This window comes from Pseudomonas yangonensis, from assembly GCF_009932725.1.
Classification (GTDB): Bacteria; Pseudomonadota; Gammaproteobacteria; order Pseudomonadales; family Pseudomonadaceae; genus Aquipseudomonas; species Aquipseudomonas yangonensis.
In genome coordinates, this window is sequence record NZ_BLJU01000001.1 from 1 (window position 1) to 55,193 (window position 55,193).

Consider the following 55,193-nt stretch of genomic DNA (forward strand, 5'->3'; position numbering starts at 1 on the left):
ATTCCGCCACCTGGGCACTGAAAACGATGAATCATCATCGGCTTCGTGTTACAACGTCTGCTCGACGCTGTGGGCGCGAACTATACGGGCGGGCATTTACCTTGTAAACCCCTGACCCCAAAAAAATTATTGTCGCCGGAAAAGCTGCCGCGAATGACGTTTTCGCGCTTCAATAGGCAGATGGCATACACCTCTTTACATAAGCATAGGTAATCCTTCCTACATGGCCGATTGGCAATCCCTCGATCCCGAGGCCGCCCGCGAGGCGGAAAAATACGACAACCCCATCCCTAGCCGCGAACTGATTCTGGCCCACCTGGCCGAACGGGGTTCGCCCGCCAGCCGCGAGCAGCTGGTCGAAGAATTCGGTCTCGACACCGAAGACCAGCTCGAGGCGCTGCGCCGCCGTCTGCGCGCCATGGAGCGCGATGGCCAACTGATCTATACCCGCCGCGGCACCTACGCGCCGGTGGACAAGCTCGATCTGATCTGCGGCCGCATCAGTGGTCACCGCGATGGCTTCGGCTTCCTCGTGCCGGACGACGGCAGCGACGATCTGTTCCTCAGTCCGGCGCAGATGCGCCTGGTGTTCGATCGTGATCGCGCGTTGGTGCGGGTGGCGGGTTTCGACCGGCGCGGTCGCCGTGAAGGGGGCATCGTCGAGGTGATCGAACGCGCTCATGAGAGCATCGTCGGCCGTTATTACGAAGAGAACGGCATCGGCTTCGTCGTCGCCGACAATCCCAAGATCCAGCAGGAAGTGCTGGTCACCCCCGGTCGCACCGCCGGTGCGCGCGTCGGCCAGTTCGTCGAGATCAAGATCACCCACTGGCCGACCCAGCGCTTCCAGCCGCAGGGCGACATCGTCGAGGTGATCGGCAACTACATGGCGCCGGGCATGGAGATCGACGTGGCGCTGCGCAGCTACGACATCCCGCATGTCTGGCCCGAAGGCGTGATCAAGGAAGCGCGCAAGCTCAAGCCCGAGGTGGAGGAGAAGGATAAGGAGAAGCGCATCGACCTGCGCCATCTGCCTTTCGTCACCATCGACGGCGAGGATGCGCGCGACTTCGACGACGCCGTGTACTGCGAGAAGAACAGCAGCCGCTGGAAGCTGTTCTCCGGTGGCTGGAAACTCTACGTGGCTATCGCCGACGTGTCGCACTACGTCAAGGTCGGTTCGGCGCTGGACGCCGAGGCGGTCGAGCGTGGCAACTCGGTGTACTTCCCCGAGCGCGTCGTGCCGATGCTGCCGGAGGAGCTGTCCAACGGCCTGTGCTCGCTCAACCCGCATGTTGATCGGCTGGCCATGGTCTGCGAAATGACCATGTCCAAGAGCGGCCAGATGGTCGACTACAAGTTCTACGAGGCGGTGATCCACTCCCACGCGCGTCTGACCTACAACAAGGTCAGCCTGATGCTGGAAGATCCCAAGAGCAGCGAGGGCAAGTCCCTGCGCAGCGAGTACAAGGAAGTCCTGCCGCACCTCAACCAGCTCTATGCGCTGTACCAGGTGCTGGTCGCGGCGCGTCACGAGCGCGGCGCCATCGACTTCGAGACGCAGGAGACGCGAATCATCTTCGGCACCGATCGCAAGATCGACGAGATCCGCCCGACCCAGCGCAACGATGCGCACAAGCTGATCGAGGAGTGCATGCTGGCCGCCAACGTCGCCACTGCGCGCTTCATGCAGGATCACGAGATCCCGTCGCTGTACCGCGTGCACGACGGGCCGCCGCTCGAGCGCCTGGAAAAGCTCAAGGCCTTCCTCGGTGAGCTGGGGCTGTCGCTGCAGCGTGGCAAGTCCAAGGACGGCCCCTCGCCCAAGGACTATCAGCGTCTGCTGGAGAGCATCCGCGAGCGCCCGGACTACCACCTGATCCAGACCGTGATGCTGCGCTCGCTGAGCCAGGCGGTATACAGCGCGCAGAACGAAGGTCACTTCGGCCTCAATTACGAGGCCTATACCCACTTCACCTCGCCGATTCGTCGCTACCCCGATCTGCTGGTGCACCGCGCCATTCGCAGCGTGATCCGCTCCAAGCGCGAAACCAAACACGTGGAGCGTGCCGGTGCAGCGACCATGCCCAAGGCGCGCATCTATCCGTACGATGAGGCGACCCTGGAAAAGCTCGGCGAGCAGTGCTCGATGACCGAGCGCCGCGCCGACGAGGCGACCCGTGACGTGGTCAACTGGCTCAAGTGCGAGTTCATGCAGGACCGCGTCGGCGAGACCTTCGCTGGTGTGATCACTGCGGTGACCGGTTTCGGTATCTTCGTCGAGCTGCGTGACATCTACGTCGAAGGCCTGGTGCACGTGACCGCGCTGCCGGCCGACTACTACCACTTCGACCCGGTTCACCACCGCCTGTCCGGCGAGCGCAGCGGCCGCAGCTTCCGTCTTGGCGACAGTGTCGAGGTCAAGGTGATGCGCGTCGATCTGGACGAGCGCAAGATCGACTTCGAGCTGAGTCAGGGCAAGACCGGCAAGGACGATGATGCGCGTCGTGCTGGCAAGTCGCGGGGCATGGGCAATACCGACGTGCAGAAAAGCCGCGAGGTGAAGAAGGCCCTGCTCGATAGCGCCAAGAAGAGCGGTGGCAAGGCGCCGGCGAAGAAAACCTCCGGCCATCGCAAGGGTGCGCCTGCGCCGAAGGCCAAGGACGAGACAAGCGGTAGCAAGCCGAGCAAGCGTAAGGCGAAACGATGAGTCAGTTGGAAAAGGTCTACGGCGTGCATGCCGTGGAAGCGCTGTTGCGCCACCATCCCAAGCGGGTCAAGCAATTGTGGCTCGCCGAGAGCCGCCAGGCGCCGCGTATCCAGCCGATGCTGGAGTTGGCGGCGCAGCACCGCGTGCCGGTCGGGCACAAGGAGCGTCAGGAGCTGGACGAATGGGCCGAGGGCGTGCACCAGGGCGTGGTCGCCGAGGTCAGCCCGAGCCAAGTCTGGGGCGAAAACATGCTCGACGAGCTGCTCGAGCGTAGCGAGGGCGTGCCCCTGCTGCTGGTGCTCGATGGTGTCACCGACCCGCACAATCTTGGCGCCTGCCTGCGCACCGCCGATGCCGCGGGGGCGCTGGCGGTGATCGTGCCCAAGGACAAATCCGCCACCCTCAACGCCACCGTGCGCAAGGTGGCCTGCGGCGCGGCTGAGGTCATCCCGCTGGTGGCCGTGACCAACCTGGCACGTACTCTGGAAAAACTGCAGAAGAAGGGCCTGTGGGTGGTCGGCACCGCCGGTGAGGTGGAGCAGGAGCTGTACCAGCTCGACATGACCGGCCCGACGGTGCTGGTCATGGGCGCCGAGGGCAAGGGCATGCGCCGCCTGACCCGCGAGCACTGCGATTACCTGGTCAAGCTGCCCATGGGCGGCAGCGTCAGCAGTCTCAACGTTTCGGTCGCCACCGGCGTCTGCCTGTTCGAGGCGGTGCGCCAGCGTCAGGCCAAGGGCTGATTGCTCAAATAATCGCCAATTCGCCTTGCGTGCGGCAGGGGGGTTCTCTAGAATGGCGCCCCTTGCCGTGACGGCAGGCCTTTTTGCGCCTACCGCCCGGCAAGCTCATCACGAGAAAAACCCACTCCTTGCCTGACCACTTTAGTTGGCAGGCTACAACCCGTAAGGAGCATTTATGCGTCATTACGAAATCATCTTTCTGGTTCACCCGGACCAGAGCGAGCAAGTCGGCGGCATGGTCGAGCGTTACACCAAGCTGATCGAAGAAGACGGTGGCAAGATTCACCGCCTGGAAGACTGGGGCCGTCGTCAGCTGGCTTACGCCATCAACAACGTCCACAAAGCCCACTACGTGATGCTCAACGTAGAGTGCACCGGCAAGGCCCTGGCCGAGCTGGAAGACAACTTCCGCTACAACGACGCCGTGATCCGTAACCTGGTCATCCGTCGCGACGAGGCCGTCACTGGCCAGTCCGAGATGCTGAAGGCCGAAGAAAACCGCAGTGAGCGCCGCGAGCGTCGTGAACGTCCTGAAAACGCCGAGTCCAACGACAGCGATGACAGCGACAACAACGACAGCGACAACGCTGACGAGTAATCCACGGATCTATTGAGGAGCCAATCACATGGCACGTTTCTTCCGTCGTCGTAAATTCTGCCGCTTCACCGCTGAAGACGTGAAAGAGATCGATTTCAAAGATCTCAACACCCTGAAAGCCTACATCTCGGAAACCGGCAAGATCGTTCCTAGCCGTATCACCGGTACCAAGGCTCGTTATCAGCGTCAGCTGGCCACCGCTATCAAGCGCGCCCGCTTCCTGGCCCTGCTGCCCTACACCGACAGCCACGGCCGCTGAGATCGGATAGTCGACAAGCGTTAAGGAATAGATCGCATGCGCGCCCTGGCTGAATACATCATGCGCGGCCGTATGCAGGCCACCCTTGTGGTGGTGGGATCGGCAGCGATGCCGCTGTTGTTCTGGTTGAGTGCAGCCGCTGGCAGCCTGGTGCTGTTGCGGCGCGGAGCCAGTGATGCCATGGGCATCCTGGCCTGGGCCATGCTGCCGGCGATAGCCTGGTGGTATTTCGGCGAACCGCGCACCTTGCTGGTGCTGGTCGGTGCGCTGAGCCTGGCGTTGTTGTTGCGCGCCAGTTGGACCTGGAACCGCATACTGCTGTGCAGTGTGGCGCTGGGCCTGGTGTACGGGTTGGTCCTCGGGGCGGTGTTCCGCGAACCCATCGAGGCCATGGCCGGCGAGCTGCAGAAGCTTTTGCCGACCATGTTCGATGGGGCTCACCAGCAATTGTCGGTGAGTGAACGCGAGCGTCTCGAAGCGCTGATCGCACCGGTGCTGACCGGATTGCTGGCAGCCTTGCTGCAGATCCTGAGCTTGCTGAGCCTGATTCTTGGGCGTTACTGGCAGGCCGTGTTGTACAACCCTGGCGGTTTCGGTCGCGAGTTTCGCGCGCTGAGACTGCCGCTGCCGCAGGCGCTGTTGCTGCTGGTGGGCATGATGCTAGGCCCCAATCTGGGACCGCAGTTGGCCATGCTTACGCCGCTGTGCAGTGTGCCGCTGCTGTTCGCCGGGATCGCCCTGGTGCACGGCCTGGTAGAAAAAGGGGGGCTCGCTCGCTTCTGGCTGGTAGGCATGTACATCACGCTCCTGCTGTTCATGCAGCTGATCTATCCGCTATTGGTGGTCCTGGCCATGGTCGACAGTCTGTTTGATTTTCGCGGTCGCCTCGCTCGCAAGAGCGGGCCCGCGGACGGTGAAGGTTAAAAGTTAAGAGGTAAGACCCAAATGGAAGTCATCCTGCTGGAAAAAATCGCCAATCTGGGCAACCTGGGCGACAAAGTGAATGTTAAAGCCGGTTACGGCCGTAACTTCCTGCTGCCGCAAGGCAAGGCCACCGCTGCTACTGCTGAGAACGTAGCTGCGTTCGAAGCCCGCCGCGCCGAGCTGGAAAAACTGGCTGCCGAGAAGAAAGCTTCCGCTGAAGCTCGCGCTGCTCAACTGGCTGAGCTGGAAGTCACCATCACCGCCACCGCTGGCGATGAAGGCAAGCTGTTCGGTTCGATCGGTACTCACGACATCGCTGACGCCCTGACCGCCTCCGGCGTTGAAGTGGCCAAGGCCGAAGTTCGCCTGCCCAACGGTACCATCCGTCAGGTCGGCGAGTACGACGTAGCTGTGCACCTGCACACCGACGTCGAAGCCACCGTTAAGGTAATTGTGGTCGCCGCCTAAGAGCCCGCCCATGATCGGCTGCGCGTCGGCCCTGCTGCGTTGAACGCTGGTTCGCAATGCTCATTTACCACTCGTAAACTGCGCTTGCTCACCAGCGTTCGCCTTGCAGGGCTCTAGCTCGCGGGATCATGAACAGACTCTAGCTAGCAGCCGCCAGGCGGGCTTGCGCTCAGGTGCAGGTCTGCTGACAATCGGGCACGGCATCGCTTCGGCGATCCGTGCCCTTTGTTTTTCTATCGCAGCATTTTCCTCTCGAGCCTATGAACGACATCAGCATTCCCGAGCAATACGACCTGCAGACAGCTGCCCTGAAAGTGCCTCCGCACTCCATCGAGGCGGAGCAGGCGGTACTGGGCGGTTTGATGCTCGACAACAATGCCTGGGAGCGTGTGCTCGACGGTGTTTCCGATACCGATTTCTACCGCCACGACCACCGTCTGATCTTCCGTGCGATCTTCAAGCTGGCCGAGCGTAACGAGCCTTTCGACGTGGTCACCCTGTCCGAACAGCTGGACAAGGAAGGACAGCTGTCGCAGGTCGGAGGCCTGGCTTATCTCGCCGAGCTGGCCAAGAACACGCCGTCGGTCGCCAACATCAAGGCCTACGCGCAGATCATTCGTGAGCGCGCCACCCTGCGCAAACTGATCAGTATCAGCAACGAGATCGCCGACAGCGCCTATGCGCCGGAAGGCCGTACCGGCGAGGAGATTCTCGACGAGGCCGAGCGGCTGATTTTCCAGATTGCTGAAGACCGACCCAAGACCGGCGGCCCGGTTGGCATCAACGACATTCTGGTCAAGGCCATCGACCGTATCGATACGTTGTTCAATCTGGGCGAGGCGATCACCGGCCTGTCGACCGGTTTCGATGACCTGGACAACCTGACCAGCGGCCTGCAGCCGGCCGACATGATCATCGTCGCCGGTCGTCCGTCGATGGGTAAGACCACCTTCGCCATGAACCTGGTGGAGAACGCTCTGATGCGCAGCGACAAGGCGATTCTCGTCTATTCGCTGGAAATGCCCTCGGAATCCATCGTCATCCGTATGCTCGCCTCGCTGGGGCGCATCGACCAGACCAAGGTGCGTTCTGGTAAGCTCGACGATGACGATTGGCCGCGTCTGACCAGCGCGGTCAATCTGCTCAACGATCGCAAGCTGTTCATCGACGATACGGCGGGCATTTCTCCCAGCGAGATGCGTGCGCGCACGCGGCGCCTGGCGCGTGAGCACGGCGAGATTGGCCTGATCATGGTCGACTACCTGCAGCTCATGCAGATTCCAGGCTCCAGTGGCGACAGTCGGGTCAACGAGATCTCGGAAATCTCGCGCTCGCTCAAGGGGCTGGCCAAGGAGTTCAATTGCCCGGTGATCGCCCTGTCACAGCTCAACCGTGGTCTGGAACAGCGGCCCAACAAGCGCCCGATCAACTCCGACCTGCGTGAGTCCGGGGCGATCGAGCAGGACGCCGATATCATTCTGTTCGTCTACCGTGACGAGGTGTACCACCCGGAAACCGAGTACAAGGGCGTGGCCGAGATCATCATCGGCAAGCAGCGTAACGGTCCGCTCGGCACTGCGCGCCTGGCCTTCCTCGGCAAGTATTCGCGCTTCGAGAACCTGGCGCCGGGCAGTTATCAGTTCGAGGACGAATAACAGCGGCTACAGGCCCCAAGCTGCAGGCCGCAGGCTGAAAGCCCAAAAGCGCTTGACCCGGGAACTGTGCCGTTTCGCATGCTCTGTAGCCTGTAGCCTGTAGCCTGTAGCCTGTAGCCTGTAGCCTGTAGCCTGTAGCTGATTTCGCTCAATGAAAACGGGTGCCCAGCGGTTAAGATGGGCACCCGTTTTTCGTTCAGGCTTTCCCTCATGCGCCCGCTTGCCGCCATCGTCGACCTCTCTGCTATTGCCCATAACTATGCGGTCGCCAAGCGCTGCGCGCCCGGGCGTCAGGCCTTTGCGGTAGTCAAGGCCAATGCCTACGGGCACGGCGTGCGTGAGGTGGTAACGGCGCTTCACGATGTTGCTGACGGCTACGCCGTGGCCTGCCTGGAGGAGGCGGCAGAAGTACGCGCCTTGCATGGCGAGGCACGTATCCTGCTGCTCGAGGGCTGTTTCGAGGCCAGCGAGTACGCCATCGCTGCGCAGCTGGGGCTGGATCTGGTGGTGCAGAGTGCGGCGCAGGCCGAGGCGCTGCTCGCCAGTGAGCTGGTGCGGCCACTCAACGTCTGGCTCAAGCTGGATTCCGGCATGCATCGCCTTGGCTTTGACTCCACCAGCCTGCGCCAATGGCATGCGCGACTTGAAGATGCCGAGCAGGTCGCCGAGCTCAACCTGCTCAGTCATTTCGCCTGTGCCGACGAGCGTGGGCATCCGCTCACCGAGCTGCAGGTAGAACGTTTTCTCGAGTTGCTGGATCTGGATTTCAATCATCGTTCGCTGGCCAACTCAGCGGCAGTGTTGACCATTCCCGCCGCGCACATGGACTGGCTGCGCCCCGGCATCATGCTCTACGGCGCGACCCCGTTCGCCGAACTGAGCGCGCGTGAGCTTGGGCTGAAACCGGCAATGACCCTCGCCGCTCGGGTCATCGCCGTGCGTGAAGTGGCAGTCGGTGAAAGTGTCGGTTATGGCGCGACCTGGGTTGCCGAACGGCCGTCGCGTATCGCCACGGTCAGTTGCGGTTATGCCGATGGTTATCCGCGGCATGCGCCGAGCGGCACACCGGTGCTGGTCGGTGGACAGCGCGCGACTCTGGCGGGCCGGGTGTCGATGGACATGCTGGCTGTGGACATCACCGACCTGCCCGCGGCTGATGTCGATTCGCCGGTGGAGCTTTGGGGCGCCAATCTGCCGCTGGATGAAGTGGCAGCAGCGTGTGGCACCATCGGCTATGAGCTGCTGAGCAAAGTCACCGCGCGGGTGCCGCGTCGCTATATCGGCTAGGCCAGGCCGCTGGGTACTTTGAGGATGTCCAGCTGCAGGCAGGCCTGTTCGCTCAGCTCCCCATCATCGCCGTGCACGCGCGCGCCTGAGCGTCCCAGTTCCTTGACGCGATAAAGCGACTGGTCGGCGATCTTGTAAAGCCCGGTGAAGTTCTTCGCATGGCGTGGATAAAGCGCCACGCCGATGCTGATGGTCACGCGCAGGCGCTCGGCGCCGTAGTGCACCGGCTCGGACAACTCCGCCAGCAGGCGTTCGGCGATTTCCCGGGCCTGGCTTTCGGCATCGCTGCCGCAGATCAGGACGGCGAATTCGTCACCGCCCAGCCGGGCGACCGCATCGCCTACTCGAACGTGATCGCGCAGGCGTTTGGCGATCACCTGCAGCATCAGGTCACCGGCCGCGTGGCCGAAGCGATCATTGATCGGCTTGAAGTGATCCAGGTCGATCAGCAGCAGTGCCACGCTTTCCTTGTGCCGCTCGGCATGGCCGAGGGCCGATTCGCAGCGCTCGACCAGATAGCGCCGGTTGGGTAGCTCGGTCAGCGGGTCGTGGAAGGCCGCGTGTTGCAGCTCGCGCTCACGTTCGCGCAGTTGTTCGTTGGTCGCGGCCAGCTCCGCGGTGCGCGCAGTCACCGCAGCCTGCAGTTCGTCGGCACTGGCCTGCAACTGAGCCAGGCGTGCCGTCTTCTCGCGATCCGCCTGTTGCAGCGCTACGGCACGCTCCTGCTTGAGTATCTGAATGCGGTAAGCCAGGGCGAAAGAGAACAGGATGGATTCGGCGGCCACCGCCAACGGGAATACGTAGGCGTTCCATTCGGCCGGCTGCAGGATGCCAGTGGTGCGCAGCAGCAGAATGGCCACGCTGCCCAGAACCAGGCCATAGCCGTAGAGGTACAGCTGCGCGGGAAAGAAGCCCTGGCGCCAGCGCACCACGGCGCTACCGAGAGCGGCGGGTATGCTGGTCAGCGACAGCAGGGCGATGGCCCAGGCCGCCAGATAGCGTTGATCGAACAGGGTCAGGGCAATGGCGACAAGGTAGATCACGCAGGCCATGTTCAGCAGATGGTGGGCCCAGCGCACATACTGCTTGGTTTGTAGCAGCGTCTGGGTGAAGCGGCTGGCGAACAGGCCCCATAGCGAAGGCAGGGTGATGCGGTCGAGCCAGGCCGGCACCGGATGATGCGGCCACAGATACTGCGCACCATGCCCGGTCATGCTCATGATGAAGAGCAGGGCGAAGGCGGTGGTCAGCACATACCAGAAGTAGGCCTTGTCGCGCAGCGAGATGAGAATGAACAGGTTGTACAGCAGCAGCGCGAAAACTACGCCGTAGATGACGCCTAGCGCCAAGTTCTCGCGTGCGGCCAGTTGCGTGAGGTCATCTGCCTGCCAGATGCGCAGCGGGAAGGAGTTGCCGGCAGGATCAAAGGCGCGCAGGTAGAAGGTTGTCGGCTGATCACCGAGCGTAGGCAGGTCGAACACCATTCGCCGGTAAGGGTAGTCGCGACTGTCGCGGAAGGGGACGCGTTCGCCGGACTGGCGTAGCTGCCAGCCGCCCTGGCCATTCGGTTGGTAAAGCTGCAGGTCGAGCTGCGTCACCGAGCCTACTTCCAGCACCCAGCGAGCCGGAGCACGCATTTCGCGTTGCAGGGTGAGCTTGATCCACCATGGATTCAGGCTCTGGCCGACACTGGCGCGGCCATTGGCTGGGCGAAAGCGAGACTGTTGTTCAGGGGCTGCGAGGTCGTCGATGGTCAGGCTGCCGTCAACGTCTTCCAGTAGCTCGATATGGGGGTTGAGCGGCATGCCGCTGCTGGCGTCGGTGAGCGTTATGGCCGCCATGGCCAGGCCCGTGGTGGACAGTCCGAGCAGAAGAGCGAACAGGAAGGCGAAGCGCTGCAGCATAGGAGTCCTGGAGTCGACTGGCCGAAAAGTGTTTGAGTATATGCACAGGATTGTTATCGGACGAAAACAAATATGGCGTATGGCTACTGCAGGAGCGCCCGACTTTAACTTTAGTACCTGCGCTGGTCGCAAGAGCGGCAGGATGAGGAGGCCAGCACTGGCGATTCAGCGTTCTTCAGCTGAGCTGCTCATGGCTTAACCCAGCGTAATAGTCTGGTTTGGTCAAAATTTGTGCTATTATCCGCGCCCCTCGTGATAGCCCATTGATCAAAAAATATGCAAGCCGCCAAGCCGCTGTTCGACTATCCCAAGTACTGGGCCGAGTGTTTCGGGCCTGCGCCCTTCCTGCCGATGAGCCGGGAAGAGATGGATCAGCTCGGTTGGGACAGCTGCGACATCATCATCGTCACCGGTGATGCCTACGTCGATCATCCTTCGTTCGGCATGGCCATCATCGGTCGCCTGCTCGAGGCCCAGGGCTTCCGGGTCGGCATCATTGCCCAGCCGGACTGGCGCAGCAAAGACGACTTCATGAAGCTCGGCGAGCCGAACCTGTTCTTCGGCGTGGCGGCCGGTAACATGGACTCGATGATCAACCGCTACACCGCGGACAAGAAGATTCGCTCCGACGACGCCTACACACCCGGCGGTCTGGCCGGCAAGCGCCCGGATCGCGCCAGCCTGGTCTACAGCCAGCGCTGCAAGGAGGCCTACACCCACGTGCCGGTTATCCTCGGCGGCATTGAGGCCTCCCTGCGCCGTATCGCCCACTACGACTACTGGCAAGACAAGGTGCGCCGCTCGATCCTGATGGACGCCACCGCCGACATCCTGCTCTACGGCAATGCCGAGCGCGCCGTTGTGGAGATCGCCCAGCGTCTGTCGCGAGGCGAGAAGGTCGAAGCCATCACCGATGTGCGCGGCACCGCGTTCATTCGCCGCGACACCCCCGAAGGCTGGTTCGAGGTCGACTCGACCCGTATCGACCGCCCCGGCCGCGTCGACAAGATCATCAACCCTTACGTCAACACCCAGGACATGGAAGCCTGCGCCATCGAGCAGGCCAAGGGGCCTGTCGAAGACCCCAACGAAGCCAAGGTGGTGCAGATTCTCGAAAGTCCGCGCATGACCCGAGACAAGACGGTGATTCGCCTGCCGTCGTTCGAAAAGGTGCGCAACGACCCGGTACTTTACGCCCACGCCAACCGTGTGCTGCACCTGGAAACCAACCCGGGCAACGCCCGCGCGCTGGTGCAGAAGCATGGCGAGGTGGACGTGTGGTTCAACCCGCCACCCATCCCCATGACCACCGAGGAAATGGATTACGTGTTCGGTATGCCCTATGCGCGCGTGCCGCACCCGGCCTATGGCAAGGAAAAGATTCCGGCCTACGAGATGATCCGTTTTTCGGTGAACATCATGCGCGGCTGCTTTGGTGGCTGTACCTTCTGCTCGATCACCGAGCACGAAGGCCGCATCATCCAGAACCGTTCGCACGAGTCGATCATCCGCGAGATCGAAGAGATGCGAGACAAGGTGCCGGGCTTCACCGGCGTGGTCTCCGACCTCGGCGGGCCGACCGCCAACATGTACCGCATCGCCTGCAAGGACCCGGAAATCGAGAAGCACTGCCGCAAGCCGTCGTGCGTGTTCCCCGGTATCTGCGAGAACCTCAATACCGACCACTCCTCCCTGATCGAGCTGTACCGCAAGGCGCGTGCGCTGCCGGGCGTGAAGAAGATCCTGATCGCTTCGGGCCTGCGCTATGACCTGGCGGTGGAGTCGCCGGAGTACGTCAAGGAGCTGGTCACCCACCACGTCGGCGGTTATCTCAAGATCGCCCCGGAGCACACCGAACGCGGCCCGCTGGACAAGATGATGAAACCGGGCATCGGCAGCTACGACCGCTTCAAGCAGATGTTCGAGAAGTTCTCGAAGGAGGCGGGCAAGGAGCAGTACCTGATCCCGTACTTCATCGCCGCGCATCCGGGCACCACCGACGAGGACATGATGAACCTCGCCCTGTGGCTCAAACGCAACGGTTTCCGCGCCGACCAGGTGCAGGCGTTCTACCCCTCGCCGATGGCCACCGCCACGGCCATGTATCACTCGGGCAAGAACCCGCTGCGCAAGGTCACTTACAAGAGCGATGGCGTGGAGATCGTCAAGAGCGAGCAGCAGCGTCGCCTGCACAAGGCTTTTCTGCGCTATCACGATCCCAAGGGCTGGCCGATGTTGCGTGAGGCGCTGGAGCGCATGGGCCGTGCCGACCTGATTGGCAACGGCAAGCATCACCTGATCCCCACCTACCAGCCGCAGACCGAGGAGTACCAGAGCGCCCGACGCAAGAACTCGACACCGGCTGGCAGCAAGAAGGTGGGCAAGGTGCTGACCCAGCACAACGGCCTGCCACCACGCGCCAGCGATGGCGCCAAGCCCTGGGACAAGCGCGAGCAGGCCAAGGCGGCGGCCTTCGCCAAGCTGCAAGAGCAGAAGAAGGGTGGCAAATCGGGCGGCGGAAAGAAGAAGCCCAGGCCGGTCGCGCCGCGCTGAATAAGAACGCCAGCCACGTGCTGGCGTTTTCTTGCCTGGCGTCCAATTCGGGCAGCTCTTGGTTTTTGTCTTAATTGGTACTAAGGTGCCAATTAAACAAGAATACTGGAGCCTGCCATGCGCACCGCCGTCCTCTCTTTGCTTGCGCTGCCCCTGCTGCTGACTGCGTGCGGCGATTCCGAAGCGCCGCCCGTCGCCAACCTCGACTTTCAGAAACAGCTGCAGACCCAGCTGATCAAGGCCAGGCACGGGGAGGTCATCGAGATTCCCGCCGGGACCTGGCAGCTAGACCGCAGTCTCAGCCTCAAGGTCAGCGGGGTGACCCTCAGGGGCGCCGGGATGGACAAGACCATCCTCAATTTCAAGGGGCAGAAGTCTGGCGCCGAAGGGCTGCTGGTGAATGCATCCGACTTCACCATCGAGGACCTGGCGCTGGAGGACACCAAGGGCGATGCGCTCAAGGTGGTCGGCGGCAGGAACATCATCATCCGCCGCGTGCGCACCGAGTGGACCAACGGTCCGGCGACCGAGAACGGTGCCTACGGCATCTACCCGGTGCAGACCGAGAATGTGCTGGTCGACGGTGTGGTGGCCATAGGCGCTTCGGATGCCGGCATCTACGTCGGTCAGTCGCGCAACGTGGTGGTGCGCAACAGCCGCGCCGAGCGCAACGTCGCCGGCATCGAGATCGAGAACACCATCGGTGCCGACGTTTACGACAACGTCGCCACCGGCAATACCGGCGGCATCCTGGTATTCAACATGCCCAACCTGCCGCAACCGGGCCACACCACACGGGTCTATCGCAACAGGGTCGAGGGCAACAACCACAAGAACTTCGGCCACAAGGGTACGCCGGTAGCCAGCGTGCCGGCGGGCTCCGGCGTGCTGGTCAACTCCAATGACAAGGTGGAAATCTTCGACAACGATATCGGCGACCATCGTACGGCCAATGTCATCGTCAGCAGTTACTTCAGCACCGGCTACACCGATCTCTCCACCACTGAGGATTTCGATCCCTATCCGGAAGCCATCCATATCCATGGCAACCGCTTCGGCCCGGCGGGGGACAGCCCTGACAACCTGGAGCTCAAGGCGCTTAAGCTGACCCAGTTCGGCCTCAACGGTCGTCTGCCGGACATTCTCTGGGACGGCTACGTCAATCCTGACAAGCTGGTGGACGGTAAGCTGCCGCCCGAGCTGGCCATCTGTGTCGATAATGGTGACGCCGGCATCGTCAATGTCGATGGGCCGGGCGGCTATAAGAACATCAGCACCGATATAGAGCCGCATCGCTGCGAGCTGCCGCGCCTGCCTTCTGTCGAGCTGCGCGCCGCACTGGCCGAGGCAGGCGAGGGCGCATGAAAAACGCTTGGTTAGTGCTCACTGTCGTGCTGCTTGCAGGCTGCGAGCAGCAGCCGCGTGCGCCTCTTTATCTGCCCAGTGGCGAGAACTATCCGGAAACGCTCAGTGGCTGGGGCGTGCTGCAACAGCGTGACGGCCAACTGCAGCCAGTCGACGGCGTGTTGCCCTATGACCTCAATACGCCGCTGTTCACCGACTACGCGCACAAGCTCCGTACCATCTGGATGCCGCAAGGCAGCAGCGCGAAGTACGGCGAGGCGCGTTTCGATTACCCGGTGGGCACGGTACTGAGCAAGACCTTCTACTACCCGCGCGACATTCATGGACGCCTGCTGCGTAGCGAGCAGCGCGACGCCGAAGTGGTAGAGCTTGAACGGGTGAGGCTGATCGAGACGCGTATCCTGCTGCGTCAGGAGCAGGGCTGGGTCGCCTTGCCCTACGTCTGGGATGCCGAGCAGCGCGAGGCGACGCTGGAGTGGGCTGGCGCGAGCTTCGACCTCAAGCTGCACGCTGAGCGCGGCGAGGTGCTGGCGGTGGACTATCAGGTGCCTGACGCCAATCAGTGCGCGGGGTGTCATGAAGAGCAGGCCGGCAAGGGCGTACAGCCGCTGGGGCCAAAGGTGAGGCATTTGAACAAGGAATTCGCCTATGCCGATGGCACTGCCAATCAGTTGCGGCGCTGGCAGGCAGTCGGTTTTCTGCGGGACGTCCCGACTGAGGCGAATGATCTGCCACGCAATGCGCGTTGGGGCGAGCCGCTTCCGGGAGAAGGTCTACAGGCCTTGGCGCGCAGCTACCTGGATGCCAACTGCTCGCACTGCCATAACCCAGCAGGGCCAGGGCGCACATCCGGTCTCTATCTCGATCCGGCCACGCCGCTCGGCATCGCCTACGGGCTATGCAAACAACCGGTGGCAGCTGGCAAGGGCTCCGGTGACCGCCTGGTGGATATCCACCCCGGCGCGCCGGAGAAGTCGGTGCTGAGCTTCCGCCTGCACAGCACCGACCCCAGCATCATGATGCCCGAACTGGGCCGCTCCACCTCCCACCGCGAAGGGCTGGAGTTGATCGATCGCTGGATCGCCAGTCTCGATGGCGAGTGCTGATCAGCCTATAGCTGGCCTGCCTGCCACTGTGATGCCGTGGAATGCACCTGGACGGCAATTCCACGGCTCGGGATGGCTCAGTCGACCAGCTTTACGCTGCCTTTCATCATCGAGTAGTGGCCAGGGAAGGAGCAGAAGAAGCTGTAGTCCTCGCCGGCGGCCAGCTTGCTGACATCGAAGGTCACCGAGGTGCTCTCGCCACCACCGATCAGATCGGTATGAGCGATGACGCGCTCATCGCCCGCCTTGAGGTAGCTGGCGTCCGGGCCGGCGGGGATACCGTCGGTAGCGATGCCGGGCATGTCGGCGGTCTTGCTCAGCACCCAGTTGTGGCCCATGGCGGTCTTGGGCAGCGAGCCGGTGTGCTTGAGATTGACGGTAAAGGTCTCGCAGCTTTTGCTGACGGAGATGGCTTGGGTGTTGAAGGTCATCTGGTCGGTCGATTCGACATCCACCGAGCATTCGGCAGCGAGCAGTGGGGTGCTGGCCAGGCCGAGCAGAGCGATTAGAGCAGCGTTACGCAACATCATGTGAATCCTCCAGATTCTGAGTTTCCGGTCAGGTCTGGACAGATTCGCACAGCTTTGAGTACTCGTGGGTGCGACCGAACGCCACGTGAGGTTATCCCGACAATCTGTGGGTAACTCTGTTGAGAAGCTCTGCAACGGCGCTCCAGCGCCTGATTTTGCGGGCTTTCTGGGTGGCTGGTCAGGTTTTGCTCAGGGCGCCCCTGCCAAGCAAAAAAATCCTTTGTAATGAATTGATTGGAGGTGCGCAGAGAAAATGTGCGGGCTTCTGTCGAGCTGCGCTGGCTTATCCCCGAAAAGCGTGGAGCAAGCTGTGGATAAGCTTGGGGAAAGTGCGTGCCGGCCGCACCGGTAGAAGGGTACCGCCGGCTGATCATGAAGTGATCGTCTCAGCTGTTCCTGGATGGGCGAAGCATCTGCCAGACGCGAGTGCCAAGGGCAACCAGCGGCAGGCTGAGCATGCCGGCGAGCACACCCAGCACGGCATTGAGCAGCGTCGGCACCAGCGCCGAAAGTAGCTGCCCTGCATCCTGGGCTACCCACTGCGCGGCGTGATGCACGGCGGCATCGACGGGCGGCAGGCCATGGCTGAGGATGCCGCCACCGACCATGAACATGGCTGCGGTGCCGATCACCGACAGCGCCTTCATCAACCAGGGCGCGAGACGCAGGATGCCGCGGCCACAGGCCTGGGCGAAGGTGCTGGGGCGCTGGCTGAGGTAAAGCCCGGCATCGTCCAGTTTGACGATACCGGCCACCAGCCCGTATACGCCGGCGGTCATCACCAGGGCAATGCCGCTTAGCACCAGTACCTGATTGAGAAAACTGGCGGTAGCGACGGTGCCGAGGGTGATGGCGATGATTTCCGCGGAGAGAATGAAGTCGGTGCGCACGGCGCCGCGAATCTTGTCGCGCTCGAATGCCACCAGGTCGATCGCAGGGTCGGCTATCACCTCCAGACGTGCCTGCTGCTCCTCGGGTTCATGCCGATGCAGCAATTTGTGCAGCAGTTTCTCCGCGCCTTCGTAACAGAGAAACAGACCGCCGAGCATCAGCAAGGGCACCACCAGCCAGGGCGCCACGGCGCTGATCAGCAGCGCGGCCGGCACCAGGATCGCCTTGTTCACCAGCGAGCCCTTGGCCACGGCCCAGACCACCGGCAATTCGCGGTCCGCGCGCACGCCTGTGACCTGCTGGGCGTTGAGAGCGAGGTCGTCACCCAGCACGCCGGCGGTCTTGCGCGCGGCGATCTTGGTCATGGTGGCGACGTCATCAAGGACAGTGCTGATGTCGTCGATCAGGGCGAGCAGGCTGCTTCCGGCCATGTTGCGGCTTCCGTAGGGGAGAAGCCGCAGAGCGTAGCATTGTGTCAGAACCTGTTCACGATCTGCTGCGCGTCGGCCTTACTGCGTTAAAAACAGGCTCGGAATGCTCATTTACAGCTCGTAAACTCCGCTTCCTCGCCTGTTTTTGCCTTGTATGGCTCTAGCTCGCGAGATCGTGGGCAGGTTCTTACATGTCTGCGTAAAGGCTCAAACGGGCGAGCGGTCCACCCACTTCGGTGCTGCACTGGGACGCCACTCGTTCAGGGCGTCGAGCAGGTCCTGCGGGCTGTCCGCGATCTGCAGCATCTCGCGGTGCTGCGGGCGCACGAAGCGTTCGGCCACCAGGTGATCGAGAAAATCCCCCAGCTTGCTGTAGAAGCCATTCACCTCCAGCAGGCCCAGTGGCTTGGCGTGGTAGCCCAGCTGGCCCCAGGTCCAGACCTCGAACAGCTCTTCCAGGGTGCCGAGGCCGCCGGGCAGGGCGATGAAGGCGTCGGCCAGCTCGGCCATGCGCGCCTTGCGTGCGTGCATGCCATCCACCACTTCCAGGCAGGTCAGGCCACGATGGCCGATTTCGGCACGCTCCAGGCTCTGCGGGATGATGCCGATGACCTCGCCACCTGCATTCAGCGCTGCATCGGCGACCACACCCATCAGACCGACGGCGCCGCCGCCATAGATCAGCCGTACGCCGCGTTCGGCCAGGTGCTGGCCGAGCGCTTCGGCGGCCTGACGATAGACGGGACTGGCGCCGGGGCTGGCACCACAGAAGACACAGACGCTACGCAGGGACATTGACGAACTCCTTGACTGAGTGCGCCAAGGTTAACCAGCCGCCGGGCTGCCACCAAGGGTCAGTGGCGTGTATCGATGCCGCAGGTGGCGCAGGCGTAGCTGGCGAGCAGTTGCTTGAGCAGGTCGTTGAGGTGCATGGCGCGGCTTCCTGACGCGGGGACATGGGTGCAGGCTAGTCCCGCCGCTGACGTCGCGCCCTTAGATTGTTTCGATGAGGACGATAGCCGTCACTCCATCACATCAGCTCCAGCGCACTCATGCCGGCCAGCCCGAGCAGCACCACGCCGCAAGCCGCGTAAGTCAGACGGTGCCAGATCAACGACGCGGCGCGGCGAAACCAATCCACCAGGCCGGCGCAGATGAAACACCAGAGCAGCGAGGACACCATGAAGCCGGCGAAGAACACCGCCAGGTGGGTCGGCGTTGGCTGGGCTACGCCGATGGCCGCCATCGCCCCGCCCATGGCCGCCCAATAGACGATGTTCTGCGGGTTGGTCAGCGACAACGCGGCACCCGCGGCGAAAGCACTGCCAGCCGCGACCTGGCCGCCGTCGTTCGGCTGCGGCGGGCGATGGGCGTCGCGCAACGACTGATAGCCGAGCCAGGCCAGATACAGGGCGCTGGCCAGGGTCAGGGGATAACGGATCTGCGCGCTGTCGAGCAGCAGCGCCAGGCCGGTCAGGCCGAGGGCCGCCCAGGTGGCGTCGCCGACCAGCGAGCCGATCTGCACCAGCAAGGCGGGGCGATAGCCGTCACGCAAGCCGCGGCGCAACGTTTCGCTGAACACGGCTCCCGGGGCGGCGTTGAACACGAAGCCCAGGAGCATGGCGGCGAGAAAGAAACTGAACATGAAGCGTCCTTAACAGGCAGGAGAACGGAGGCCACTGACCCAAGCAGGCAGTGTGCCGGGAAATGAAAATAAAGTTTTCCACGCAGGCTGTTGAAAGAATTGTGGATAAGCTGGTGGTTCTCGCCTGCGAAACCCTAGAAACGCCGCTTTCATCCTGTTGGTGAAGATTTGAGCAGGCGGGATTTTCCTTTGTGCACAGGCACTTGACATGTTCCGAAGGTGTATAGACAGGGTCTTGGGTTTGTCCACGATAGTTGTGGGTGATGTTGTTGATAACTTCTGTACCCATTGCTGAATCCCACGTATTACAAGTACTTCAGCGCTTTGTGTGATTTTTGTACAGCGCTGCGTGATGCCCGCCCGAGATAGAAAACGCGCAGTTTTGTCCATAGCCTGGGAGGGCCCAACGCGGCAACGTGCTGGTTATCCCCGGAACTGTTGATCTTCCTGTGCATAAGTTGGGGGCGGGTTTTGTCGCGACCCGTCGTTGCTGCGGCTCAGGCAACCGCTGAGTTTTTCGCCAGCCTGCTCAGCGGGCGCCGGCACGGGTCTTCGAGCGGGGCTTGCCGGACGCGTGAGTCACGCGAGTGTCGGCAAGGCCGCTCCGACCAGCAGCGGGGCGAGGGTGAGGCGCTGCATGAGACAGGGCTTCGAGCACGGCTCGGAGCCTTGTGACCCAGCGACGCCATACCCGTTACCGCGCAGTACCAAATAGATTCAGCTCGCCAGCAGCCAGACACCGGTTACTGCCGAAGCGCTGCCAGCGATACGCACCAGCGGTGCCGCTGCTTGCGGCAGGAAACGCACCAGGGCGAAGCCGATGGCATGCAGCGCTGCGGTGGCGGCGACGAAGCCGACGGCGTAGCCGAAGGGGCTGGCCAGGTCCGGCAGCTCCAGGCCGTGGGCGACGCCGTGGGTCAGGGCGAATAGCGCAGTCAGGGTCATGGAGGCGGCCATCGGCAGGCGCGCCGCCACGGCCACCAGCAGACCGAAGGCCAGCACCGAGCCGGCGATACCGGTTTCCATCAGCGGGATTTCCACACCGGCGAAACCCAGCAGACCGCCAATCAGCATGCTGCCGACGAAGGTCACGGGCAGCGCCCAGCGCGCCGCGCCGCTTTGCTGCGCGGCCCACAGGCCGACGGCGAACATCGCCAGCAGGTGATCGAGGCCGAACACCGGGTGGGCCAGGCCGGCCATCAGCCCGGAATCGCCATGCCCGGGATGGGCGAACGCCAGCGCCGGGGTGCAGAGAAGGGCAATGGTGTGAAGAGTTTTGCGCAGATTCATGTGGATCTCCTTGAGGTGGAATCAGGCCGCCGTGAGCATGCCCTGGCGTTCGATGAAGGCGATGATCTCGTCGAGACCCTGGCCGATTTTCTGATTGCTGAAGACGAAGGGTTTGTCGCCGCGCATCTTCAGGGTGTCGCGCTCCATCACTTCCAGCGAGGCGCCGACCATGGGCGCCAGGTCGACCTTGTTGATCACCAGCAGGTCGGATTTGCAGATGCCCGGGCCGCCCTTGCGCGGCAGCTTGTCGCCGGCCGATACGTCGATCACGTAGAGGGTCAGGTCGGACAGCTCGGGACTGAAGGTGGCCGACAGGTTGTCGCCGCCGGACTCGACGATGATCAGGTCCAGGCCGGGGAAGCGGCGGTTGAGCTGTTCCACGGCCTCCAGGTTGATCGAGGCGTCCTCGCGGATGGCGGTGTGCGGGCAGCCGCCGGTTTCCACGCCGATGATGCGCTCGGGCTCCAGGGCCTCGTTGCGCACCAGGAACTGGGCGTCTTCCTGGGTGTAGATGTCGTTGGTGACCACGGCGATGTTGTAGCGCTCGCGCAGGGCGCGGCACAGGGCCAGGGTGAGGGCGGTCTTGCCGGAACCGACCGGGCCGCCGATACCGACTCGCAGAGGTTGGCTGTTCATGTGCTGATGTTCCTCGTCAGGAGCGGAAGAGACGCGAGTACTGGCGCTCGTGCGCCATGCTCGTCAGGGCCAGGCCGAAAGCGGCGCTGCCCCATTGTTCGGGGGAAAGGCTGGCGGCCTGCTGCTGGGCGGCCTCGAGCGTTGGCAACAGGCGGCTGGTCAGGCGCTGGGCGGCCTGCTGGCCCAGCGGCAGCACCTTCATCAGGACGGCCAGCTGATTTTCCAGCCAGCCCCAGAGCCAGGCGGCCAGGGCATCGTCCGGGGTGATCTGCCAGGCGCGTGCGGCCAGCGCCCAGGCCAGGGCCAGGCCCGGTTCGTGATGGCTTGCGAGCAGTTCGCGTGCGGCCTCGTCCAGCTCGGGCAGGCCTTCGAGCAGTTGCCGCAGCGAGTAGCCCATCTGCCGGCTTTCCAGTGCAAGTTCGCGGGTTTCGCGGCTGGCGCGGTGCCGTTCGGCCAGTTCCTGCAGGCGCGGCCAGTCGCACTCGTGCGCGGCGCGGCAGTGAGCCAGCAGCAGCGGCGCTTCGAAGCGGGCGAGGTTGAGCGTCAACTGATCGGCCAGCCAGCGTTCGGCGGCGTCGGCATCCTGGATCAGGCCGCTGTCGATGGCCCACTCCAGGCCTTGCGAGTAGCTGTAACCGCCGATGGGTAGCTGCGGGCTGGCCAGGCGCAGCAGGGCCCAGGCCGGTTTCATGAGCAGACCCCGATACGCGCGGGCGACGTCGCTTGGCTCACTTGCGCACACCGAACTGGTGCAGGCGCGGGCCGTAGTTGAACTCCTCGTCGCCGTGATGGGAGTGATGGTGACCGCCGCCATAGGCGCCCTGCTCGGGCTGATAGGGCGCCTGGATGGCTTCGACGGTGGCGCCGAGCTGTTCGAGCATGGCCTTGAGCACGTAGTCGTCGGGCAGGCGCAGCCAGCCGTCGCCCAGTTGCAGGGCGACATGGCGGTTACCCAGGTGATAGGCGGCGCGCATCAGCTCGAAGGGGCTGGCGCAGGTGACATGCAGCAGCGGCTCGGGCTTGGCGCGCACGCGCACGATGCGTCCGTCCTTGGCCTGCAGAAACTCACCATCGGCCAGTGCCGGTTGGCCGCGTTCGAGGAACAGGCCGACCTCCTCGCCTGCCGTGGTGAAGCAGCGCAGGCGGCTTTTGCTGCGGGCTTCGAAGGTCAGTTCCAGTTCGGCGTCCGCAGCAGCCTGCGGCGCGATTCGGGTGTGGATCACCAGCATGCGTATCTATTCCGGGGCAATGTGCCCGGAAATAGTGCAAGTGGCTTGCCAAGGCCGAAGAGTGGCGCAGGACGGGGCGTTCAGGCGCTCTGTGGATAACTTGGCGAAGCGGTCAGGATTTATTTGGTGCGTTTTCGCTGCGTGCGCACGCTTGTGGTGCGTGCTATTCGGAGGGCTTGCCCAGGCCCAGCCAGTGCTTGCCGCCGATCATGATGAAGCGCAGCTGCTGGATGATCTTGGCTTCGGCGCTGAGGTGCGCCGGCAGATTCTCCGCCGGCGGGTCGATCAGTTCGGGCAGGGTGGCGAACACCGTCTTTACCACCAGATCCGACACCACGTCGAGGCCGGCATCGTCGAGCTGCGGCATGCGGTTCATCAGCTTGAGGTCAGCGGCCAGGTCGCTGGTGATGCGTTCGCGCAGGGCGGCGATGGCCTGGCGCACCGGTTGCGAGCCGCCGTACTGCTCGCGGGCCAGAAACAGGAACTGGCCATGGTTGGCGGCCACTTCGGCGAGGAAGATGCGCACCGAGGCGTCGATCATGCCGCGCATCTCGAACTCGTGACGACGCACCTGGCGGATCGCCGCGCGGAAGGTTTCGCCCACCTCCGCCACCAGCGCCAGGCCCAGCTCGTCCATGTCGGCGAAATGGCGATAAAAACCGGTGGGCACGATGCCGGCGACGCGGGTCACTTCGCGCAGGCTCAGGCTGCCAAAGCCGCGGCCGCTCTCCATCAGGGTGAGCGCGGCTTCCATCAGGGCCTGGCGGGTCTGCTGCTTCTGTTCGGCGCGTGGCGTCATGCGAGATCGGGTCGTTGAGCGATGCCGCACTCTAGCAAATGCGCGGCGCCAGCGTCGAACCATGCCGGGCAGCTTTCAGTGAACAACTGTTGACTGAGATAAGGCGGTTCTGTCAGCCTTGTGCACAAGTGTTCACTGGAATCGATTTATGGCTCTGCTTTCCCTGGCGCTGGCACGGAATGTCGCGCGCGGCCTGCAACCGCTGCGCCGGCTCTGTGCGTCCGGCTGGCTGCGCGAGGCGGACGTCGACCTGTGCCTGCGTCTGCTGCATCCGGCGCTACGCCTCAATCGCGTGTTCGCCCAGGTCGAGGCACGCCGTTGGGTGGCCGACGACATGCTGGCAATCGAGTTGCGCTGCAACGGCAATGCGCGTGACTGGCGAGCCGGGCAACACGTTCAGCTCTATCTGGAACAGGACGGTGTGCGCCACGGGCGCAGTTACAGCCTGACCAGGGTGACGGCCGACGGGCGCATCGAACTTGCGATCAAGCGCCAGCCGGGCGGACGCCTGTCCAATTTGCTGCTCGATCATCTTGCGGTCGGCGAAGTGATCGAGCTGGGCCAGGCCTTCGGCGATTTCGTCTGGCCGCAGGAGCAGGACGCCGTGCTGTTGCTGGCGGCCGGCAGCGGCCTCACGCCCTTGCTGGGTCTGCTGCGTGACGCGCTGGCGCGGGGCTTCGCTGCGCCGGTGACGCTGCTGCATCAGGTGCGTCGCCAGGGGCAGCAGGCCTTTGCCGAGGAGTTGCAGGCGTTGGCGGCGCGTCATGCCAACTTGCAGGTGCGCTGGGCCTTCAGCGGTGAGGCGGGTGGCCGCCTGACGGCCGCACAGCTGGAGGCTTTGCCGGGCGAGCACCTGTTGATATGTGGTCCGCGTGGTTTCGTCGAGCAGGCGTGCGGCTGGTGGCGCGATGCCGGGCGCGGGGCCAGCCTGCAGGCGGAAAGCTTCAGCCCGCTGCCGGTGCTGGCCGAGGCCGATACCGGCGAGGTTCATCTGCGCTTCGCGCGCAGCGGCCAGCAGGTTTCGGGCAACGGCAATGCCAGTCTGCTGGAGCAGGCCGAGGCCAGCGGGCTGCGCCCGGCTCATGGCTGTCGTCAGGGCATCTGCACCAGCTGCACCTGCCTGCTGCTGGCCGGCACGGTGCGCGATCTGCGTAGCGGCGAGCTGTTCGCCGAACCCAATCAACCCATTCGCTTGTGCGTCAGCGCCCCGCATGGGGATGTGGAGATCGACCTGTGACGACCCGCCTTGACCGTGAGCTGAGCCCCGCCGAACTCGAAGCCTTCGGCCAGGAACTGGATGCCCTGCGCCGGCGCACCCTGGCCGATCTGGGCGAGGCCGATGCACGCTACATTCGCCGCGTACGCGCGGCCGTTCGCGGGTGCTGCTGGACTGGTCGCGCGCTGCTGATGCTCGGCTGGTTCCCGCCGACCTGGCTGCTCGGCACTCTGCTGCTGGGCCTGGGCAAGATCCTGGAGAACATGGAGCTGGGCCACAACGTAATGCACGGCCAGTACGACTGGATGAACGACCCGGAATTCGCCGGTCGCCGGTACGAGTGGGACATCGTCGGGCCGGCCGATTTCTGGCGACACACCCACAACCACGTACACCACACCTACACCAACGTGCTGGGCATGGACGACGACGTCGGCTACGGCGTTGTGCGCCTGTTCCCCGAGCAGCGCTGGAAGCCGTTCTATCGCTGGCAGCCCTTGTGGGTGACGATTCAGGCGCTGCTGTTCCAGTACGCCGTGGCCATTCAGCACCTGCGCCTGGACAAGCTGGTCAAGGGACGTATCAGCAAGGAGGAGGTACGGCCGCTGGCACGTCGGTTCGGCGCCAAGCTGATGCGGCAATGGGGCAAGGACTATCTGGCGTTTCCGCTGCTGGCGCTTCTGCTCGGCGCCAATGCACTGGCCGTACTGAGCGGCAACCTGGTGGCCAATCTGCTGCGCAATCTGTGGACCTTTCTGGTGATCTTCTGCGGTCACTTCACCGAGAAGGCGGCGGTATTTGCACCTGAAATACTGGAGGGGGAGACGCGCGGGCACTGGTACCTGCGTCAGCTACGCGGTTCCAGCAACCTGTCCGGTGGCCCGCTGCTGCATATCCTCACCGGCAACCTCAGCCACCAGATCGAGCATCACCTGTTCCCCGACCTGCCGGCGCGGCGCTATGCCGAGCTGGCGCGTGAGGTGCGCCTGATTGCCCAGCGCTATGGCCAGCATTACAACTGCGGCACTTTGTGGGGGCAGTTCGCGACCGTGCTGCGGCGCATCTGGCTTTACCGTCTGCCCCATGCCGGGATGGCATGAGCCACTCGGCTGATCCGATGGCGAACATAAAAAGCCCGGCTTTTGCCGGGCTTGTGGGTGTTGCAATAGCGCTTAAGCCGTGCGGCCGTGCTGCTCGATCAGGCGATCGGAGCCGCCCTCGGCCAGCTGAACGCGCTTGGCACCGGGGGTGCGCTCGTAACCGCCCTCGGCCAGCTGAACGCGCTGTGCGCCCGGGGTGCGCTCGTAACCGCCTTCGGCCAGTTGAACACGCTGGGCGCCCGGGGTGCGCTCATAGCCGCCTTCGACCAGTTGGATGCGCTTGGCGCCGGGAGTGCGCTCCGAGCCATTCTCGGCCAGCGGTGCGACGGGTTGCAGTTGCACCTGGCTGTCTTTGGCTTCACCTACCAGCGGGAAAGGGGCACCGCTCGAGGCAGCGAATACGCTGGTGGTCATCAGGCTAAAGGCCAGGGCGGCGAGAGTCAGTTGCGCTTTCATGTCGATGTCTCCGTAGGGAGTAATAAGTGGCTTCGGAGTCAATTCTTCAGGACATGCGCGCAGATAAAAACTTGACTGGTCTGATAGTGAAAATCGATCCCCTCAATACTTGAGCGGGACGCTCTATCTCGGGGCTTACAGGTTGATGTCAAGCGCAGCGGCGAATGTTCCGCGAGGCATCGCGCTGACCGTTCGGCACGCGTATGCTTGGCGACCCCCGCGGGTCGAGCTCGATCCGTCCGCTTAAGCGCTACCCAGGAGGCAGGTTCAGCCATGCTCGCGGCACAGGCCATTTTGCCGATCTTCGCTCTGATCGTTCTCGGCTACCTGCTGGGCTGGCGGCAGTGGCTCACCACTGAGTCGGCGGCCGGCCTGGCCAACATCACCTTCAAGCTGTTCATGCCGACGCTGTTGTTTGCCGGCATCGCCAAGGCCTCGCTTGCCGAGGGGCTGTCGCCGGTGTTGCTGCTGGCCTACTACCTACCGGTGCTGCTGGTGTTCGCGCTGGTCAATGCGCTGGCACACTGGCGGCGCGGTACGGCGACGCCGCTGGGCCTGGTGGCGGCCTTCTCCAATAACGTGCTGGTGGGCATCCCGCTGATTGCCAGCCTGATGGGCAACGACGGCCTGCTCTACGTCTTCGCCATCCTGGTGTTCCACAGCCTTACGCTGTTTTCCCTGCACAGCTTTTACGCCGCCTTTGGCAGCCAGGAGCGTGTCGACGGCCGGGCGCTGCTGAAGAACCTGGCCAACCCGATGATCATCGGGTTGGAGTTGGGAGCGCTACTCAACCTGTCTGGACTGCAGGTGCCGGAAAGCCTGTGGCGGGCAATCACCTGGCTCGGTCAGGCTGCGTTGCCCTGTGCGCTGATCGTGCTCGGCGCCAGCCTGTCGCGCTATCGCCTGCGTCCGACCGGCGAGGCCTGGGGCGTGGCCTCGGCCAAACTGCTGCTGTTCCCGGCGCTGGTCTGGTGGCTCAGCGGCCAGCTTCCCGGCCTCAACGAGACCGCACGCAGCGTGCTGGTGCTGCTCGCCGCCTGCCCCAGCGGAGTCAACGTGATGGCCTTTGCCCGCACGGCTGAAGACAGCCGTAGCGTCAGCGCGGCGATTTCCCTCTCCACGCTGCTGGCGGCGATATCCCTGCCGTTTTGGATGCTGCTGGTGGGGTTCTGATCGCTCTTCCCGGTAATTCCCTCTTCCGGGCGATAGGCGTGTTTGGAGTGTCTGGCTAGCATCGCGCTTCCCCTCCGTTCAGGACTGCATCGATGAAACGCCTCGCCCATGTGCTGCTCGGTCTGTTGCTGGTGTTCGGGCTGAGCCTTGCCGGTTTCGTCGTCCTCAACTGGGCGCCGGACCGTCCCGTCGGCGAGCTCAAGGCACGCTGGGCACCACCGCCCTCGCAGTTCGTCGATATCGCTGGAATGTCGGTGCATCTTCGTGATCAGGGACGACGCGATGACCCCGAACCGATCCTGCTGCTGCACGGCACGTCGGCCAGCCTGCATACCTGGGAAGGCTGGGTGAACGAACTGGCCCCACGGCGCCGGGTGATCAGCCTGGATCTGCCCGGTTTCGGCCTCACCGGGCCGTTCCCCAATGGCGATTACCACGTCGAGCACTACACGGCGTTTCTCCTCGCCCTGCTCGATCACCTGCAGGTGAGGCGTGTCGTGCTGGTCGGCAACAGCTTCGGCGGCCAGTTGGCCTGGCGCTTTGCCCTGGCCCATCCCGAACGTAGCGCACGTCTGGTGCTGGTGGACGCGGCCGGCTATCCGCGCAACGCCGAGTCGGTACCGATAGGCTTTCGCCTGGCAGGTATCCCGGCCTTGGCGCCGCTGATGAGCCGCTTGTTGCCGCGGAGCATGATCGAGTCGAGCGTGCGCAACGTTTATGGCGATCCGGACAAAGTCGACGATGAACTGGTCGAGCGCTACTACCAACTGACGTTGCGCGAGGGGAACCGCCAGGCCTTGCGCCAGCGCTTCGCTCAGGCCCCCAGCGGCGAGTTGCATGAGCGTATCGGCGAGCTGCAACTACCCACGCTGATCATCTGGGGGGCGCGTGACCGGCTTATTCCTCCGGACAATGCCGAGCGCTTCGCCGCTGATATCGCGGGCAGCCAGCGCGTGCTGTTCGATGACCTTGGCCATGTGCCCCAGGAAGAGGACGCGCAGCGCACCGTTGCAGTGCTGATCGCCTTTTTGCAGCGCTGAGGCTCTAGCGCGGCACTTTCCAAGTGCTTGATTTTGTTCGTTGAAGTTCCAGACGCTAAGGGGTGGCGCGTTTCCTGCTATGGCTCGGCGGGGCGGTTGGCTTTGGCGAATCTTCGTCTAGGCTGACGGGATAACGAACAAAAACAGCAGGAAACTGCATGCGCAACGGCATTAGAGCGTTCGTCCGGGTCGTGGACGCATTCAACCTGAGGGTCGGGCGTTTCGCCATGTACCTGATCTTCGCCATGCTGGCGGTGCTGCTGTATTCCTCGATCAGCAAGACCTTCTTCACCCCGTCGATCTGGACCCTGGAAAGCGCCCAGTTCCTCATGGTCGCCTACTTCCTGCTCGGCGGCGCCTACTCGATGCAACTCGACGCCCATGTGCGTATGGACCTGGCCTACAGCCGCTGGTCGCCACGCACCCGCGCCGTGGTCGATGCCATCACCGTGTTCATGCTGATCTTCTACCTGGTGATGCTGCTGGTCGGCGGCATTTCCTCCACCGACTACGCCATCGAATACAAGGAGACCAGCTATTCGGCCTGGTCGCCTTACATGGCGCCGATCAAGATCATCATGTGCTTCGGCATCGCCCTGATGCTGCTGCAGGCCATCGCCACCTTCTTCAAGGATTTCTACGCCGCCCGTGGGGAGACCCTGTGATGAGCTACGAGCTGATCGCGCTGTTGATGTTCTCCTCGATGATGTTGCTGCTGCTCACCGGCAAGCGCGTGTTCGGCGCCATCGGCTTCGTCGCAGCCGCCGCGGCCCTGCTGCTGTGGGGCGACGGCGGCTCGGAGATGGCCTTCAGCGCGGCGATGAAACTGATGAAGTGGTACCCGCTGCTGACCCTGCCGATGTTCGTGTTCATGGGCTACATGCTTTCCGAGTCGGGCATCGCCGAAGACCTCTACAAGATGTTCCACGTGTGGATGGGACCGCTGCCGGGCGGCCTGGCCATCGGCACCATCTTCCTCATGGTGGCGATCTCGGCGATGAACGGTCTGAGCGTGGCCGGCATGGCCATCGGCGCGAGCATCGCCTTGCCCGAGCTGCTCAGGCGTGGCTACGACAAGATCATGATCACCGGGGTGATCCAGGCCGGCAGTTCGCTGGGGATTCTGATTCCGCCCAGCGTGGTGCTGGTGCTCTACGGCATGATCGCGCGCCAGCCGGTGGGTCAGCTTTGGCTGGCCGGGGCCATACCCGGGCTGATGATGGCCGGCATGTTCATGCTCTATATCGCCATTCGCTGCCGCCTGCAGCCGCACATGGGCCCGCCGCTGGCCAAGGCCGAGCGCGAGCAGATCAGCATGCCGGAGAAGTTGCGCCTGCTCAGCGCCGGGCTGGTGCCGCTGTTCATCTTCTTCACCATGACCGGCTTGTTCCTGCTGGGCTACACCAGCCTGGTGGAAAGCTCGGCGGTCGGCGCGGCGGCGGCGACCCTGGCAGCGCTGTTCAAGGGGCGCCTCAGTGGCAAGGTGATGGAGGAAACGCTGCGCAAGACGCTGGCCATCAGCTGCATGTTCATGTGGATCATCCTCGCCGCGCTGTGCTTCGGTGCGGTGTTCGACGGCCTCGGCGCGGTCAGGGCGATCGAGAACTTTTTCGTCGACAGCCTGCACCTGGGGCCCTGGCAGATTCTGATCATCATGCAGCTGTCGTTCATCCTGATGGGCATGTTCCTCGATGACACCGCCATGCTGGTGATAGTCGCGCCTCTCTATATTCCGCTGGTCGGCGCTCTGGGTTTCGACCTGGTCTGGTACGGCGTGCTCTACACCATCACCTGTCAGATCGCCTACATGACGCCGCCGTTCGGCTACAACCTGTTTCTCATGCGCGCCATGGCACCGCCCGAAGTGACCCTGCGCGACATCTACGTCTCGGTCATCCCCTTCGTCATCATCATGGTCCTGGCGCTGACTCTGGTCATGGTCTTCCCGCAGCTGGCGCTGTGGTTGCCGCAGCTGCACTACGGCGGCTGATCAAAGGAAATCGGCGCGCCCCGCGCGCCAGCAGTCGAGCCGGCGCCTGCCGGTCACTGGCAAGGCTGTCGCGATGCCGCGGCGGCAATGAGCGGTTGTATTGCATCTGCATCGACACTATTGGAGAGACCAGCATGAGTACGAGACGCGATTTCCTGAAAACCGCCGCGGTCGGCACCGCTGCCCTGGGCTCGGCGCACATCTACGCCGCCGAGCCGAAGAAGATCACCTGGCGCCTGCAGACCTACGCCGGCGCGGCGCTGGCCGAGCACGTGATCAAGCCGTCCATCGACGCCTTCAACAAGGCTGCCAACGGCCAGATGGAGATCAAGCTGTACTTCGCCGACCAGTTGGTGCCCACCGGCGAGCTGTTCCGCGCCATGCAGCGCGGCACCATCGACGCGGTGCAGAGCGACGACGACTCCATCGCCGCACCGGTGGACGTCTCGGTGTTCGGTGGTTATTTCCCCTTCGCCACCCGTTACAGCCTCGACGTGCCGGTGCTGTTCGAGCAGTACGGGCTCAACGAGATCTGGGCCGAGGCGTACGGCGAGGTCAAGGGTGTGACCTGGCTCGGCGCCGGTGCCTGGGACCCTTGCCACTTCGCCACGGTGCAGCCGATCAGAAAGCTCGATGACCTCAAGGGCAAACGCATCTTCACTTTCCCTACCGCCGGCAAGTTCCTTTCGCGCTTCGGCGTGATCCCGGTGACCCTGCCCTGGGAAGATGTCGAGGTGGCAGTGCAGACCGGCGAGCTGGACGGCATCGCCTGGTCCGGCATCACCGAGGACTACACGGTGGGCTGGGCCAACGTCACCAAGTACTTCCTCACCAACAACATCTCCGGCGCCTGGATCGGCTCCTATTTCGCCAACTCGGACAAATGGGCCGAGGTGCCGGAGCACCTCAAGACCCTGTTCAATCTGTGCATGGACAGCTCCAACTACTATCGCCAACACTGGTACTGGGGCGGCGAGGCGCAACTGCGCGTGGAAGGCGGCAAGCTGGAGCTGACCTCCATCCCGGCCGAAGAATGGGCCACGGTGGAGGCCGAAGCGCAGAAGTTCTGGGACGAGATCGCCAAGACCAGCCCGCGCTGCGCCAAGGTGGTGGATATCTTCAAGAAGTACAACGCGCTGATGGCCAAGGCCGGAGCGCCCTATCGCGGTTGAGGCCGTTGAGTCGGAGCGCCCGTACCTGGCGGTACGGGCGCGGCTTTATTAAGCCGCTGTATCGCGTCAGGCAGATTTTTCCCTCCGCTTGCCTGCCATCCCGGTAATCCTGTACCACACTCTATGAGCCTGAAACGGACGCTATACCAAGCGTCGTGCTGCGCTCTTGCGTTGTCGGCCCTGCCAGGCCAGTCATGAATGCCCAGCTCTGCGCTTGACCCGCTTGCCATAACAACAAGACACAGGGGTTAGCATGTTCAAACCACGGGATGTAAAGACCGTCGGCGAGGCCCGGCGCATCGTCGAGGAACGTGGCCTGAGCCACGTGAAGGTCGGTCTGTTCGACAACGATGGGGTGATGCGCGGCAAGTACATGAGCCGCAGCAAGTTCTTCTCCGCCCTCGAGCACGGCTTCGCCTTCTGCGACGTGGTGCTCGGCTGGGACGTCAAGGATCAGCTCTACGACAACACCCAGTACACCGGCTGGCACAGCGGCTACCCCGATGCGCCGGTGCGCATCCTGCCGCATACCTGTCGCGAGATTCCCTTCGAGAACGGCATGCTGCTGTTTCTCGCCGAGTTCGATCAGCAGGCCGAGGCGGTGTGCCCGCGCGGCACCCTGCGCCGGGTGATCGAACGCTGCCAGGCCATGGGCTTCGAGCCCTATGCGGCCCTGGAGTACGAGTTCTTCATGTTCGACGAAACGCCGGAGTCGGCGCGGGCCAAGGGCTTTCGCGACCTCAAGCCGTTCACCCCGGACTGGTTCGGCTACTCGATGATCCGCAACTCGGTGCACGCCGAGCTCTATCACCAGATCCTCGAAATGGGCGAGGCGATGGATTTTCCCATCGAGGGTCTGCACACCGAGACCGGGCCGGGCGTGCTGGAGGCGGCCATCGCCTATGACCGCGCCGAGGCGGCGGCGGACAAGGGGGCGCTGTTCAAGACCTTCATGAAGGTGCTGGCCCAGCGCAACGGGCTGATGGCCACCTTCATGGCCAAATGGTCGGGCAAGTATCCGGGGCAGAGCGGGCATATCCACGTGTCGCTGCGCGACCGTGCCAGCGACAAGTCGGCCTTCTTTGATCCCGATCAGGCGCACAACATGAGCAAGCTGCAGCGGCATTTCCTCGCCGGGCAGCAGCGCCTGATGCCGGAATTCCTGTGCATGGTGGCGCCGACGCTGAACAGTTACCGGCGTCTGATTCCCGGCTTCTGGGCACCCACCGACGCCACCTGGGGGGTGGAGAACCGCACCGCGGCGCTGCGGGTGATCCCCGGCAGCGACAAGTCGCAGCGCCAGGAGTACCGCCTCGGCGCCGCCGACGGCAATCCCTTCCTGGCCTTGTCGGTGGCCATCGGCTCGGGCCTGTACGGAATCATGCAGCAGTGGGAGCCGACCGCGCCGGTCAGCGGCAACGCCTATGCGCTCAAGCACCCCGAGGAGCTGGCGCTGCCGCGCACGCTGTGGGATGCGGCGCAGCGCCTGAAGGGCTCGCAGGCGGCGCGCGAGCTGTTCGGCGATGCCTTCGTCGAGCACTTCGCCGCCAGCCGCGAATGGGAAGAGCGCGAGTACCGCCGCCATGTCAGCGACTGGGAGCTGGATCGCTACTTCGAAATCATCTGATTCCCCATTCCCGTAGCCCGGATGCAATCCGGGGCGGCTTTTCGTCGAGTGTCCCCGGATTGCATCCGGGCTACGAAGGCAGGATTCGTGGAGCACCTAATGAGCAAACTGCAATGCATTTCCCCCATCGACGGCTCGGTCTACGTCGAGCGTCACCTGGCCTCCAACCCCGAGATCCAGGCCGCGCTGGCCAAGGCCGAGCTGGCGCAACAGGCCTGGGAACGCACGCCGCTGCGTGAGCGCATCGCCATCGGCCGGCGCGCCATCGAAGCCTTCGCCGCACGTGAGAGCCAGCTGGCCGAGGAGCTGTGCTGGATGATGGGCCGGCCGATCCGCTACGCTGCCGGCGAGATCCGCGGCTTAGTCGAGCGCGCCACGCATATGGCCGATATCGCCGAGGGTTCGCTGGCCGATATCCGCCTGCCGGACAAGCCCGGCTTCACCCGCTTCATCCGCCGCGAGCCGTTGGGCGTGGCACTGGTCATCGCGCCCTGGAACTACCCCTACCTGACCGCCGTGAATGCGGTGATGCCGGCACTGCTGGCGGGCAACGCGGTATTGCTCAAGCACTCGGCGCAGACTCCGTTGTGCGCCGAGCGCATGGTCGAGGCCTTTGCCGAGGCTGGCCTGCCTGAAGGCGTGTTCCAGTACCTGCACCTGAGCCACGGCGAGACCGAAGCGCTGATTCGCGCGCCGACCATCAACCACGTCGCCTTCACCGGTTCGGTGCCGGGCGGGGCCATGGTCGAGCGGGCGGCGGCCGGGCGCTTCATCAGCGTCGGCCTGGAGCTGGGCGGCAAGGATCCGGCCTATGTGCGCGCCGACGCCGACCTGGCCCATGCGGTGGAAACCGCCATCGACGGCGCCTTCTTCAACTCCGGCCAATCGTGCTGCGGCATCGAGCGCATCTACGTGCACGAGTCGCTATACGACGCCTTCGTCGAGCAGGCGGTGGGGCTGGTGCGCCAGTACAAGCTGGGGCGCTCGGACGACCCGCAGACCACCCTGGGCCCGCTGGTGCGGGCCGACGCTGCCGATTTCGTCCGCGCGCAGATCGCCGAGGCGGTCGCCCAGGGCGCCAGGGCGCATATCGACCCGGCCGAGTTTCCCCTGGATGCGCCGGGTACGCCCTATCTGGCGCCGCAGGTGCTGACCAACGTCAGCCATGAAATGCGCGTGATGACCGAAGAGTCCTTCGGCCCGGTGGTGGGTATTCAGAAGGTCGCCAACGACGAGGAGGCGCTGGCGCTGATGAACGACAGCGAGTTCGGTCTGACCGCGGCGATCTTCAGTCGCGACGTCGATGCTGCCATGGCCCTGGCCGATCGGGTGGAGGCCGGCACGGTGTTTCTCAACCGTTGCGACTACCTCGACCCGGGGCTGGCCTGGACCGGCGTGAAGCACTCCGGGCGCGGCTGCACCCTCTCAAGGGTCGGCTACGAGCAGCTGACCCGGCCGAAATCCTTCCACTTCAAGACTCAGCTGTGAGGCGCGCAATGACTCTCGATCAGTACCGCATGAACTGGAATTACCCCACCTCGATGCGCGTCGGCGTCGGCCGTATCAGCGAGCTGGCCGAGGCCTGCCGCCAGCTCGGCATGCGCGCTCCGCTGCTGTGTACCGACCCCGGCCTGGCCGCACTGCCGATGATCGACGCGGCACTGCGTCAGTGCCGCGATGCAGGCTTGAACGCAGGGCTGTTCTCGGCGATCAAGGGCAACCCCACCGGCGCCAACGTGCTGGACGGTGTGGCCGCGTTCAAGGCCGGCGGGCATGACGGGGTGATCGCCTTCGGCGGCGGCTCGGCGCTGGATGCCGGCAAGGCCATCGCCCTGATGGTCGGCCAGGATCGGCCGCTGTGGGATTTCGAGGACGTCGGCGACAATGCCAGCCGGGTCAATGTCGCCGGCATGGCGCCGGTGGTGGCGGTGCCGACCACCGCCGGCACCGGCTCGGAAGTCGGCCGCGCCTCGGTGATCACCGACGAGGCGGCGCATATCAAGCGCATCATCTTCCACGCGCGCATGCTGCCGGCGCTGGTGATTCTCGACCCGGAACTGACGGTCGGCCTGCCGGCGAAGATCACCGCCGCCACCGGCATGGACGCGCTGTCGCACAGCCTGGAGGCCTTCTGCTCACCGCTGTTCCATCCCATGGCCGAGGGCATCGCCCTGGAAGGCATGCGCCTGGTGCAGCAGTACCTGCCGCGTGCGGTCAGTCAGGGCACCGATGTCGAGGCGCGGCTGCAGATGCTGGTGGCCTCGAGCATGGGTGCCACCGCCTTCCAGCGTGGCCTCGGCGCGATGCACGCGCTGGCCCATCCACTGGGGGCGCTGTACGACGCCCATCACGGTCTGCTCAATGCGGTACTGATGCCGTACGTGCTGGTGGCCAACCGCGGCGCCATCGAGCCGCAGATGGAGAAGATGGCGCGCTACCTGGCACTGCCGGGCAGCGGCTTCGAGGCGGTGCTTGAGTGGGTGCTGGCGCTGCGCAGCGAAGTGGGTATCGCCCACAGCCTGGGCGAGATCGGCATCGACGATGCGCGCATCGAGCAGGTCGGGCGCATGGCCGAGGTGGACCCCTCGGCCGGCACCAACCCCATCGTCTATTCGGCCAGCCAATACAGCGCGTTGTTCGACAAGGCGCTGCGCGGGGTGCTATAGGTCGTCACGGACGAAGCGCTGCGTCAAGCTGGCGCAGGCGCTCTACCAGGGCGGCGCTCGTCGCAAACAGATAAGCGGAGGTCGCTTGTCTGTCGCTACGCTGGAGATAGAACGCCAAAGTATCAGCCTCCAGGTTTTTCATAAAAACGATAAGACTGATAACAGATAACACGGAATGGAGCATCTCAAACATGAAAAGACGTGATCTGATCAAGACCGCCGCAACCGGACTCGCCGCCGCCCCTCTGGCGATGGGCGCCACGTTCGCCAACGCCGCCGTCAATTTGCGTATGCAGACCTACTGGGGCAAAGAGGCCAACGACATTTTCAACGCCTTCGTCGATGACGTGAAGGTCGCCTCCAACAACGAGCTGCGCATCCGTCGTTACACCGGTAGCTCGCTGGTACCGGACGCAGAGATGTTTCAGGCCGTCGGCAAGGGCACCATCGACATGTGCCAGGGCTACGCCGGTTACTGGCCGGGCCAGCTGGATATCGCTTCGATCGAGGCAGGCCTGCCGGGCGCCTGGACCAATTACGACGAAGCCATGTACGTGATGGAGACCAAGGGCCTGATCGGCCTGATCCGCGAAGCCTACGCCGAGCACAACGTCCACTATCTTGGCCCGATCATGGGTGGCCCCTTCGACCTGCTGACCAAGCAGCCGGTGAAGAGCCTGGACGACCTCAAGAAGATGAAGATCCGCGCGACCCCGAGCGTGGCGAAAATCCTCCAGCAGTTCGACATCCCGACCGTGTTCCTGCCCGGTTCCGAACTCTATGTCGGCCTGAGCACCGGCACCATCGACGGTGTCATCTACGCCGGTACCAACGAGTACCTGTCGATGAAGCTCTTCGAAGCGGCCAAGTACTACACGGCATTGAACATGGTCAGCCCGGGCTATACCGACCAGATGCTGGTCAACATGGACAAGTGGAAAGGGCTGACCGACGAGCAGCGCAAGTGCATCGAGCTGGGCTACGCCAGTCACGCGAGCAAGATGCACACCTGGATGGTCAGCGGCTCGATCGATGCGTCCACCACCGGCCACTTCGAGATGAGCGCGCTGCCGCCGGAAGACTCTGCCCGTCTGCGCAAGGCCGCAGAGGTCATCTGGGAAGAGGAAGCGGCCAAGTCCGAGCGTAACAAGAAAGCCATCGACATCCTCAAGGAAGCCGCCAAGGCTACCGGGAGAGCCTGATGACGGGGATATCTCGCTTGCTCGATGCAATCGACGGGATATCCGAATTCACTGGCAAGGCCATCTCCTGGATGTGCCTTGCCATGATCGGCGTCCTCCTGTACGAAATCGCAGCTCGTTATTTTTTCCTCAGCCCGACCTCCTGGGCACACGAAAGCACCACCATGCTCTACGGCACCTTCTGCATCCTGGCCGGCGCCTATACCCACCGGCACCAGGCTCACGTGCGTAGCGAGGTGATCTATCACGTGCTGACATTACGCACCCGTGCGGCTCTCGATGTCATCACTGGTGGCGTGATGTTGGTGATCTTCAGCGTGTTCTTCTACATCGCCTGCCAGTTCGCGCTGGATTCCTGGCAGAGCCAGGAGGTGTCATCGAAGAGTACCTGGGGCGTGCCGATCTACCCGTTCAAGACCATGTTGCCGCTGGGTGTCGGCCTGGTGCTGCTGCAAAGCTTTGCGCACTGGATTCGGGATCTGCGTGTAGCTTTCAACCTGACACCCGAGAAAGCCTGAAGGCCGATACCGGATCAGCCAGGGCCGTGCCTCTGCCGGCTATCGATGCTCCGGTCCGCGTCGCCGCACCTGCGGGCGCGTGTCGATCCATCCGTACCTGGCCCAACCCCGGGGCGCACTGACGCCCGATAACGCAAGGTTTACAAAGGAATTCAAGGTGACAGAACTTGATCCGCTACTCGTGACCGCCGGCATGTTCGGCGCCATGTTCATCATGCTGATGCTCGGGGCGCCGCTGGCCTGGTCACTGCTCAGTGTAGGCGTGGTGTTCGCCTATTTTCTCTGGGGCACCGGTGGCCTCGAACTGCTGGCCATCAGCTCCTTCGATGCGATGGACAACTTCCTGCTGGTCGCGCTGCCCTTGTTCATCTTCATGGGATTGATGCTGGAGCGATCAGGTATCACCGACGACCTGTTCGAGATGATGAACAAGCTGATGGGCCAGATCCCCGGAGGGCTCGGTATCGGTACCGTGATCATCTGCGCACTGATCGCCGCGATGGCTGGTGTGTCCGGCGCCGCGACCGTCAGCCTGGGGGTGATCGCGCTGCCGGCCATGCTCAAGCGCGGTTATGACAAGCGACTGGTGACCGGCACCATCATGGCCGGCGGCGCGCTGGGCTTCCTGATACCGCCCAGCGTGCTGATGATCCTGTACGCCTTCCTGGCGCGGGAGTCAGTCGGCAAGCTGTTCGCCGCAGGCCTGATGCCGGGGCTGATGCTGGCCGGCATCTATATCCTTTACATCCTCATCCGCAGCCGTATCAATCCTTCGCTGGCGCCGCCCGTACCGCAGGAGCAGCGCATCGGTGCGCTCGACAAGCTCAAGTCGCTCAAGGCTCTGATCCTGCCGGGGGCGCTTATCACGACCGTGCTTTACTGCATCATCTCCGGGATCACTGCGCCGTCCGAGGCTTCGGCCATCGGCGCCTTTGGTGCGATCGTTTGCGCTGCCATCTACCGCACGCTGAGCTGGTCGATGCTCAAGGACGTGCTGATCAGCACCACTCGTCTGATGGGGATGCTCATCTGGATCACCATCGCGGCGATCTTCTTCAGCAAGGTGTACATCGGCCTCGATGCGGGCTTCATGTTGCAGGACATCATCCAGGATGCCGACGTGTCGCCAATGTGGGTCATCATCATGATGCTGGCCTGCTACTTCGTGCTAGGCATGTTCCTCGACGATTTCGCCATTGTCTTCATCACGGTGCCGTTGTTCGTGCCGATCGTCGAGTCTCTCGGCTTCGACACCATCTGGTTCGCGGTGCTGTTCATCGTCAGCATGCAGTCGGCCTATCTGACGCCACCGTTTGGCTACAACCTTTTCTACATGCGCTCGGTGGCGCCACCCGAGATCACCATCTACGACCTGTACAAGGCTGCCATTCCCTTCATCGTGCTGCAGATCATCGGTCTCGGCTTGCTGCTGGCCTTTCCGCAGATTGCGCTCTGGCTGCCGGAAACCCTGTACGGGCCGTGAGTCGATTACAGCTGCCGGCAAAGAAAAGGGGCCTTCGGGCCCCTTTTTCTTTTGCAGCCGAGCGGGCTACGCCTGTGCCTCGTCTTGCGCTGCCTGCAAGGCTTCCAGCGCTGGTGCCGCGTAGATGCCCACTTCCACCGCCAGCTCCATCACGCGTGGCAGGTCGCTGGTGTACACCAGTACTGCCTGGAGTTCATCGTCCAGTGGCTCGCTGATATCCACCAGCGTATAGCCACCGGTTTCCGGCGACAGCGCCGAAAGTTGCACCTGGATGCGGTTAAGCGCCTTCAGCGGCTCGGTCTTGGCCAGTTGCTTGGCCTTGAGCACGAACTGCACCTGCGGTCCGAAGGACTCGGTGATGCGCTGGAACAGCTCTTCATAGCTGTCGGCCTGGAACAGCACGGTATCCGGCAGGCTGCCGATCACCACCCATTCGCCCAACGGGATCGGGAAGTCGTCATCGTAGTTGACGTCCGGGTTGGCGGCGAGGAAGGCGGCGGGATCGGCATAGGCCTGCGCCGCCTCGTCGGCGATGCGCGTGATCTCGTCCTCGCTCAGGCAGCCGGAGCTAATCTTGGCTATCAATTCTTTCAGCTGGGCTTGCATCGGGGCGTTCCTGTTCGAGGGGGCGAAGGCGCGCAGGATAACAGGTCATTTTTGAAGCAGTCTTGCCAACGCTGGGAGTTTTTAAACGCAACGCCCAAACAGCGCACGCCGCCCTAGAAGTAGGCCAACAGGCGACCGAGGCTCATCACCAGTAGCCAGAGCAGCAGCGACAGTGCCGCCTGAATTCGGCCGAGCAGTGGCGCGCGCCTGTCCCATTCGCTCAGCCGCGTACTCCATAGGTGGCGAAACAACAGGGCGTTGCCGATACCCATGACGATCAGCAGCAGCTTGAGCTGCAGCAGACGGTCGACTGCCAGCGGTCCGGCGTCGGCGGCGAACAGGCAGATACCGCTGCCTATCAGCAATAACAGGCCTGCCACCGCCAACGGCGTCAGCGCCCGCGACACGGCCGGCAGGGAGAAGGCGCGGCCGGCCCCGAGCAAGCGCGCGTCGAGCAGCAGCATGGGGCCAAGCAGCAGCACCAGGCCAAGCAGGTGCAACAAGTTGAACAGCGGATAGAGCAGCGCCGAACTGCGCATCTGCTCGCCCAGGGCCGAGGCTTCCAGCCAGGCCGTCCAGGCGATCAGGCTGTCCATCTACCTGAGTTCGATGGTGCGGCCATCGATGATGATGCGTTCGGCGCGGATCTCCGCGGTACCGTCCTTGCGTGGATAGCCGACTATGGTCACGGTCTTGCCCTCCGTCAGGTCGGCTTCCGGCAGGCCGCGTGACTGCAGGCGGCTGATCGGGGCGAGTATCACCTGCCAGGTGCGCCCGTCGTGTTCGATGCTCACGTCGGCGTGCGGGTTGCGATAGTTGACGCTCTGCAGCGGCACTTCCAGGGTCAGAGGCTGGTCCGCATCATAGGAACTCCAGCCATGATGGGCCTGGACGAAGGGGCCGGCGAGTAGCAGGCCGAGCGCGGTGGCAACGAGCAGCAGTTTCTTCAGCATGGCGATCACCCGGTAGGCTGATTGAACACCGGGTAAACCTAGCCCCTGTGACCGGCGCCGTGGCGCACGGGCACATTTGGAAACAGAATGGCGCCAGCCTTAGCCGTAGCGCTTCTTCGCCTCGATGGCCAGGCCACTGCCGATGCTGCCGAAGGTATTGCCTTCTACGCTGCGCGCGTTGGGCAGCATCGCCGCTACGCTCTGGCGCAGGGCCGGCACGCCACTGGAGCCGCCGGTGAAGAACAGAGTATCGACCTGATCGGCAGCGATGCCGGCATCGGCCATCAGCTGGGTGAGGCTGGCGCGAATGCGCTCGAGCAGCGGCTCGATGGCGTTCTCGAACAGCGGGCGGGTCAGCTCGGCGACCAGGCCCGGCTCGACGCGCGACAGGTCGATGGCGCGCGCCTCCTGCTCGCTGAGGGCGATCTTGCTCTCTTCCACCTGCATCGCCAGCCAGTGCCCGGCGCGTTGTTCGATCAGGCCAAAGAGCCGGTCGATGCCGGTGGCGTCGACGATGTCGTAACGCATGTTCTGTAGCGCCAGCTGGGTTTTCTGTGCGTACAGCGCGTTGATGGTGTGCCAGGTGGCCAGGTTGAGGTGGTAGCTGGTGGGCATGAAGGCGTCGCTCTTCATCCGGCTGCCGTAGCCGAACAGCGGCATCACCCCGGCCAGCGACAGCTGCTTGTCGAAATCGGTGCCGCCGATGTGCACGCCGCCAGTGGCGAGGATGTCGTCCTGACGCTCGGCCAGCTGATGACGCTCAGGCGCCAGGCGCACCAAGGAGAAGTCCGAGGTGCCGCCGCCGATGTCGACGATCAGCACCAGCTCCTCGCGCGCCAGGCTCGACTCGTAGTCGAAGGCCGCGGCGATGGGCTCGTACTGGAACGACACCTCCTTGAAACCGAGCTTGTGCGCCACGGCCACCAGGGTGTTCTGCGCTTCCTGATCGGCCGTCTGATCGTCGTCGACGAAGAACACCGGGCGGCCCAGCACCACTTCCTCGAAGGCGCGTTCGGCCTGCGCTTCGGCGCGTTTTTTCAGTTCACCGATAAAGAACCCGAGCAGGTCCTTGAAGGGCAGGGCGCTGCCCAGCACGGTGGTTTCGCTTTTCAGCAGCTTGGAGCCGAGCAGGCTTTTCAGCGAGCGCATCAGGCGCCCCTCGTAACCTTCCAGATACTCGTGCAACGCCAGACGACCGTATACCGGGCGGCGTTCCTCGGTATTGAAGAAGATCACCGAGGGCAGGGTTATCTTGCCGTCTTCCAGGGGCAGCAGGCTGTCCTGGCCGGGACGCAGCCAGCCGACGGTGGAGTTGGAAGTGCCGAAGTCGATGCCGCAGGCGCGGGCGGGCGTAGAGAAGGACATGGAAACGCAGGGCCGCAAAAATGGCCGCGTATTCTATGCCAGTGCTGCGGTGGCGGCGAGTCGTCAGGATGGCAGATGGGTGCCGCGTTGTTTTTCCTTCCACTGGCTCCATTCGAAGCCCAGCACCACCAGCAGTGAAAGGGCGAAGGGCAGCAGCAGATAGAACACGCGGAACACGATCAGCGCAGCCAGTACGTCGGCCGCGGGAATTTCCGGCAGGGCAGCCAGGAAGGTCACTTCCAGCACGCCCAGACCACCCGGCGCATGGGACAGCAGGGCCAGCGAGAAGGAGGCGAGGAAGACGCCGAGCACCACCAGATAGCCGGGGTGATTGTCGGCCGGCAGGGCGAAATAGATGATCGCCGCCGCGCATAGCAGCTCCAGCGGGCCGGCCAGCAACTGGCGGCTGACGATAGGCAGGCGCGGATATTCCACGTGCAGCTTGCCCAGGGTCCAGGGTTTGAACTGGCGCCAGGAGCCCAGCACGTAAAGACCGACCAGGCTCAGCAGGACGCTGCCAATGATCACCGAGACCAGCGGCGTGATATTGGCCACCCGGTGAATCAGATCGGGTTGGGCGATCAACACGCAGCCGCTGGCCAGCAGGGTGCCGAGGGCGAAGGTGAAGGAGCAGAAGACGATGAGGATGCCGATTTCCTGTGGCGTCAGGCCCTTGCTGCGATAGGCGCGGTAACGCACCACCGCGCCGGAGAACACCGACGCACCGATGTTGTGAGCCAGGGCGTAGGTGGTGAACGAACACAGCGTGATGAAGCGCCAGGGAATCTTCTTGCCAAGATGGGCGATGGCGATGCGGTCGTACCAGGCCAGCGCCCAGTAGGCGCCCAGCGTGGCGGCAGCGGCCAACAGCCAGTTCATGTGAGAGATCGCTTCGAGGCTGCCCTTGATTTCGTCCAGGGAGATATTGCGCAGTTCGCGGTAGAGCAGGAAGCCAGACAGCACCACGGCACCGAGCCCGATCAGCGTCCAGATCAGGTCGCTGCGCTTCAGTTTGGGTTTGGCTTCTACGACAGACACCGCTATTCCTCGCTCACCAGGCCCGGGGTAGTGGGGCCGCATGCCTCTGACGAGGCGGCTGTTCACCGGCTTGCCGGCCGCTCGCAACGGCCGTTGGCGGATCGTGCCCGCGCGGCGCGCTGCGCAGTATCAGGGAGCCATCGCAACTACTCAACTGGCAAGCATGCAGGCACCCTTCTGTAGTTGTGTCAGCGATTGTTCCGATACGTTCATATCCACGCCAGGGTCAGCGCTGCCAGCACCGCGTAGCGGCCGGCTTTGGCCAGGGTGACGATGGCCAGGAATATCCACAGGCGTTCGCGCATCACCCCGGCGACCAGCGTCAATGGGTCGCCGATCACCGGCATCCAGCTGAGCAGCAACGACCAGCGTCCGTAACGGGCATACCAGGCCTGTGCCTGCTGCAGCCGAGCGGGGCTGACGGGAAACCAGCGCCGCTCGCGGTAATGTTCGATCGAACGCCCCAGCAGCCAGTTGACCCATGAGCCCAGCACGTTGCCCAGGGTGGCCGTCAGCAGCAGTGCCCAGAGCGGATGCTGACCCGCCAGTAGCAGGGCGACCAGCACTGCCTCGGACTGCAGTGGCAGCAATGTCGCCGCGCCGAAGGCGGAGATGAACAGGGCCGGGTAGGCAGATAGACCGAACATGTGCAGCGCTGCCGACCCGCAGGTCGGCGCGACTCAGTGCTGCGATTCCTGACCGGTGTTGGCCATTATGTCCTCCAGGCTCAGCCCGGTCAGGCCATGAATGGTTTTCCACAGGTAGTAGAAAATGGCCATGAGCATGATCATCGACGGAATGGCGATCATCGGATAGCTGAGCAGGGTCATGCGCCCCAGTTCGTCGTTGAACGCTTCGGTGCCGGCCGGGCTGACCACGATCCACTTGGCCAGCACGTAGTTCATGAACGAGGAGAAGAAGAAGGTGCCGCTGAGCCAGTAGGTGGCGCGCATCAGCCGCGTTTCGAAATGCTCGACGTGGCCACCCTGCTCCAGCCGATCATGGATCTTGTCGACGTTGAGCACCGTCTTGTTGAACAGCAGGGTGCGGATCAGCGGATAGCGGGTGCGGGTGGAAACCAGCACGGCGATGCCGATCAGGCCGGGAATGGCGGCTTCCTTGACGGCCAGCCACTGGGTATCCAGATGCAGCAGGCCGATGCCGCCGGTCAACGCCACGCTGATCAGGCCGAGCAGGGCGATGAAGTTGAATTTGCGATACTTGATCAGCTCGAACGCGCCCCAACCCAGGGGGAACGCCAGGGCCAGCAGCAGCGCACCGTCGGCGCCGAGGCGATGCTCGCCACTGAGCTTCATCAGAATGAATGAGGGAATCAGGATGCTGATCGCCAGATCGATCAACGGGCGGGGCTTGTGCGTCGGGGTACGGCTGTCGGTAGTGGCGGTCATGGTAGCTGGAGTCTGCGTAGGAAGCCCGATGATCGCCTGCCCGGCGCGCCAGAGCTAGCCCGACTGTCGGTTTTGAATGTGAAAAAGTATGAGCCGACAGCTTGCCGACAGGAGTCGCGCCGCGCAATGGCGCTGCTAAAGTGATGGCGAGGCTCTGGAGTCGAACATGCCGAGAATCATCCCTTTCATTTGCTTGCTGCTGAGCGCCTGGGGCCTGCCGGCGACGCCGTCCTGGGCGCGCGACTGCATTGGCCTGGTGCCGGCCGGCACCTCGGCCTATTGGGCCGAGCTGGAGGCCGGAGCGAGGCGCACCGCCGACGATCTGCAACTGCAACTCTACACTCGCGGGCCAGCACAGGAGGGCCGCGTCGAGGTGCAGCTGCAGCTGATCGAACACGTTCTTGCCCATGGCTGCAAGGCGCTGATCATCGCACCTGCCGGCGACGCCATCGACACACGTATCGCCGCTCTGCGCGCCGAAGGCATTCCTACCGTCTACGTCGATCGCAGTGTCGCCGGTGACGGCGCCTATGCGCTGGTGGCGACCGACAACTTTCTTGCCGGGCAGTTGGCCGGGCAGCAGTTGGCCGAGCGTCTCGGGCGCGGTGGTCGGGTCGGTGTATTGCGCCTGCGCCCCGGCCTGCAATCGACCGAAGAACGCGAGCGCGGCTTTCTGCTCGCAGCCCAATCGGCGGGGCTGCAGGTAGTGTTCGACAGCTATTTGGGCGATGACCGCCAGCGCATCGTCCAGGCCCTGAGCGAGCAATTACCCAGACTCGACGGCCTGTTCAGCGCCAATGGCACCAGCAGTCGCGCAACCCTGGCGGCCCTGCGCCAGCTGGGCAAGGCCGGGCAGGTAGACTTCGTCGGCTTCGACGGGGGCGAGCCGCTGCTCAGTGCTCTGCGCGAGGGACAGATCCAGGCACTGCTGCTGCAACAGCCAAAAGCCATGGGGGACCATGCGGTGCGCCTGGTGCAGCGCGCTCTGAGCGGTGAACGGGCCAGCTCGCGCCTGCAACTGCTGCTCGAACCCCGGGTAATGACCGCCAGGGATTTGGCCGATACGACCGCGCCTGCACAAGCTTGGTGATGGACTGCGCCGGCGTTTATGATCCTGCCCCGGACGCTCTGAATTCGCTGTAGGGCGTGCCTTTGACGGTATAGCGTAATGAACCTGAAGTACCCGGTTGCGGTTCTGTTGTTACTAGGCAGCCTTGGCGCCCATTTGCCAGCTGCCGAGTTGCGGCTGTACACCGAAGACTATCGACCGTTCAGCTTTCTGCAGGACGGCGAGCCGAGCGGCATGGCCGTGGCCGTTGTCGAGGCGCTGATCCGCCGCACCGGTGATACGGCGCGCATCGAACTGGTGCCCTGGACACGCGGCTATCACCAGGCTCGTCACCAGGCCGATACCGCGCTGTTTTCCACCGTCCGCACTGCGCAGCGTGAAGCCGAGTTCCAGTGGGTTGGGCCGATCGCGCGGGGCTATACGCGGTTCTACACGCACAAGGATGCCGGGTTGCGCGTCACCAGTCTCGACGATGTGCGCCGACTCGGCACCCTGGCCGTGCCCAAACAGTGGTACAGCTATGAACTGCTGAGTCAGCGGAATATGGATAACCTCTACGGCGTGCCAACCCCGCAGGACATGCTGCGCATGTTTCGCCATGGCCGGGTCAAGCTGCTACTGGCCAACACCCTGACCCTCGATGGCATGCTCGCCGAACAGGGCATGCATGCCGGACAGTTGCAGGCGCAGTTCGACCTGATGCCCAACGACTCCTACATTGCCTTCTCCCTGCACACCGATGCCGCTCGTGTTGCCCGCTGGCAGCAGGCGCTTCAGGGTATGCGCCAGGACGGTAGTCTGGAGCGTATCTATCGGCGCTGGTTTCCCAATGCCGACGAGAGGGCGCTGGCTGATCTGCTTCGCGTCGAGTGAGCTGCTGCGTTGCGCAGTGTGACTTGCTAGGCTGCAAGCGGGAGGGGGCATGATGGGCAAACGCTTGCGTCAATGGTTGAGTGTCGTGCTGGTGGTGCTGTGCGCACCGGCGGCAGCGCAATTGCGTCTGCTCACCGAGGATGCGCCGCCGATGAGTTTCATGCGCGACGGCGAAGCCAGTGGTTTCTCCGTCGAAGTGGTCAGGGCCTTGCTGGCGCGTACCGGCGACCGTGGACAGATCGAGATGGCGCCCTGGACTCGCGCGTTCCATCTGGCCCAACAGGATGAAGACATCGCCCTGTTTTCCACCGTGCGTACGCCCGAGCGTGAGGGCAAGTTTCAATGGGTCGGCCCCATAGTGGTTGGCACGACCAGCTTCTACTCGCTGAAATCCCGCCACCTGAGCATCGACACCTTGCAGCAGGCCGCAACCAGCGGACCTCTGGCGCTGCCCAAGCAGTGGTACACCTTCGAGACTCTGAGTGCCAAGGGGTTCACCAATCTCTACGGCGTGCCCAGTTCGAAGCACATGATGACCCTGCTCAAGCATGGCCGGGTCAACCTAATCGCTACCGAGGACCTGACCCTGGCTGGCGAGCTCGCCGCCGTGGATCTCAAACCGCAGGATGTCACCGCGCATGCGCCGTTCATGCGCTCGGCCTACTATATCGCCTTCTCCCCGCAGACGTCGGTGGTGCGCGTGGTGCGCTGGCAGCGCGCGTTGCGGCAGATGCACGAGGACGGCAGCCTCGAGGCGATCCTCAGGCGCTGGATGCCGCATGCACCGATGCCGCCCATGGAACCGTAGCGGCTCGCATGGCGACTGGTTAACCTGAGCGCTGCAATCCACCGAGTCCGATCATGTCGCGTGCCAAAGTTACTCTCGATCTGCGCAGCCGCACCGCGTTGTTCGCTCACCTGGGGGCGATGGAGCGCGCCGGTGTGCCCATCGATCGAGCGCTGGCCAGTCTGAACCTCGGGGGCCGCCATGAGGCCGCCGTAAAGCGCTTGCGGCAGATGGTGGGCAACGGTCGCGACCTGGCGAGTTCCGGCCAGTTGAGTGGCGTATTCACGCCACTGGAAAGCAGCCTGGTACGCGCCGCGCAGGAAGCCGGCGCGTTGGCTCATATCTACGAGCAACTGGCGCAGCGTTACGAGGGACAGGCTCGCCATGCGGCCGAATTGCTGTCGCGCCTGCTGCTGCCGGCAGGCGTGCTGCTGCTGGCGCTGGCGGTCAAACCCTTGCCCGCTTTGGCCGCTGGAAACCTTAGCGTTGCGGGATACCTTGCTGCCGTGCTGCTGCCGCTGTTCTGGCTGTCTGCGCCACTGTGGGTGGCTCGCGCGCTGTGGCGTCGCTGGCAGCAGCGAAGCACCGCTCAGCCTGGCACTCTCGACGATCTGCTACTGGCCCTGCCAGTGCTCGGCGGCCTGCAGCGCCGCGCTGACCTGCGAAATTTCTGTGACAGTCTCGGGTTGTTGCTGGAGGCGGGCATGCCGGTGCTCGATGCCTTGCCACGAGCCTGTAGCGCGGTGAGCAATGCGCGGCTAAGGCGGGATTTCGCCACTCTGGCGCCGCGAGTCGCTGCCGGGCAATCGCTGGTGCGTGCCTTCGATGGGCTGAGCTTTCCCGGCAAGGCCATGCTGATCGGCGTGCTCAATACCGGTGAAACGACCGGACGGCCGGGCGAGGCACTGCTGCGTTTCGCCCGCCTGCAGGCGCAGCAGCTGGCTGCTAGCCAGCAGATGCTGGCGAGCTGGGCGCCTCGGCTGTTCTATCTGGCCGTCGCCATCTGGATGGCATACGGCCTGCTTACCGGCGGTGGGTTCTTCCCGGCGCTGCCCGCGGAGCTGGCTGGCCGATAAATTGCTGGTCATCCGCCACGGCGATTCGTTTGAAAGCTGGCAGCAAGTGCCTTGCGCTAGCATTCGTCACGTCTACGCCATTACTAAAAAGAGAAAAAAGCGATTCAACCGACTTTGGAATACGCCCCATGCCCATCCTGCAACGTGCATCCCACCATGAGCTGCGCAGCGCCTTTCGTGCCCTGCTGGCTTCCGACCGCTGCTACCACACGGCTTCGGTCTTCGATCCCATGTCCGCCCGCATTGCCGCCGATCTCGACTTCGAAGTCGGCATCCTTGGCGGCTCCGTCGCCTCCCTACAGGTACTCGGCGCGCCGGACTTCGCCCTCATCACCCTCAGCGAATTCGTCGAGCAGGCCGCGCGCATCGGCCGCGTCGCGCGCCTGCCGGTGATCGCCGATGCCGACCATGGCTACGGCAATGCGCTCAACGTGATGCGCACCGTGGTCGAACTGGAACGCGCCGGCGTTGCCGCGCTGACCATCGAAGACACCCTGCTGCCGGCCCAGTTCGGTCGCAAGTCCACCGACCTGATCTCCATCGAGGAGGGTGTCGGCAAGATCCTCGCCGCGCTGGAAGCACGCGTCGATCCTGACCTGGCCGTCATCGCCCGTACCCATGCCGGCGTGCTGGAAGTCGATGAAGTGATCCGCCGTACCCGCGCCTATGAGGCGGCCGGCGCAGATGGCATCTGCCTGGTCGGAGTCAGGGATTTCGCCCACCTGGAGCAGATCGCCGCAGGTCTCAAGGTGCCGCTGATGCTGGTCACCTACGGCAACCCCGAGCTGCGCGACAACCAGCGCCTGGCCCGCCTGGGCGTGCGCATCGTGGTCAACGGCCATGCCGCCTACTTCGCCGCGATCAAGGCTACCTACGACTGCCTGCGCGAACAGCGCGGCGCGCAGCCGTGCGACCTCAACGCCACCGAGCTGACCCACAAGTACACCATGCCCGAGGATTACATCCTCTGGGCCAAGGAGTTCATGGAAGTCCGCGAGTAGCGACGGGCAGCACTTGCACTTCGCATTTACCGGGCGCATATCTGTCGGGTGAATGCGAGGAGGTCGAGCATGGCAGGCGGTTGGGCAAGTGACGACGCAGTTCAGGAACAGATCGACAGCAGCATCGAGGACGCCGTCGCGCGCGCTCGCCGGCAACTGCCGAAAGGCGAGAGTCTGCGTCACTGCGAAGAATGCGATGCAGCCATTCCCGAGGCCCGGCGCCAGGCCATTCCCGGCGTGCGCCTGTGCGTCAAGTGCCAGGCCGAGCACGACCGGGAAAACGCCGCCTATAGCGGTTATAACCGCCGGGGCAGCAAGGACAGCCAGTTGCGTTGAGCAAGCGGTACGGCACCTATGCGAGTCCTGATGGTCTAGTGCTACTACAACCGTGACTCAGGAAGAGGTGCCTGCATGACGATTTTCGAAGCTTTACGCATCAGCCACGACATCCAGCGCGAACTGGCGCAGAAACTGATCGCCACCCAGGGCGACAGCGCCGAGCGCCACGCTTTGTTCTCTCAGCTCAAGCACGAACTGGCCGTGCATTCAGTGGCCGAGGAGCGCCATTTCTATATCCCCCTGATGCAGCAGGATGCGGGCGTCGATCTGTCGCGCCATGCGATTGCCGAGCATCACGAGATGGATGAAATGGTCGAGGGCCTGGAGGAAACCGACCCCAGCAGCCCCAGCTGGCTGGCGCAAGCCAAGGCGCTGGCGGAAAAGGTCGAGCATCACCTCAAGGAAGAAGAACACACCTTCTTCCAGATGGCCGGCAAGCTGCTACGCGACAAGGAGAAGCAGCAGCTGGCCGGTGATTATCTCAATGCCTATGACGAGATGAAGCAGGCGTCCTGATAGACCGATGAGAGCCGGGCGTAACGCCCGGCTCTTTCGTTCAGAACAGGAAGTAACGCTGCGCCATCGGCAGCACCTCGGCCGGTTCGCACCAGAGCAACTGGCCGTCGGCCCTGACCTGATAGTTCTGCGCATCGACCTCGATGTGCGGCAGGTAGCCGTTGTGGATCAGGTCGGTCTTCTGCACCTCGCGGCAGCCCTTCACCACGCCAATCTGCTTCTGCAAGCCGAGCTGCTGCGGCACGCCGGCGTCGAACGCCGCCTGGCTGATAAAGGTGATGCTGGTGGCATGGCGGCTGCCGGCGTAGCTGGCGAACATCGGCCGGTAGTGCACCGGCTGCGGTGTCGGGATCGAGGCGTTGGCGTCGCCCATCAGACTGGCGGCGATCGCCCCGCCCTTGAGGATCAGCGTTGGTTTGACGCCGAAGAAAGCCGGGCGCCAGAGCACCAGATCCGCCCACTTGCCCACTTCGATCGAGCCCACCTCGTGGCTGATGCCGTGGGTGATCGCCGGGTTGATGGTGTACTTGGCGATATAGCGCTTGGCGCGGAAGTTGTCGTTGCCCGGCGCATCCTCGGGCAGGGCGCCGCGCTGTTTCTTCATCTTGTCGGCGGTCTGCCAGGTACGGGTGATCACCTCGCCGACGCGGCCCATGGCCTGGCTGTCGGAGCTGATCATGGAAAAGGCACCGAGGTCGTGGAGGATGTCCTCGGCGGCAATGGTTTCCCGGCGGATGCGGCTCTCGGCGAAGGCCACATCCTCGGCGATGCTCGGGTCGAGGTGGTGGCAGACCATGAGCATGTCCAGATGCTCGTCGATGGTGTTCTTGGTGAACGGTCGGGTCGGGTTGGTCGAGGAGGGCAGCACATTGGGGAAGCCACAGGCCTTGATGATGTCCGGCGCGTGGCCGCCGCCGGCACCCTCGGTGTGGTAGGTGTGAATGGTGCGGCCCTTGAAGGCGCCCAGGGTGGTCTCGACGAAGCCGGATTCGTTCAGGGTGTCGGTGTGGATCGCCACCTGCACATCGTACTGGTCGGCCACGCTCAGGCAGTTGTCGATGGCCGCCGGGGTGGTACCCCAGTCCTCGTGCAGCTTCAGGCCGATGGCGCCGGCCTTGACCTGCTCGATCAAGGGCTCCGGCAGCGAGGCGTTGCCCTTGCCGGTAAAACCTAGGTTCATCGGGAAGGCGTCGGCGGCCTGCAGCATGCGCGCCATGTGCCAGGGGCCGGAGGTGCAGGTGGTGGCGTTGGTACCGGTGGCAGGGCCCGTGCCGCCACCGATCATGGTGGTGACGCCACTCATCAGCGCCTCTTCGATCTGCTGCGGGCAGATGAAGTGGATATGGGTGTCGATGCCGCCGGCGGTGAGGATCATGCCCTCGCCGGCGATCACCTCGGTGCCGGCACCGATGGCGATGGTCACGTCCGGCTGGATGTCCGGGTTGCCGGCCTTGCCGATGGCAGCGATGCGCCCGTCCTTGAGGCCGACGTCGGCCTTGACGATGCCCCAGTGGTCGATGATCAGCGCGTTGGTGATCAGCGTGTCGACCACATCGGCGGCGCACAGCTGGCCCTGGCCCATGCCGTCGCGGATCACCTTGCCGCCGCCGAACTTCACTTCTTCGCCGTAGGTGGTGAAGTCCTTCTCCACTTCGATCCACAGGTCGGTATCGGCCAGGCGCACCTTGTCGCCGACGGTGGGGCCGAACATGTCGGCATAGGCTTGTCTGCTGATTTTCATATTCGCTTCCCTTGTGGCGCGAAGGCTGGCGCGTCTTTTCTGTCTGTCAGGGGATTTAGGAGCTGTGGTTCTTCTTGTAGGAGCGGCTTTAGCTGCGAAGCCGTTATCGCGGCTGAAGCCGCTCCTACAAGGGGCATCTCAATCCAGGTCGCCCATCACCCGGCCGGCGAAGCCGAACACCCGGCGCGCACCGGCCAGATCGACCAGCTCGACCTCACGGCTCTGCCCGGGCTCGAAACGCACCGCGGTGCCGGCTGGGATGTTCAGGCGCATACCTCGCGTGGATGCTCGATCGAAGATCAGCGCATCGTTGGTCTCGAAGAAGTGGTAGTGCGAGCCGACCTGGATCGGCCGGTCACCGCTGTTGGCCACGGACAGAGTCAGGGTGCGGCGGCCGGCATTGAGCTCGATCTCGCCATCGGCAATCTGGTATTCGCCGGGAATCATGGGCTGCTCACTCCAGAATCAGTTGCATAAAGGTCAGATCAAGCCAGCGGCCGAACTTGCGGCCGACCTGGGGCATTTGCCCGGTGGTGACGAACCCTAGGCGCTGGTGCAGGCGAATCGAGGCGGCATTTTCCGACTCGATGGCGGCGACCATGACGTGGAGCTTGGCGGCCCGAGCGCGCTCGATCAGCGCCTGCATCAGCGCCGGGCCGAGCCCTTGGCCGCGCTGGTCGGGGCGTACGTAGACCGAATGCTCGACGGTGTGGCGAAAGCCTTCGATGCTGCGCCAGGTGCCGTAGCTGGAATAGCCGACTACCTCGCCGGCGGCGTCATGCGCGACCAGTACGGGAAAGCCGGCCGCCGTGCGTTCGGCCAGCCAGGCACGGCGGTTGGCCAGGTCCACCAGGGTCTCGTTCCAGATCGCCGTGGTGTGCTGCACGGCGTCGTTGTAGATAGCGAGGATGCCGGGTAGATCGGCCTCGCTGGCGTTCACTATCGAATAGCTCATGAATCACGCAATCGGCTGGTGTACGGTCACCAGCTTGGTGCCGTCGGGGAAGGTGGCTTCGATCTGGATCTCCGGAATCATCTCCGGCACGCCCTCCATCACCTGCTCGCGGGCCAGCAGGGTGGTGCCGAAGTGCATCAGCTCGGCCACGGTCTGGCCGTCGCGCGCGCCTTCGAGCAGGGCGGCGGAGATATAGGCCATGGCCTCCGGGTAGTTGAGCTTGACCCCGCGGGCCAGACGGCGCTCGGCCACCAGGCCGGCGGTGAAGATCAGCAGCTTGTCTTTCTCGCGTGGACTCAGATCCATCGTGTTACTCCATTAGGGCGTATGCCTGGCATCGCCTGAATGCGTCGGTGTGGTAGGGCGGATGTCGCTTTTTACATCCGCCGTCATGTGCTCCAGATGCGTGGCGGTCGCGCTTCACGCCCCAGCAGCGCCGGACGTAGCAGGCGCCAGAGTTCAATCAGCCAGGCACGCGCCTTGAGCGCTTCACTGGCCAGGCAGCGCGCGACCAGCAGGCCCGCGAGCTGGCTGAGGTCGCCGCGTACGCCTTCGATCTTCAGTTCGCGGCAGCGCTCGAGTAAATCACTGTCCACCTCGCCACTGACCAGCAGGGTGGCGAATACCGGCTGGCCGTTCAGGCCGATGGGCGAGTCGAGCAGGCTGTCGCCGCCGCTCACGCGCTGGCGCTCGTGCCACAGCAACCTGCCATCCCGACGAACATCCAGTGCGGCCTGAAAGTGGCCGCAGGCAAAGCGCTCGTCGGCGGCGGGGCGGCCGAGGGCAACGATGTCCCAGTAGAACAGGCGAGCGTCGCCGTGCAGCTCGATCTGCGTATGCAGTTCGGCCTGGGCGCCGGCATAGACGATGGTTTCCTGCGGCAGCCATTCCAGGGTGGCGCCGGCCTCGACGCGCAGGCGCAGATCCTGGCGGGCGACGCCGGCGGCGCGGTACCACTTGGCTGCGCCGGGGCTGGTGAGCTGCACCCAGGTGCGTTCGCCGGCATGGGCCGAGATGTCCAGGCGGTCGCCACCGGCGATGCCGCCAGGCGGGTGGACGATGATGTGCTGGCACACCTCCGGCCCCTCGGCGTAGAGGTGTTTCTGCACCCTGAGAGGGCCAAGGTGACGCCTGCGCACCGGCGTGGTGCGTTCACTGTGGCGCGCGTAGGCCAGCTCCAGCTCGGCGGGCCAGCTGGGCGTGAACAGGGCGGCAGGCAGATTCATGTTGAGGCAACGGTTCCGCAGGATAGTTGACCGAGTGGGCAAGCAAGAGGCGTGCCCTGAACCAATTCGGTGCGTGTGAGCTGGCAACACCTGACATGCACCAGTGGTCGGGAGGTTGCTACCTCTGAGTCGTCGCGGCTAAAAGCCCCTCCCACAGGCGGGTGCAGGTCAGATCGCCACCAACCCGCGTACGCCTTCGGCTTCCATGTTCTCACCACGGCCCTGCTGGACGATCTCGCCGCGGCTCATCACCAGATACTGGTCGGCCAGTTCGGCGGCGAAGTCGTAGAACTGCTCCACCAGCAGTATGGCCATGTCGCCACGGGCGGCGAGTTTCTTGATCACTGCGCCGATCTCCTTGATCACCGAGGGCTGGATGCCTTCGGTGGGCTCGTCGAGGATCAACAGGCGTGGCTGGCTGGCCAGGGCGCGGCCGATGGCCAGCTGTTGCTGCTGACCACCTGACAGGTCGCCGCCGCGGCGATGCTTCATCTCGCGCAGCACCGGGAAGAGTTCGTAGATGAACCCCGGCACTTCCTTGGCCTGGCTGCCGGGAAAGCGTGACAGGCCCATCAGCAGGTTCTCTTCCACCGTCAGGCGCCCGAAGATCTCGCGCCCCTGCGGCACGTAGGCGATGCCGGCCTGCACGCGCTGGTGCGGCTTGTAGGCGATGATGGCCTTGCCCTCCCATTGGACATGGCCGTCCTTGGCCGGGATCAGGCCCATCAGGCACTTGAGCAGGGTGGTCTTGCCCACGCCGTTGCGGCCGAGCAGGCAGGTGACCTCGCCGACCTTCACGTCGAACGACAGGCCACGGAGGATGTGGCTGCCGCCGTAATACTGGTGGAGTTGTTGGACTTGCAGCATGACGTACCTCTGCGTGGTTCTGTAACTGACGACGCTCGGCGTCGTTGGAACGCGGCGCGTTCCGGGAGGGGTTCCCGCGCGGGCGCAATGCCGCCTCGCAGTGGAAACCATCAATTTTCTTCGCGGCTGAAGCCGCTCCTACAGGTTGAGGGACGTCTCGTAGGAGCGGCTTCAGCCGCGAATTCGCAGAGCGATGGCTCAGCGCCCCAGATAAACCTCGATCACCCGCTCATCGTTCTGTACCTGCTCCAGCGAGCCTTCGGCCAGCACGCTGCCCTGGTGCAGCACGGTGACGTGGTCGGCGATGGAGCCGACGAAGCCCATGTCGTGCTCGACCACCATCAGCGAGTGCTTGCGTGCCAGGGACTTGAACAGCTCAGCGGTGAACTCGGTCTCGGCGTCGGTCATGCCCGCTACCGGCTCGTCGAGCAGCAGCAGGTGCGGCTCCTGCACCAGCAGCATGCCGATTTCGAGGAACTGCTTCTGGCCGTGGGAGAGCAGACCGGCCGGGCGATGGCGCGAGGCTTCCAGGCGGATGGTGCTCAGCACTTCCTCGATACGATCCTTCTGCTCGCCGTTGAGCCTGGCACGCAGGCTGGCCCACACCGACTTGTTGGTCTTCTGCGCCAGTTCCAGGTTTTCGAACACCGTCAGCGCCTCGAATACCGTGGGTTTCTGGAACTTGCGGCCGATGCCGGCCTGGGCG

The 55,193-nt window shown here is 63.8% G+C and carries 57 protein-coding genes (1 of these 57 running past the window's edge); 31 read left to right on the plus strand and 26 right to left on the minus strand.

Features of this window, described 5'->3' with window-relative positions; genetic code table 11:
• Positions 1-223: 223 nt before the first annotated feature.
• The 8 genes from rnr to alr all read left to right on the plus strand — a co-directional run bounded on the left by rnr (position 224) and on the right by alr (position 8,644).
• Positions 224-2,710, plus strand: coding sequence for a ribonuclease R (gene rnr, locus GYB81_RS00005; protein ID WP_161864737.1), 2,487 nt, complete (start codon positions 224-226; stop codon positions 2,708-2,710).
• A complete protein-coding gene (gene rlmB, locus GYB81_RS00010; protein ID WP_161864738.1) occupies positions 2,707-3,453 on the plus strand; it encodes a 23S rRNA (guanosine(2251)-2'-O)-methyltransferase RlmB in 747 nt (248 codons plus the stop codon). Before rnr ends, rlmB begins: the two co-directional genes overlap by 4 nt.
• Positions 3,454-3,628: 175 nt before the next feature.
• Complete coding sequence (gene rpsF / locus GYB81_RS00015; RefSeq protein ID WP_161864739.1) at positions 3,629-4,051, plus strand: 30S ribosomal protein S6; 423 nt, start codon at positions 3,629-3,631, stop codon at positions 4,049-4,051.
• A gap of 28 nt (positions 4,052-4,079) precedes the next feature.
• The gene (gene rpsR / locus GYB81_RS00020; protein WP_003246847.1) at positions 4,080-4,310 is read left to right on the plus strand and encodes a 30S ribosomal protein S18; all 231 of its coding nucleotides are present in this window, start codon (positions 4,080-4,082) and stop codon (positions 4,308-4,310) included.
• 36 nt (positions 4,311-4,346) lie between these two features.
• Positions 4,347-5,234, plus strand: a complete 888-nt coding sequence (locus GYB81_RS00025; RefSeq protein ID WP_161864740.1) for a YybS family protein — start codon at positions 4,347-4,349, stop codon at positions 5,232-5,234.
• Between the two features lie 21 nt (positions 5,235-5,255).
• Positions 5,256-5,702: a 50S ribosomal protein L9 gene (gene rplI / locus GYB81_RS00030; RefSeq protein ID WP_161864741.1), complete on the plus strand. Its 447-nt coding sequence runs from the start codon at positions 5,256-5,258 to the stop codon at positions 5,700-5,702.
• A 260-nt stretch (positions 5,703-5,962) separates the two neighbouring features.
• Positions 5,963-7,357 carry a replicative DNA helicase gene (gene dnaB / locus GYB81_RS00035; RefSeq protein WP_024306768.1) on the plus strand — a complete coding sequence of 465 codons (1,395 nt, stop codon included), beginning with the start codon at positions 5,963-5,965 and terminating at the stop codon, positions 7,355-7,357.
• A 210-nt stretch (positions 7,358-7,567) separates the two neighbouring features.
• Positions 7,568-8,644, plus strand: coding sequence for an alanine racemase (gene alr / locus GYB81_RS00040; protein WP_161864742.1), 1,077 nt, complete (start codon positions 7,568-7,570; stop codon positions 8,642-8,644).
• On the opposite strand, the gene GYB81_RS00045 is transcribed toward alr, so the two are convergent.
• Entirely contained in the window at positions 8,641-10,548 is a 1,908-nt protein-coding gene (locus GYB81_RS00045) for a diguanylate cyclase (RefSeq protein ID WP_161864743.1), read from the minus strand. The two genes, alr and GYB81_RS00045, sit on opposite strands and share 4 nt — an antisense overlap.
• 276 nt (positions 10,549-10,824) lie before the next feature.
• Between GYB81_RS00045 and GYB81_RS00050 the strand changes: the two genes are divergently transcribed.
• From GYB81_RS00050 to GYB81_RS00060, 3 genes are all read left to right on the plus strand, one after another.
• Positions 10,825-13,101, plus strand: coding sequence for a YgiQ family radical SAM protein (locus GYB81_RS00050; protein WP_161864744.1), 2,277 nt, complete (start codon positions 10,825-10,827; stop codon positions 13,099-13,101).
• A gap of 117 nt (positions 13,102-13,218) precedes the next feature.
• Positions 13,219-14,466 (plus strand): parallel beta-helix domain-containing protein, encoded by a 1,248-nt coding sequence (locus tag GYB81_RS00055; protein ID WP_161864745.1) that lies wholly within the window; start codon positions 13,219-13,221, stop codon positions 14,464-14,466.
• A complete protein-coding gene (locus tag GYB81_RS00060) occupies positions 14,463-15,572 on the plus strand; it encodes an SO2930 family diheme c-type cytochrome (RefSeq protein ID WP_161864746.1) in 1,110 nt (369 codons plus the stop codon). The genes GYB81_RS00055 and GYB81_RS00060 overlap by 4 nt, the downstream gene beginning before the upstream one ends.
• A 77-nt stretch (positions 15,573-15,649) precedes the next feature.
• On the opposite strand, the gene azu is transcribed toward GYB81_RS00060, so the two are convergent.
• The 9 genes from azu to GYB81_RS00105 all read right to left on the minus strand — a co-directional run bounded on the left by azu (position 15,650) and on the right by GYB81_RS00105 (position 23,023).
• The gene (azu, locus tag GYB81_RS00065) at positions 15,650-16,099 is read right to left on the minus strand and encodes an azurin (RefSeq protein WP_024306788.1); all 450 of its coding nucleotides are present in this window, start codon (positions 16,097-16,099) and stop codon (positions 15,650-15,652) included.
• A 389-nt stretch (positions 16,100-16,488) separates the two neighbouring features.
• On the minus strand, positions 16,489-17,424 hold the full coding sequence (locus tag GYB81_RS00070; protein WP_161864747.1) for a DUF808 domain-containing protein: 936 nt from the start codon (positions 17,422-17,424) through the stop codon (positions 16,489-16,491).
• Positions 17,425-17,631: 207 nt separating this feature from the next.
• Entirely contained in the window at positions 17,632-18,219 is a 588-nt protein-coding gene (locus tag GYB81_RS00075; protein ID WP_161864748.1) for a cytokinin riboside 5'-monophosphate phosphoribohydrolase, read from the minus strand.
• Between the two features lie 235 nt (positions 18,220-18,454).
• Positions 18,455-19,069, minus strand: a complete 615-nt coding sequence (locus GYB81_RS00080) for a LysE family transporter (RefSeq protein WP_161864749.1) — start codon at positions 19,067-19,069, stop codon at positions 18,455-18,457.
• Between the two features lie 717 nt (positions 19,070-19,786).
• Positions 19,787-20,359 carry a HupE/UreJ family protein gene (locus GYB81_RS00085; RefSeq protein ID WP_161864750.1) on the minus strand — a complete coding sequence of 191 codons (573 nt, stop codon included), beginning with the start codon at positions 20,357-20,359 and terminating at the stop codon, positions 19,787-19,789.
• Positions 20,360-20,380: 21 nt separating this feature from the next.
• Positions 20,381-20,995 carry an urease accessory protein UreG gene (gene ureG, locus GYB81_RS00090; protein ID WP_003246865.1) on the minus strand — a complete coding sequence of 205 codons (615 nt, stop codon included), beginning with the start codon at positions 20,993-20,995 and terminating at the stop codon, positions 20,381-20,383.
• 16 nt (positions 20,996-21,011) lie between these two features.
• Positions 21,012-21,686 (minus strand): urease accessory protein UreF, encoded by a 675-nt coding sequence (locus tag GYB81_RS00095; RefSeq protein ID WP_161864751.1) that lies wholly within the window; start codon positions 21,684-21,686, stop codon positions 21,012-21,014.
• 37 nt (positions 21,687-21,723) lie between these two features.
• A complete protein-coding gene (gene ureE / locus GYB81_RS00100; protein ID WP_161864752.1) occupies positions 21,724-22,224 on the minus strand; it encodes an urease accessory protein UreE in 501 nt (166 codons plus the stop codon).
• A 163-nt stretch (positions 22,225-22,387) separates the two neighbouring features.
• On the minus strand, positions 22,388-23,023 hold the full coding sequence (locus GYB81_RS00105; protein WP_003246868.1) for a TetR family transcriptional regulator: 636 nt from the start codon (positions 23,021-23,023) through the stop codon (positions 22,388-22,390).
• A gap of 148 nt (positions 23,024-23,171) precedes the next feature.
• On the opposite strand from GYB81_RS00105, the gene GYB81_RS00110 reads away from it, so the two are divergent.
• Both GYB81_RS00110 and GYB81_RS00115 read left to right on the plus strand, forming a co-directional pair.
• Positions 23,172-24,260 (plus strand): ferredoxin reductase, encoded by a 1,089-nt coding sequence (locus GYB81_RS00110; RefSeq protein ID WP_161864753.1) that lies wholly within the window; start codon positions 23,172-23,174, stop codon positions 24,258-24,260.
• Complete coding sequence (locus GYB81_RS00115) at positions 24,257-25,339, plus strand: fatty acid desaturase family protein (RefSeq protein WP_161864754.1); 1,083 nt, start codon at positions 24,257-24,259, stop codon at positions 25,337-25,339. The genes GYB81_RS00110 and GYB81_RS00115 overlap by 4 nt, the downstream gene beginning before the upstream one ends.
• A gap of 72 nt (positions 25,340-25,411) precedes the next feature.
• Here GYB81_RS00115 and GYB81_RS00120 read toward each other — a convergent pair whose 3' ends face one another.
• Complete coding sequence (locus GYB81_RS00120; RefSeq protein ID WP_161864755.1) at positions 25,412-25,795, minus strand: hypothetical protein; 384 nt, start codon at positions 25,793-25,795, stop codon at positions 25,412-25,414.
• Positions 25,796-26,068: 273 nt separating this feature from the next.
• Here GYB81_RS00120 and GYB81_RS00125 point away from each other — a divergent pair, with 273 nt between their 5' ends.
• The 8 genes from GYB81_RS00125 to GYB81_RS00160 all read left to right on the plus strand — a co-directional run bounded on the left by GYB81_RS00125 (position 26,069) and on the right by GYB81_RS00160 (position 35,463).
• Entirely contained in the window at positions 26,069-26,968 is a 900-nt protein-coding gene (locus tag GYB81_RS00125) for an AEC family transporter (RefSeq protein WP_161864756.1), read from the plus strand.
• A gap of 92 nt (positions 26,969-27,060) precedes the next feature.
• A complete protein-coding gene (locus GYB81_RS00130; protein ID WP_161864757.1) occupies positions 27,061-28,008 on the plus strand; it encodes an alpha/beta fold hydrolase in 948 nt (315 codons plus the stop codon).
• Between the two features lie 158 nt (positions 28,009-28,166).
• Positions 28,167-28,673: a TRAP transporter small permease subunit gene (locus GYB81_RS00135; RefSeq protein ID WP_161864758.1), complete on the plus strand. Its 507-nt coding sequence runs from the start codon at positions 28,167-28,169 to the stop codon at positions 28,671-28,673.
• Positions 28,673-29,998, plus strand: a complete 1,326-nt coding sequence (locus GYB81_RS00140) for a TRAP transporter large permease (protein ID WP_161864759.1) — start codon at positions 28,673-28,675, stop codon at positions 29,996-29,998. The genes GYB81_RS00135 and GYB81_RS00140 overlap by 1 nt, the downstream gene beginning before the upstream one ends.
• Positions 29,999-30,132: 134 nt before the next feature.
• Positions 30,133-31,170: a TRAP transporter substrate-binding protein gene (locus GYB81_RS00145; RefSeq protein ID WP_161864760.1), complete on the plus strand. Its 1,038-nt coding sequence runs from the start codon at positions 30,133-30,135 to the stop codon at positions 31,168-31,170.
• A gap of 253 nt (positions 31,171-31,423) precedes the next feature.
• A complete protein-coding gene (locus GYB81_RS00150; RefSeq protein ID WP_161864761.1) occupies positions 31,424-32,797 on the plus strand; it encodes a glutamine synthetase family protein in 1,374 nt (457 codons plus the stop codon).
• A 99-nt stretch (positions 32,798-32,896) separates the two neighbouring features.
• Complete coding sequence (locus tag GYB81_RS00155; RefSeq protein WP_161864762.1) at positions 32,897-34,285, plus strand: aldehyde dehydrogenase family protein; 1,389 nt, start codon at positions 32,897-32,899, stop codon at positions 34,283-34,285.
• A gap of 8 nt (positions 34,286-34,293) precedes the next feature.
• Positions 34,294-35,463: an iron-containing alcohol dehydrogenase gene (locus tag GYB81_RS00160; protein ID WP_161864763.1), complete on the plus strand. Its 1,170-nt coding sequence runs from the start codon at positions 34,294-34,296 to the stop codon at positions 35,461-35,463.
• A gap of 4 nt (positions 35,464-35,467) precedes the next feature.
• On the opposite strand, the gene GYB81_RS00165 is transcribed toward GYB81_RS00160, so the two are convergent.
• A complete protein-coding gene (locus GYB81_RS00165; RefSeq protein WP_161864764.1) occupies positions 35,468-35,656 on the minus strand; it encodes a hypothetical protein in 189 nt (62 codons plus the stop codon).
• On the opposite strand from GYB81_RS00165, the gene dctP reads away from it, so the two are divergent.
• The 3 genes from dctP (at position 35,655) to GYB81_RS00180 (ending at position 38,666) form a co-directional block, all read left to right on the plus strand.
• The gene (gene dctP / locus GYB81_RS00170; protein ID WP_161864765.1) at positions 35,655-36,665 is read left to right on the plus strand and encodes a TRAP transporter substrate-binding protein DctP; all 1,011 of its coding nucleotides are present in this window, start codon (positions 35,655-35,657) and stop codon (positions 36,663-36,665) included. The two genes, GYB81_RS00165 and dctP, sit on opposite strands and share 2 nt — an antisense overlap.
• Positions 36,665-37,183 (plus strand): TRAP transporter small permease subunit, encoded by a 519-nt coding sequence (locus GYB81_RS00175; RefSeq protein WP_218573847.1) that lies wholly within the window; start codon positions 36,665-36,667, stop codon positions 37,181-37,183. The genes dctP and GYB81_RS00175 overlap by 1 nt, the downstream gene beginning before the upstream one ends.
• 157 nt (positions 37,184-37,340) lie before the next feature.
• Positions 37,341-38,666, plus strand: coding sequence for a TRAP transporter large permease (locus GYB81_RS00180; RefSeq protein WP_161864766.1), 1,326 nt, complete (start codon positions 37,341-37,343; stop codon positions 38,664-38,666).
• A 66-nt stretch (positions 38,667-38,732) separates the two neighbouring features.
• Here the strand turns inward: GYB81_RS00180 and GYB81_RS00185 are convergent, their stop codons facing one another.
• The 7 genes from GYB81_RS00185 to GYB81_RS00215 form a co-directional block, all read right to left on the minus strand.
• Positions 38,733-39,272: a hypothetical protein gene (locus GYB81_RS00185; RefSeq protein WP_161864767.1), complete on the minus strand. Its 540-nt coding sequence runs from the start codon at positions 39,270-39,272 to the stop codon at positions 38,733-38,735.
• 113 nt (positions 39,273-39,385) lie between these two features.
• A complete protein-coding gene (locus GYB81_RS00190; RefSeq protein ID WP_161864768.1) occupies positions 39,386-39,868 on the minus strand; it encodes a hypothetical protein in 483 nt (160 codons plus the stop codon).
• A complete protein-coding gene (locus tag GYB81_RS00195) occupies positions 39,869-40,225 on the minus strand; it encodes a DUF6152 family protein (RefSeq protein WP_161864769.1) in 357 nt (118 codons plus the stop codon).
• A 99-nt stretch (positions 40,226-40,324) separates the two neighbouring features.
• Positions 40,325-41,590: an Hsp70 family protein gene (locus GYB81_RS00200; RefSeq protein ID WP_161864770.1), complete on the minus strand. Its 1,266-nt coding sequence runs from the start codon at positions 41,588-41,590 to the stop codon at positions 40,325-40,327.
• 63 nt (positions 41,591-41,653) lie between these two features.
• Positions 41,654-42,628, minus strand: a complete 975-nt coding sequence (locus GYB81_RS00205) for a lysylphosphatidylglycerol synthase transmembrane domain-containing protein (protein ID WP_161864771.1) — start codon at positions 42,626-42,628, stop codon at positions 41,654-41,656.
• A gap of 209 nt (positions 42,629-42,837) precedes the next feature.
• Positions 42,838-43,275 (minus strand): YqaA family protein, encoded by a 438-nt coding sequence (locus GYB81_RS00210; protein ID WP_161864772.1) that lies wholly within the window; start codon positions 43,273-43,275, stop codon positions 42,838-42,840.
• 33 nt (positions 43,276-43,308) lie between these two features.
• Entirely contained in the window at positions 43,309-44,037 is a 729-nt protein-coding gene (locus tag GYB81_RS00215) for a VC0807 family protein (RefSeq protein WP_161864773.1), read from the minus strand.
• A gap of 166 nt (positions 44,038-44,203) precedes the next feature.
• Between GYB81_RS00215 and GYB81_RS00220 the strand changes: the two genes are divergently transcribed.
• The 7 genes from GYB81_RS00220 to GYB81_RS00250 all read left to right on the plus strand — a co-directional run bounded on the left by GYB81_RS00220 (position 44,204) and on the right by GYB81_RS00250 (position 49,698).
• A complete protein-coding gene (locus tag GYB81_RS00220) occupies positions 44,204-45,127 on the plus strand; it encodes a substrate-binding domain-containing protein (RefSeq protein ID WP_161864774.1) in 924 nt (307 codons plus the stop codon).
• Between the two features lie 78 nt (positions 45,128-45,205).
• Positions 45,206-45,979 (plus strand): substrate-binding periplasmic protein, encoded by a 774-nt coding sequence (locus GYB81_RS00225; RefSeq protein WP_161864775.1) that lies wholly within the window; start codon positions 45,206-45,208, stop codon positions 45,977-45,979.
• A gap of 49 nt (positions 45,980-46,028) precedes the next feature.
• Positions 46,029-46,787, plus strand: a complete 759-nt coding sequence (locus tag GYB81_RS00230; protein WP_161864776.1) for a substrate-binding periplasmic protein — start codon at positions 46,029-46,031, stop codon at positions 46,785-46,787.
• Positions 46,788-46,840: 53 nt separating this feature from the next.
• A complete protein-coding gene (locus GYB81_RS00235) occupies positions 46,841-47,842 on the plus strand; it encodes a type II secretion system F family protein (RefSeq protein ID WP_161864777.1) in 1,002 nt (333 codons plus the stop codon).
• 137 nt (positions 47,843-47,979) lie between these two features.
• Positions 47,980-48,843 (plus strand): isocitrate lyase/PEP mutase family protein, encoded by an 864-nt coding sequence (locus GYB81_RS00240; RefSeq protein WP_161865077.1) that lies wholly within the window; start codon positions 47,980-47,982, stop codon positions 48,841-48,843.
• A gap of 69 nt (positions 48,844-48,912) precedes the next feature.
• Complete coding sequence (locus tag GYB81_RS00245) at positions 48,913-49,179, plus strand: DksA/TraR family C4-type zinc finger protein (protein ID WP_161864778.1); 267 nt, start codon at positions 48,913-48,915, stop codon at positions 49,177-49,179.
• Between the two features lie 75 nt (positions 49,180-49,254).
• Positions 49,255-49,698, plus strand: coding sequence for a hemerythrin domain-containing protein (locus GYB81_RS00250; RefSeq protein ID WP_024306818.1), 444 nt, complete (start codon positions 49,255-49,257; stop codon positions 49,696-49,698).
• A 40-nt stretch (positions 49,699-49,738) separates the two neighbouring features.
• Here the strand turns inward: GYB81_RS00250 and ureC are convergent, their stop codons facing one another.
• The 7 genes from ureC to urtD form a co-directional block, all read right to left on the minus strand.
• Entirely contained in the window at positions 49,739-51,439 is a 1,701-nt protein-coding gene (gene ureC, locus GYB81_RS00255; protein WP_161864779.1) for an urease subunit alpha, read from the minus strand.
• 138 nt (positions 51,440-51,577) lie between these two features.
• A complete protein-coding gene (locus GYB81_RS00260; RefSeq protein WP_064493952.1) occupies positions 51,578-51,886 on the minus strand; it encodes an urease subunit beta in 309 nt (102 codons plus the stop codon).
• Between the two features lie 7 nt (positions 51,887-51,893).
• Positions 51,894-52,394 carry a GNAT family N-acetyltransferase gene (locus GYB81_RS00265; protein ID WP_161864780.1) on the minus strand — a complete coding sequence of 167 codons (501 nt, stop codon included), beginning with the start codon at positions 52,392-52,394 and terminating at the stop codon, positions 51,894-51,896.
• Between the two features lie 3 nt (positions 52,395-52,397).
• A complete protein-coding gene (gene ureA, locus GYB81_RS00270) occupies positions 52,398-52,700 on the minus strand; it encodes an urease subunit gamma (protein ID WP_024306823.1) in 303 nt (100 codons plus the stop codon).
• Positions 52,701-52,783: 83 nt separating this feature from the next.
• Positions 52,784-53,620, minus strand: a complete 837-nt coding sequence (locus tag GYB81_RS00275) for an urease accessory protein UreD (protein WP_161864781.1) — start codon at positions 53,618-53,620, stop codon at positions 52,784-52,786.
• A gap of 168 nt (positions 53,621-53,788) precedes the next feature.
• Positions 53,789-54,487: an urea ABC transporter ATP-binding subunit UrtE gene (gene urtE, locus GYB81_RS00280; RefSeq protein ID WP_161864782.1), complete on the minus strand. Its 699-nt coding sequence runs from the start codon at positions 54,485-54,487 to the stop codon at positions 53,789-53,791.
• A 198-nt stretch (positions 54,488-54,685) separates the two neighbouring features.
• A protein-coding gene (gene urtD, locus GYB81_RS00285; RefSeq protein WP_161864783.1) for an urea ABC transporter ATP-binding protein UrtD crosses the window boundary here: on the minus strand, positions 54,686-55,193 show its 3' portion. The gene runs 335 nt beyond the window's last position; only the last 508 of its 843 coding nucleotides appear in the window; the start codon falls outside the window, past its right edge; the stop codon is at positions 54,686-54,688.

What these genes read in the sequence shown, in the direction of transcription:
- rnr (WP_161864737.1), top strand. Translation starts at nt 224, where the DNA reads ATGGCCGATTGGCAATCCCTCGATCCCGAGGCCGCCCGCGAGGCGGAA.
- rlmB (WP_161864738.1), top strand. Translation starts at nt 2,707, where the DNA reads ATGAGTCAGTTGGAAAAGGTCTACGGCGTGCATGCCGTGGAAGCGCTG.
- rpsF (WP_161864739.1), top strand. Translation starts at nt 3,629, where the DNA reads ATGCGTCATTACGAAATCATCTTTCTGGTTCACCCGGACCAGAGCGAG.
- rpsR (WP_003246847.1), top strand. Translation starts at nt 4,080, where the DNA reads ATGGCACGTTTCTTCCGTCGTCGTAAATTCTGCCGCTTCACCGCTGAA.
- GYB81_RS00025 (WP_161864740.1), top strand. Translation starts at nt 4,347, where the DNA reads ATGCGCGCCCTGGCTGAATACATCATGCGCGGCCGTATGCAGGCCACC.
- rplI (WP_161864741.1), top strand. Translation starts at nt 5,256, where the DNA reads ATGGAAGTCATCCTGCTGGAAAAAATCGCCAATCTGGGCAACCTGGGC.
- dnaB (WP_024306768.1), top strand. Translation starts at nt 5,963, where the DNA reads ATGAACGACATCAGCATTCCCGAGCAATACGACCTGCAGACAGCTGCC.
- alr (WP_161864742.1), top strand. Translation starts at nt 7,568, where the DNA reads ATGCGCCCGCTTGCCGCCATCGTCGACCTCTCTGCTATTGCCCATAAC.
- GYB81_RS00045 (WP_161864743.1), bottom strand. Translation starts at nt 10,548, where the DNA reads ATGCTGCAGCGCTTCGCCTTCCTGTTCGCTCTTCTGCTCGGACTGTCC.
- GYB81_RS00050 (WP_161864744.1), top strand. Translation starts at nt 10,825, where the DNA reads ATGCAAGCCGCCAAGCCGCTGTTCGACTATCCCAAGTACTGGGCCGAG.
- GYB81_RS00055 (WP_161864745.1), top strand. Translation starts at nt 13,219, where the DNA reads ATGCGCACCGCCGTCCTCTCTTTGCTTGCGCTGCCCCTGCTGCTGACT.
- GYB81_RS00060 (WP_161864746.1), top strand. Translation starts at nt 14,463, where the DNA reads ATGAAAAACGCTTGGTTAGTGCTCACTGTCGTGCTGCTTGCAGGCTGC.
- azu (WP_024306788.1), bottom strand. Translation starts at nt 16,099, where the DNA reads ATGTTGCGTAACGCTGCTCTAATCGCTCTGCTCGGCCTGGCCAGCACC.
- GYB81_RS00070 (WP_161864747.1), bottom strand. Translation starts at nt 17,424, where the DNA reads ATGGCCGGAAGCAGCCTGCTCGCCCTGATCGACGACATCAGCACTGTC.
- GYB81_RS00075 (WP_161864748.1), bottom strand. Translation starts at nt 18,219, where the DNA reads ATGTCCCTGCGTAGCGTCTGTGTCTTCTGTGGTGCCAGCCCCGGCGCC.
- GYB81_RS00080 (WP_161864749.1), bottom strand. Translation starts at nt 19,069, where the DNA reads ATGTTCAGTTTCTTTCTCGCCGCCATGCTCCTGGGCTTCGTGTTCAAC.
- GYB81_RS00085 (WP_161864750.1), bottom strand. Translation starts at nt 20,359, where the DNA reads ATGAATCTGCGCAAAACTCTTCACACCATTGCCCTTCTCTGCACCCCG.
- ureG (WP_003246865.1), bottom strand. Translation starts at nt 20,995, where the DNA reads ATGAACAGCCAACCTCTGCGAGTCGGTATCGGCGGCCCGGTCGGTTCC.
- GYB81_RS00095 (WP_161864751.1), bottom strand. Translation starts at nt 21,686, where the DNA reads ATGAAACCGGCCTGGGCCCTGCTGCGCCTGGCCAGCCCGCAGCTACCC.
- ureE (WP_161864752.1), bottom strand. Translation starts at nt 22,224, where the DNA reads ATGCTGGTGATCCACACCCGAATCGCGCCGCAGGCTGCTGCGGACGCC.
- GYB81_RS00105 (WP_003246868.1), bottom strand. Translation starts at nt 23,023, where the DNA reads ATGACGCCACGCGCCGAACAGAAGCAGCAGACCCGCCAGGCCCTGATG.
- GYB81_RS00110 (WP_161864753.1), top strand. Translation starts at nt 23,172, where the DNA reads ATGGCTCTGCTTTCCCTGGCGCTGGCACGGAATGTCGCGCGCGGCCTG.
- GYB81_RS00120 (WP_161864755.1), bottom strand. Translation starts at nt 25,795, where the DNA reads ATGAAAGCGCAACTGACTCTCGCCGCCCTGGCCTTTAGCCTGATGACC.
- GYB81_RS00125 (WP_161864756.1), top strand. Translation starts at nt 26,069, where the DNA reads ATGCTCGCGGCACAGGCCATTTTGCCGATCTTCGCTCTGATCGTTCTC.
- GYB81_RS00130 (WP_161864757.1), top strand. Translation starts at nt 27,061, where the DNA reads ATGAAACGCCTCGCCCATGTGCTGCTCGGTCTGTTGCTGGTGTTCGGG.
- GYB81_RS00135 (WP_161864758.1), top strand. Translation starts at nt 28,167, where the DNA reads ATGCGCAACGGCATTAGAGCGTTCGTCCGGGTCGTGGACGCATTCAAC.
- GYB81_RS00140 (WP_161864759.1), top strand. Translation starts at nt 28,673, where the DNA reads ATGAGCTACGAGCTGATCGCGCTGTTGATGTTCTCCTCGATGATGTTG.
- GYB81_RS00145 (WP_161864760.1), top strand. Translation starts at nt 30,133, where the DNA reads ATGAGTACGAGACGCGATTTCCTGAAAACCGCCGCGGTCGGCACCGCT.
- GYB81_RS00150 (WP_161864761.1), top strand. Translation starts at nt 31,424, where the DNA reads ATGTTCAAACCACGGGATGTAAAGACCGTCGGCGAGGCCCGGCGCATC.
- GYB81_RS00155 (WP_161864762.1), top strand. Translation starts at nt 32,897, where the DNA reads ATGAGCAAACTGCAATGCATTTCCCCCATCGACGGCTCGGTCTACGTC.
- GYB81_RS00160 (WP_161864763.1), top strand. Translation starts at nt 34,294, where the DNA reads ATGACTCTCGATCAGTACCGCATGAACTGGAATTACCCCACCTCGATG.
- dctP (WP_161864765.1), top strand. Translation starts at nt 35,655, where the DNA reads ATGAAAAGACGTGATCTGATCAAGACCGCCGCAACCGGACTCGCCGCC.
- GYB81_RS00165 (WP_161864764.1), bottom strand. Translation starts at nt 35,656, where the DNA reads ATGTTTGAGATGCTCCATTCCGTGTTATCTGTTATCAGTCTTATCGTT.
- GYB81_RS00175 (WP_218573847.1), top strand. Translation starts at nt 36,665, where the DNA reads ATGACGGGGATATCTCGCTTGCTCGATGCAATCGACGGGATATCCGAA.
- GYB81_RS00185 (WP_161864767.1), bottom strand. Translation starts at nt 39,272, where the DNA reads ATGCAAGCCCAGCTGAAAGAATTGATAGCCAAGATTAGCTCCGGCTGC.
- GYB81_RS00190 (WP_161864768.1), bottom strand. Translation starts at nt 39,868, where the DNA reads ATGGACAGCCTGATCGCCTGGACGGCCTGGCTGGAAGCCTCGGCCCTG.
- GYB81_RS00195 (WP_161864769.1), bottom strand. Translation starts at nt 40,225, where the DNA reads ATGCTGAAGAAACTGCTGCTCGTTGCCACCGCGCTCGGCCTGCTACTC.
- GYB81_RS00200 (WP_161864770.1), bottom strand. Translation starts at nt 41,590, where the DNA reads ATGTCCTTCTCTACGCCCGCCCGCGCCTGCGGCATCGACTTCGGCACT.
- GYB81_RS00210 (WP_161864772.1), bottom strand. Translation starts at nt 43,275, where the DNA reads ATGTTCGGTCTATCTGCCTACCCGGCCCTGTTCATCTCCGCCTTCGGC.
- GYB81_RS00215 (WP_161864773.1), bottom strand. Translation starts at nt 44,037, where the DNA reads ATGACCGCCACTACCGACAGCCGTACCCCGACGCACAAGCCCCGCCCG.
- GYB81_RS00220 (WP_161864774.1), top strand. Translation starts at nt 44,204, where the DNA reads ATGCCGAGAATCATCCCTTTCATTTGCTTGCTGCTGAGCGCCTGGGGC.
- GYB81_RS00225 (WP_161864775.1), top strand. Translation starts at nt 45,206, where the DNA reads ATGAACCTGAAGTACCCGGTTGCGGTTCTGTTGTTACTAGGCAGCCTT.
- GYB81_RS00230 (WP_161864776.1), top strand. Translation starts at nt 46,029, where the DNA reads ATGATGGGCAAACGCTTGCGTCAATGGTTGAGTGTCGTGCTGGTGGTG.
- GYB81_RS00235 (WP_161864777.1), top strand. Translation starts at nt 46,841, where the DNA reads ATGTCGCGTGCCAAAGTTACTCTCGATCTGCGCAGCCGCACCGCGTTG.
- GYB81_RS00245 (WP_161864778.1), top strand. Translation starts at nt 48,913, where the DNA reads ATGGCAGGCGGTTGGGCAAGTGACGACGCAGTTCAGGAACAGATCGAC.
- GYB81_RS00250 (WP_024306818.1), top strand. Translation starts at nt 49,255, where the DNA reads ATGACGATTTTCGAAGCTTTACGCATCAGCCACGACATCCAGCGCGAA.
- ureC (WP_161864779.1), bottom strand. Translation starts at nt 51,439, where the DNA reads ATGAAAATCAGCAGACAAGCCTATGCCGACATGTTCGGCCCCACCGTC.
- GYB81_RS00260 (WP_064493952.1), bottom strand. Translation starts at nt 51,886, where the DNA reads ATGATTCCCGGCGAATACCAGATTGCCGATGGCGAGATCGAGCTCAAT.
- GYB81_RS00265 (WP_161864780.1), bottom strand. Translation starts at nt 52,394, where the DNA reads ATGAGCTATTCGATAGTGAACGCCAGCGAGGCCGATCTACCCGGCATC.
- ureA (WP_024306823.1), bottom strand. Translation starts at nt 52,700, where the DNA reads ATGGATCTGAGTCCACGCGAGAAAGACAAGCTGCTGATCTTCACCGCC.
- GYB81_RS00275 (WP_161864781.1), bottom strand. Translation starts at nt 53,620, where the DNA reads ATGAATCTGCCTGCCGCCCTGTTCACGCCCAGCTGGCCCGCCGAGCTG.
- urtE (WP_161864782.1), bottom strand. Translation starts at nt 54,487, where the DNA reads ATGCTGCAAGTCCAACAACTCCACCAGTATTACGGCGGCAGCCACATC.